We start from the raw sequence: 55,880 nt of genomic DNA, 5'->3' as shown, positions 1-55,880 counted from the left end.
CGCCCTGCAGATTCTGGCGTGGATTCTGTTTCCACCGCGCATCGATCTGGCCGGTGGCGTCGACCGTGTCGTCAACTGGAGCCTGACCGCGCGCAAGGAAGGCTTGCTCGGTCTTGAAGGGATGGCCGACACCGAACCCGACAACTACGCGCGCAAAGGCCTGCAACTGCTGGTGGACGGCGCTGAACCCGAAGCGATCCGCAGCATTCTGGAAGTCGATTTCTATACCCAGGAAAGCCGCGACATCGAAGCCGCCAAGGTCTTCGAAAGCATGGGCGGTTATGCGCCGACCATCGGCATCATCGGTGCGGTGATGGGCCTGATCCATGTCATGGGCAACCTGGGTGACCCATCGCAGCTGGGCAACGGCATTGCCGTGGCCTTCGTCGCCACCATCTATGGCGTGGCCAGTGCCAACCTGGTGCTGTTGCCGATTGCCGCGAAACTCAAATCCATCGCGATGCGTCAGTCGCGTTATCGGGAAATGTTGCTCGAAGGCCTCCTGTCGATCGCCGAAGGTGAAAACCCTCGCTCCATTGAGTTGAAGCTTCAGGGCTTCATGGATTGATGGGGGGCATGGATCATGGCACGTCGTCGCCAGCATGAAGAGCATGTCAACCACGAACGTTGGCTGGTTTCCTACGCCGACTTCATCACCTTGCTCTTCGCCTTCTTCGTGGTGATGTACTCGATTTCCTCGATCAACGAAGGCAAGTACAAGGTCATTTCCCAGGCGCTGATCGGGGTCTTCACGGACGCCGATCGTTCCTTGAAACCGATCCCGATCGGCGAAGAACGGCCCAAGACCGTGACCCCGGCCAAGCCACTGGTCAACGACAGTGACCAGGTCGAAGCCGGTGTCGCCGGTACCAGCGATCCACTCAAAAGCATCGCCGACGACATCAGTGCAGCGTTCGGCGACTTGATCAGCTCCAATCAGATGACCGTGCGCGGCAACGAGTTGTGGGTCGAGATCGAACTCAATTCCAGTCTGTTGTTTGGCAGTGGCGACGCCATGCCCAGCGACATCGCGTTCAACATCATCGACAAGGTCGCCGCGATTCTGAAGCCGTTCGACAACCCGATCCACGTCGAAGGTTTTACTGACGATCAACCGATCCGCACGGCGCAGTACCCGACCAACTGGGAACTGTCTTCGGCCCGTTCCGCCAGCATCGTGCGCATGCTCGCCATGCAAGGGGTAAACCCCAGTCGTCTGGCGTCCGTGGGGTACGGCGAATTCCAGCCAGTGGCCAATAACGCCACGGCAGAAGGCCGGGCGCGCAATCGTCGGGTGGTGCTGGTGGTGTCGCGCAATCTCGACGTGCGGCGCAGCCTGACCGGCACGGGGACCGCTCACGCACAACCGGACGCGGCGTTGAAGCGTGCTGGCACACAAACTGCACCGACCCCGGTCAAGTCGCCGGGACGAGAGGGAGCCGTCAATTCTCCGTCACCCGCATTAACACGTTGAGCTATTTCTCGGTCGATCCGTTCGGCCGGGAGGAACAATCCGAATGAGAGTCTGGGCAGTCGCCAATCAAAAGGGTGGTGTCGGTAAAACCACTTCCTCTATCGCTTTAGCCGGTTTGCTGGCCGAGGCGGGCAAGCGCGTGGTCGTGGTCGATCTCGACCCCCACGGCTCCATGACCAGCTATTTCGGTTACGACCCCGATACCCTGGAACACAGCAACTACGACCTGTTCCTGCATAAGGGCAGCGTGCCTGAGGGCTTGCCCGGCCAGTTGTTGCTGTCCACCAGCGACGAACGTATTTCCCTGTTGCCATCGAGTACCGCGCTGGCGACCCTTGAGCGCCAGTCACCGGGCCAGAGTGGCCTGGGCCTGGTGATCGCCAAGAGCCTGGCGCAGTTGTGGCAAGACTTCGATTACGCGGTCATCGACAGCCCGCCGTTGCTGGGCGTGCTGATGGTCAATGCCTTGGCGGCGAGCCAGCAACTGGTGATTCCGGTGCAGACCGAGCACCTGGCGGTCAAGGGCCTGGAACGCATGGTCAACACCCTGGCGATGATCAATCGCTCGCGCAAACAGGCGCTGCCGTTCAGCATCGTACCGACCCTGTTCGATCGCCGTACGCAAGCGTCCCTGGGCACGCTGCGTGTCCTGCGCGACAAATTCCCGGATGAAATCTGGCAGGGCTACATTCCGGTCGACACGCGTTTGCGCGATGCCAGCCGGGCCGGGCTGACGCCTTCGCAATTCGACGGCAAAAGCCGTGGGGTTCTGGCCTACCGCGCGTTACTCAAGCATTTGCTGGCGGCACAACTTGTTCCGCAGGTGGCGTGAGATGAATCCAGCCCCTGTAGGAGCGAGCTTGCTCGCGATGGACGACAACGATAACGCGGGGTTCATGGAGATGCGCGGTGTCCATACCTTCATCGCGAGCAAGCGCTCTCCTGCAAGGGGGCTGGCATGAATCGGCCGGTGAAGACCACCTCGCGTCCGCAACTGGCGCTCCAGTCTTATCTGGACAGCTTGCTGATGGAGGCGACCGAAGAACTGCCGGTTGAAGCTCAAGCGCTTGCTGAAATCGTCGAAGTTGTCGAAGCGATTGAAGTAGAAGCTGCACTGGATGAGTTCCAGGCAGCCGTGCTCGAAGAACAGGCCCGTGATGCGCAGAAAAGCGCCGCCCTTGCCGTGCCGGTCCTGGCACCAGTCGTTGAAAAAACACCGATCGCCGTGATCGAAGCCACTGCACCGGTACTCGCTCAGGTATCGACCATCGCACCGTTGCTGCAAGCGTTGGCACCGCCAGCCGTGGAAGAGCAACACGCTGTGGTACCGCCGGCTGCCGAGGTACTTCAAGCGTTGGTGCCACCGGTCGTCGAAGTGCACCTGCCGCCTGCCAACACGCCGCCACCGGTGGAAACCGATGGCCGTCCGTCCTGGGCCGCCGAACCGTTCGAGTGCCTGTTGTTCGATGTCGCGGGCTTGACCCTGGCGGTGCCGCTGGTGTGCCTGGGGTCGATCTACCCGCTGGCGGGGCATGAGCTGACGCCGTTGTTCGGCCAGCCGGAATGGTTCCTGGGCATCCTGCCGAGCCAGGCCGGCAATCTGAAGGTGTTGGACACCGCGCGCTGGGTCATGCCGGACCGGTATCGCGAGGATTATCGCCAGGGCCTGCAATACGTCATTTCCGTTCAGGGCTACGAATGGGGGCTGGCAGTGCATCAGGTCAGCCGCTCGTTGCGCCTGGACCCGAACGAAATCAAATGGCGCAGCCATCGTGGTCAACGACCATGGTTGGCGGGCACCGTGATTGAACACATGTGTGCGTTGCTCGACGTTTCCGCGCTGGCCGAGTTGATCGCCAGCGGTGGGGCCAGGCACATGGGCGGCAGCAAGCCGACTCAAAAAACTACATAACAGAACAACACCGCCAGGGCGGTTTTTCGAGGGGTCAGGGTATGAATGATAAGGCGACGGCGGCAAAGGGTTCCGAAGATCCGATCCTGCAATGGGTCACCTTCAAGCTGGACAACGAAACCTACGGCATCAACGTGATGCGCGTTCAGGAAGTCCTGCGCTACACCGAAATCGCCCCGGTACCGGGTGCCCCGAGCTACGTGCTGGGCATCATCAACCTGCGCGGTAATGTGGTCACCGTGATCGACACCCGTCAGCGCTTCGGCCTGATGAACGCCGAAATCAGTGACAACACCCGTATCGTCATCATCGAGGCCGACAAGCAAGTGGTCGGGATCATGGTCGACAGCGTGGCCGAAGTGGTTTACCTGCGTCAGTCGGAAATCGAAACCGCGCCGAACGTGGGTAACGAAGAGTCCGCCAAGTTCATTCAAGGCGTGTGCAACAAGAACAACGAACTGCTGATCCTGGTCGAACTCGACAAGATGATGAGCGAAGAAGAATGGTCGGAACTGGAGAGTATCTGATTGATTCTTGAGGTGGCGGTCATTGTCCTGTTCCTGTTTTGGGCAGGCACGCTGGCAATGTTTCTGGCGTACATTCGCGGTCAGCGGCTGATTGCCGCGCAACAGGCCCAGAGTGATGCGCTGCGCGATCAGCGCATCAAGGACCTGGCCAAGCGCGTCGACAATTACCAGAACGGCAGCGTGCGCATGGGTGAAGACCTGCACGAACTGCGCGCGATCGTCGCGCCTTTGCCGGACAAACTGGCCCAGCTGGAACAGCGCGACCCTTCCAGCCTGTCGTTCGCCCAGGCGGCGCGACTGGTGGGCATGGGCGCCAGCGTCGACGAACTGACCCAGTCCTGCGGCTTGACCCAGGCTGAGGCAGAGTTGATGAGCAAGTTGCACAAGAGCAGCTAAAAGCCTGTAGGAGCGAGCCCGCTCGCGATGGACGTTAACGATGACGCGGGCTGTCTGAATCAACGCGTCGCGCTTGAGTCCATCGCGAGCAGGCTCGCTCCTACAGTGGTTTCAGGCTGGTCACAAAATCGGTGTTCACTGAACATCAAATGTAGGAGCGAGCCCGCTCGCGATGGGCGTTAACGATGACGCGGGCTGTCTGAATCAACGTGTCGCGCCTGAGTCCATCGCGAGCAGGCTCGCTCCTACAATGGTTTTGGTCGTACCCGCTGCCTCTGTGGTCGTGACCTCATTCGCGATGGCATTTTTGAAGACTCAATAATCATCCCCGCGTTCAGTGACATCCTTCTCGACCCAGGGCGCATCCGGAACATGCCCAGCCGGAAACTTGCCTTTCAGGTTCCACGCAAACGCGATGATCTCGGCAATCGTCAGATAGAGTTCCTGCGGAATACTGTCCCCCAGCTCCATCCGCGCCAGCAGCTTCACCAGTTCGGCGTTTTCGTAGATCGGCACTTCGTAGTCGCGAGCGATTCGCAGAATTTCTTCCGCCAGTGCTTCATCGCCCTTGGCCGTGAGGGTAGGGGCGTGGGTGCCGTCGTATTTGAGGGCGATGGCCTGGCGTGGGGCGTGGGGGTTATTCATGCGTTTTCGTCGACCCAGCGTTGTTCGAGGCGGGTTTGGGTGCCCTGGGGCGGTGTGCCGAGGTGGCAGTCGAGATCGCCGACATTCAGGCCTGATGCCAGCAGGCGTTCGCGCAATGCCGACAGATTGTTTTCGATCAGGCTCGCGGTGTAGGGCCGCTCGGCCCACAGCTGGCTCGACAGGCTGCCCTTGATCAACTGTGCCTGAACCTGCAACGGCCCCAAGGGCTCCATGTCGAACGCCAGGTCAACGCGCCACAGTTGTTGTTTGGGTTCGCGTTCGTCGCGGCGTTCCTGTTGCGGTTCTTTCTCGGGGGGCTCTTCACGCTGAAACTTCACTTGCAATGGCACGATGTCCTGCAGGTTACGCATCGGGATTTCCAGTTGCCAGGTGCTCATCAGGCGCCCGTCGGCGGTCACGCCGGTCTGTTCCAGACTCGATAATTGGTGGCTTTGCAGGCGTGAGACCGCAGCGGCGGCCAGGCGCAGCAGATGTTCGAGGTCATCTTCACCCTCGGCACTTTGCAACAGGCGCTCGGGCAGCGGAAAACTGGTTGGCGAGGGTTTGGCGCTGACCTGCCCGAGCATGCCCAGGGCATTGCGCACGAAGTTCGGCATCGCCTGGGCCAGCGTATTCGCCGCGATGATCGCGCTGAGGTTGGTGTTGGCCTGGAGCCCTGGCGTCAATTGCGCGATCAGCTTCAGCAGGTCGGCTTTCAAGTCGGGCGCCAGCGCCGGGTTCTGGCCGGTCAGCAACTTGGTCTCAAGGAACGCACCGCTGCCCAGTAATGCCTGGGCCAGGCCTTTGGCCGTACTCAGTTGCTGAACATCGGGCAAACCGGCGAGCAATCGGGAAGCGGCGTTACGCAGGTCTACGGAGGTCTGGTCGGAATCCGGCAGGTCTTGCAGGAGTTTGAGCAAACCGTCCAGCGAGCCCTGGCGATTTTGCTGGTCGACCAGTTGCTGGGTCACGGCCAGTTGATCCTGCCGGCTGCTCAATGGCACGAACTTGAGCGTCTGGGTGTCCTGGACCAGCGCGCTGAGCAAGGTGCCGATGCGCAACGGTTGCGAGCTGTCGATGCTCAGGGTGCTGCCGCTCAGGGCCGTGTTGAGCAAGCTGACCATCGAGCGAAACACCGTCGCCTGCCCTGGCGCTTGCGGCAACACCTGGGAGGTCAGCACTTTGGCTTGCAGCAGGGTACCGACCGGCAACTGGCCCGTGTCGATGCGGGTGAGGGTGGCGACGCTGGAGGCAATGGCTTGTTGCACGGTCACTGCCAGATTGCTCGCCGAGGGCTGAGTGACCACGATGTTGGTGCCTTGGGCCAACGGTAGGTTGCTGGTGGCCTGGACCGTGGTTTGGCGGCCGCTGTCGAGGGTGACCTTGAGCAACAATTGAAACGTCTGATCCGCCTGCTTGAGCGATAGCACCTCGGCCCTGGCAGTCTGACCGGCGTCGATCAGCCCCTCCATTGGCGTCAGCAGCTTTATCAGCTCGCCACTGACCGCCAGCGGACGTGCGGTCGCCGGTGCGGTCTGCGGTAGCGGGAGGATGTTCATGTCGCCTGTCATACGCGGTCACAACCTTGGGAAAATGCGCTCTTTAGAGTAGGAAATGGCATGTATAATGCCGCCCCGTTGTATACAGAGTGGCCGAAACATTGCAATTATTTGACCCAGCTCTCTAGTTCGGGCTGCCAATACCTTTATTCTGCCTCTCTTTAACGGCCGCGCCAGAGCCGACTTGAACCGTATAAGGCCCGTGAACCCTTGACCAGTCCTGTCCTGCAAACCGTTGCCCTTGCCTGTGAGCGAGACCTTCGGCTGCTCTTCGAAAATCTCGATTTGAGACTGGCCAGTGGCGAAATGGTACAAATCAGCGGCCCCAACGGCAGTGGGAAAACCAGCCTGCTACGCCTGCTTTCGGGCCTGATGCAGCCGACTGACGGTCAAGTGCTGCTCAATGGCCAGCCACTTAACGAACAACGCACGGAACTGGCGCGCAACCTGCTGTGGATCGGCCATGCCGCCGGGATCAAGGACCTGCTGACGCCCGAAGAGAACCTGAGCTGGCTTTGTGCCCTGCATCAGCCGGCCTCCCATGAAGCCATCGGGCAAGCCCTGGCGGCGGTCGGACTGCGGGGGTTCGAGGATGTTCCCTGCCACACACTGTCCGCTGGCCAGCAGCGTCGTGTCGCGCTGGCCCGGTTGTACCTGGATTGCCCACCCCTGTGGATTCTCGACGAACCGTTCACCGCCCTCGACAAACAAGGCGTGGCGCAACTCGAAGAGCACCTCGCCGCGCACTGCGAGCGCGGTGGCATGGTGGTGTTGACCACTCACCATACCCTGAGCCGGATGCCGGCCGGTTATCGCGACATTGATCTGGGGAAATGGGCCGTATGAGTGTTTTCGGCCTGTTGGTCGCCCGTGAGGCCCGTTTGCTGTTTCGCCGTCCGGCGGAACTGGCCAATCCGCTCGTATTCTTCGCCATCGTCGTTTCGTTGTTCCCGCTGGCGGTCGGACCCGAGTCTCAATTGTTGCAAACCTTGTCTCCGGGACTGGTCTGGGTCGCAGCCCTTTTATCGGTTTTGCTCTCGCTGGACGGGCTTTTCCGCAGTGATTTCGAAGACGGATCACTGGAACAGTGGGTCCTTTCGCCGCACCCCCTGGCCCTTCTGGTATTGGCCAAGGTGCTGGCACACTGGATGTTTTCCGGCCTGGCACTGGTTTTGCTCGCGCCCTTGCTGGCGTTGATGCTCGGTTTGCCTGCCGCTTGTCTGCCGGTGTTGCTGCTTTCCTTATTGCTGGGTACACCGGTGCTGAGCCTGCTCGGTGCGGTGGGCGCGGCACTGACGGTGGGTTTGAAGCGCGGTGGCCTGTTGCTGGCGCTGCTGATTCTGCCGTTGTACATCCCGGTGTTGATTCTTGGCAGTGGCGCCTTGCAGGCGGCGTTGCAAGGCATGCCGGCGACCGGTTATCTGCTGTGGCTTGGTAGCCTGACCGCCCTGGCGATAACCCTGACACCCTTTGCAATAGCCGCTGGCCTGAAGATCAGTGTCGGCGAATAATGAGGTCTGGTTAAAAAGTAACCAGTAAAGACCCTTTGGCCGGCTCGTGACAACGGGCGGCAACCGTGATGGAAACAGTATGAACTGGACGTGGTTTCACAAGCTCGGCTCGCCCAAGTGGTTCTACGGCATCAGCGGCAAATTGCTGCCGTGGCTGAGTGTCGCGGCGTTGCTGCTGATCGGCGTTGGCGTGGTCTGGGGCCTGGCCTTCGCGCCGCCGGACTACCAGCAGGGCAACAGTTTTCGGATCATCTACATCCACGTTCCGGCCGCCATGCTGGCGCAGTCCATTTATGTGATGCTGGCCGTGTGCGGCATCGTCGGCCTGGTCTGGAAAATGAAACTGGCCGATGTCGCCCTGCAATGCGCGGCGCCCATCGGTGCCTGGATGACCGCCGTGGCGCTGGTCACCGGCGCGATTTGGGGCAAACCGACCTGGGGCTCGTGGTGGGTCTGGGATGCCCGACTAACGTCCATGCTGATATTGCTGTTCCTGTACTTCGGTCTCATTGCGCTGGGCAATGCGATCAGCAATCGTGAGAGCGCCGCCAAGGCGTGCGCGGTGCTGGCCATTGTCGGTGTGATCAACATCCCGATCATCAAGTACTCGGTGGAGTGGTGGAACACCCTGCACCAGGGCGCGACCTTCACCCTCACCGAAAAACCGGCGATGCCCGCCGAAATGTGGCTGCCGTTGTTGCTGACGGCGCTGGGTTTCTACTGTTTCTTCGGCGCGGTGTTGCTGCTGCGCATGCGCCTTGAAGTGCTCAAGCGCGAAGCGCGGGCCAGTTGGGTGAAAGCCGAAGTGGAAAACAGTCTGGAGGTCGCTCGATGAGTTTTGCTTCATTCGGCGACTTCATCGCCATGGGTCATCATGGCCTGTATGTCTGGTCAGCCTATGGCATTTGCCTGGCGGTGCTGGCCATCAACGTGGCGGCGCCGATCCTGGCCCGCAAGCGGTATCTGCAACAAGAGGCGCGACGTCTGCGCCGGGAGAACGGCAAGTGAATCCCCTGCGTAAAAAGCGTCTAATCATCATTCTCGCGATCCTGGTCGGTGTCGGCGCTGCCGTCGGCCTGGCCCTGAGCGCCCTGCAGCAGAACATCAATCTGTTTTACACCCCGACCCAGATCGCCAACGGCGAAGCGCCGCATGACACGCGCATCCGCGCCGGCGGCATGGTCGAGAAGGGATCGCTGCAACGTTCCAGCGATTCCCTGGACGTGAAGTTCATCGTCACCGACTTCAACAAATCGGTCACCATCACCTATCGCGGCATCCTCCCGGACCTGTTCCGCGAAGGGCAGGGCATCGTCGCCCTGGGCAAGCTCAATGCCGATGGCGTGGTGGTGGCCGATGAAGTGCTGGCCAAGCACGATGAAAAGTACATGCCGCCGGAAGTGACCAAGGCCCTCAAGGACAGTGGTCAAACCGCTCCAACACCTGCGAAGGAGGGTTGATCCATGACTTCCGCAATCTTCATCCCCGAACTGGGCCACATGGCCATGATCCTGGCGCTGTGTTTTGCGCTGGTACAAGCCGTGGTGCCGTTGCTCGGTGCCTGGCGCGGCGACCGCTTGTGGATGAGCCTGGCCCAGCCAGCGGCCTGGGGCCAGTTCGCCTTTCTGGTATTCGCCTTCGGGAGCCTGACCTACGCGTTCATGACTGACGACTTCTCCGTCGCCTATGTCGCCAGCAATTCCAACAGCTCGTTGCCCTGGTACTACAAATTCAGCGCCGTGTGGGGCGCGCACGAAGGTTCGTTGCTGCTCTGGGCGCTGATCCTTGGCGGCTGGACCTTCGCGGTGTCGGTGTTCTCCCGGCAGTTGCCGCAAGTGATGCTGGCGCGGGTACTGGCGGTCATGGGCATGATCAGCACTGGTTTCCTGCTGTTCCTGATCCTCACGTCCAACCCGTTCTCGCGGATCCTGCCGCAGATTCCGGCAGACGGTCGCGACCTGAATCCGTTGCTGCAAGACATCGGCCTGATCGTGCACCCGCCGATGCTGTACATGGGCTATGTCGGTTTTTCCGTGGCCTTCGCGTTCGCCATCGCCGCATTGCTGGGCGGTCGTCTTGATGCCGCGTGGGCTCGCTGGTCACGCCCCTGGACCATCGTGGCCTGGGCGTTCCTCGGTATCGGCATCACCCTTGGCTCGTGGTGGGCCTACTACGAACTCGGCTGGGGCGGCTGGTGGTTCTGGGACCCGGTGGAAAACGCTTCTTTCATGCCATGGCTGGTGGGCACCGCGCTGATTCACTCGTTGGCGGTCACGGAAAAACGTGGCGTGTTCAAAAGCTGGACCGTGTTGCTGGCCATTGCCGCCTTCTCGCTGAGCTTGCTGGGCACGTTCCTGGTACGTTCCGGCGTGCTGACCTCGGTGCACGCCTTTGCCTCCGACCCGGAGCGCGGCGTGTTCATCCTGATTTTCCTGTTGTTTGTGGTCGGTGGCTCGCTGACGCTGTTCGCCCTGCGCGCTCCGGTGGTCAAGAGCCAGGTCGGCTTCAACCTCTGGTCGCGGGAAACCCTGCTGCTGGGCAATAACCTGGTGCTGGTGGTCGCGGCTTCGATGATCCTGTTGGGCACCTTGTATCCGTTGGTTCTGGACGCGATGACCGGTGCCAAGCTGTCGGTCGGCCCACCGTATTTCAACGCGCTGTTCATTCCGTTGATGGCGCTGCTGATGCTGGTGATGGCGGTCGGCGTGATCGTGCGCTGGAAAGACACGCCGGTGAAATGGCTGGCGGGCATGCTGACCCCGGTGTTGCTCGGCAGTGCTGCGCTGGCCGTGGTAGCCGGCGTCGCCTACGGCGATTTCAACTGGGCAGTACTGGCGACCTTCATGCTGGCCGCCTGGGTGTTGCTGGCCGGTGTGCGTGACATCTTCGACAAGACACGTCACAAGGGCCTGATCAAAGGCCTGCCGACCCTGACCCGCAGTTATTGGGGCATGCAGCTGGCCCACCTGGGCATCGCGGTCTGCGCCCTCGGCGTGGTGTTGTCGAGTCAGAACAGTGCTGAACGCGACCTGCGCCTGGCGCCCGGCGAGTCGATGGATCTGGCCGGTTATCACTTCGTCTTCGAAGGCGCCAAGCACTTCGAAGGCCCGAACTTCACGTCTGACAAGGGCACCATCCGGGTCATCCGCGACGGTCGGGAAGTCAGCGTGCTGCACCCGGAAAAACGCCTCTACACCGTGCAGAATTCGGTCATGACCGAAGCCGGGATCGACGCCGGGTTCACCCGTGACCTGTATGTCGCACTGGGCGAGCCGTTGGGCGATGGCGCCTGGGCCGTGCGCGTGCACGTCAAACCGTTTGTGCGCTGGATCTGGCTCGGCGGGTTGCTCACCGGTCTGGGCGGGTTGCTGGCGGCGCTGGATCGACGCTATCGGGTCAAGGTGAAAAGCCGCGTGCGTGAAGCACTGGGCATGTCGGGAGCCACTGCATGAGACGTTGGTTGATGCTGTTGCCACTGGTGATTTTTCTGGTGGTCGCTGTTTTCCTGTATCGCGGACTGTACCTGGACCCGGCCGAGTTGCCTTCGGCCATGATCAACAAGCCGTTCCCCGAGTTCTCCCTGCCAGCGGTGCAGGGCGACAAGACCCTGACCCGCGCTGACATTCTGGGTAAGCCGGCGCTGGTCAACGTGTGGGGCACCTGGTGCATTTCCTGCCGGGTCGAGCACCCGGTGCTCAACAAGCTCGCCGAGAAGGGCGTGGTGATCTACGGCATCAACTACAAGGACGTCAATGCCGATGCCCTGAAGTGGCTGAACGAGTACCACAACCCTTACCAGCTCGACATCCGCGATGACGAAGGCACCCTGGGCTTGAACCTCGGCGTCTACGGCGCCCCGGAAACCTTCTTCATCGACGCCAAGGGCATCATCCGCGACAAGTTCGTCGGCGTGATCGACGAGCAGGTCTGGCGTGAAAAACTGGCCGCCAAGTATCAGGCGCTGGTCGACGAGGCCAAGCCATGAAGCGCTGGATTGCCGCCGTCATTTTGGGTTTGAGCCTGGCCGGTGTGGCGCAGGCGGCCATCGACACCTATGAGTTCGCCAAGGAAGCGGATCGCGAGCGTTTTCGCGAATTGACCAAGGAGTTGCGCTGCCCCAAGTGCCAGAATCAGGACATCGCCGACTCCAACGCGCCCATCGCCGCCGACCTGCGCAAAGAGATTTTCCGCATGCTCGGCGAGGGCAAGGACAACCAGCAGATCATCGACTTCATGGTTGATCGCTACGGTGACTTCGTCCGCTATAAACCCGCTCTCAATGCCAAGACTGCACTGCTCTGGTTCGGCCCTGCCGGCCTGCTGCTGGGCGGTTTCGTGATCATCGCGGTGATCGTCCGCCGTCGTCGCGCGCAACGCGCTGACACCCCGGGCTCGCTTTCTGCCGAGGAGCGCGAGCGCCTCGACCACCTGTTGGATAAAAACCAAGAATGATTGATTTCTGGCTCGCTGCAGGTCTGCTGCTTCTGGTGGCCCTGAGTTTTCTGCTGATCCCCGTTCTGCGCAGTCGTCGCGCCCAGCTCGAAGAGGATCGTACCGCCCTGAACGTGGCGCTGTATCAAGAGCGCGTGGCTGAGTTGCAGACTCAGCAGGAAGAGGGCGTGCTCGATGCGGCGCAAATGGACGCCGGTCGTGCCGAAGCTGCCCGTGAATTGCTCGCCGATACTGAAGGCGTCGCCGCGCCGCGGGTATCGCGCCTTGGCAAGCCCGCGCCGTTGCTGGCAGCGGTCCTGGTGCCGGTGCTGGCCCTGGGTTTGTACCTGCATTTCGGCGCCAGCGACAAGGTCGAGCTGACCCGGGAATTCTCCCAGCCACCGCAGTCAATGGATGAAATGACCCGGCGTCTGGAGCGTGCGGTCGCGGCGCAGCCGGATTCTGCCGAGGCCCTGTATTTCCTCGGCCGTACCTACATGACCCAGGATCGTCCTGCCGATGCCGCGAAGATTTTCGAGCGCACGGTGAATCTGGCCGGTCGTCAGCCGGAATTGCTCGGTCAATGGGCCCAGGCCCAGTACTTCGCCGATGGCAAGCAGTGGTCCGAGAAAATCCAGGCACTGACTGACGAAGCACTCAAGGCTGATCCGAAAGAAGTCACCAGCCTCGGGCTGCTGGGTATCGCGGCTTTCGAAGGTCAGCGTTATCAGCAAGCCATTGATTACTGGAATCGCCTGATGGAGCAATTGCCGCCAGACGACCAGTCCCGAGTGGCGCTGCAGGGCGGCATCACCCGCGCCACCGAGAAACTGGTGGCCAGCGGCGGCAAGGTGGCCGAGGCACCTGCGGCCAAACCGGCGGCGCGGCTCAAGGTCCATGTTGACCTGGCTGCCGAGCTGAAGGGCAAGGTCCAGCCGGGTGACAGCGTGTTCATCTTCGCCCGCGCCACCTCCGGCCCACCCGCGCCGTTGGCGGCCAAGCGCCTGACCGTGGCGGACTTGCCGGCAACCGTCGAACTGGGCGATGCCGATGCGATGATGCCGCAGTTGAAACTGTCGAACTTCCCTGAAGTCCAACTGGTTGCGCGCATCTCCCGTGCCGGTCAACCGACGGCAGGTGAGTGGGTCGGTCGCAGCCAACCCCTGGCCAGCAGCACCACCGCGCCGCAGACACTGACCATCGACAGCCCGGATAAATAACAGGAAACGCCACCATGACCGCCATCGCTCGTATCACCTTGCTCAGCGTTGTTTTGGGGCTGAGCGCTTGTGCGGTCCAACGGCCACCCGAGCATCAGACGCCGCCACCGATCCCGTCACAGCCTGGCACCAAGCCGACGCCCTCGACCGCGCCGGGCAAACCGACCACACCGGGCAAGCCCGCCAAGCCGCTGCCGCGCACCTCGGCCAGCTTCGCGCCGCCGCCGGGTGGCAACAGCCATTGGGACCCGAAACTGGGGGTCTATGTGCTCGACGATCAACCGAATACGTTTTACCGTCAGCGCACCTACTACCGCTGGGATAATGGCTGGAGCCGTTCGATCAGTCCGAACGGGCCGTGGGAAGAGACGGATATCCATGGTGTGCCGGGTGGTTTGGGGCGGCAATTCGGGCAGTAATGCAAAGGCGACCTTCGGGGTCGCCTTTTTTGTGGGGGCTTGAATGGCTTGTCGGCGCTGGCTTGTCGGGGCGCCGCATCACAGCGATGGCGGTGTGTCAGGAGGCACTTGGTTGATTGGCCAGGTGTCGTCGCAAGCAAGCTTCACTTCTGCAACACCGGCACCTGTCTCGATCAAGCCTTCGCCTGGCGTGGTGCACCCCTCCAATGGATTGCCAGGGCGATGAGTCCGAGCACGACACCAAAGACGACGATGCCTGACCAGCCGTAGCGTGCCATCAGCCAGCCACTGACCGCCGCACCCACCGCACCGCCGAAAAAGGTGGCAGTCATGTACAGGCTGTTGATGCGACCCTGTGCTTTGGGGTCTACGGCGAATGCGCGGGTCTGGTTGGACACCAGGCCGGACTGCACACCGATATCGAGCACAATCACCCCGAGTACGAGCAATGCCAGCGAGGTCTGCGCGCCGGCCAGCAGCAGGTAGGCCAGGGTGACGATACCGATGCTGGCGCCAATCACACTGCGCGAGCCCAAGCGATCAGTAGCACGGCCACCCAGCGATGCAGCGAGTGCACCGGCCGCGCCGATGATGCCGAAGCCTCCCGCCCAGGCACTGCCCAGCTGCCAGGGACCCTTGGCCAGCAAGGTCGCCAGGTTGACCCAGAAGGCGTTGAAGCAGGCCCACAACAGTGCCTGGACGATCATCGATTGCCGAATCGCCGAGTTATCGCGCATCAGTGGCCAGAGTGAGGCGAGCAGGCGCGGATAGGAAAGATGGGTACTCGGCACACCTTGCGGAAGCAGTGTGGCCGCCGCGATCCAGACCGGGATCATGAACGCGGCTTCCACGCCATAGACCGCGCGCCAGCCCCAGGTCTCACCGACCACGCCACTGATGGTGCGACCGAGCAGGATGCCGACCATGATGCCACTGACCACCGTGCCGACGTTACGCCCGCGCTCGCTCGGCTTTGACATCACGGCGGCGAATGGCACCAGTTGCTGGGGCACGCAGCTGACGATGCCGAGGCCGAAAGACGCCGCGATCAGCGTGCCGACGCCGGGCGAAATGGCTGCCGCGATCGCGAAGCAGAACGCCAATGCGATTTGACCCAGCACCAGTTTGCGCCGGTCAAAACGGTCGCCCATGGGCAGCAAGAGGGCCAGCCCGGTGGCGAACCCCAACAGGGCTGCGCCGGCTACCAGATCGACTGTCGTCACGTCGAGCCCGAGGTCCGATGCAATCAAGGGCAGGATCGGCTGGGTGCAGTAAATGTTGGTGATCACCGCACCGGCGATGATCGCCATCATGATGATTTTGCCGCGGGACGCCAGGGTCGGCGCTGTCGTACTTTCGGATGATAAGGGCAGGGCGCTCACGGCACTCTCCTTCCAGGTCGGTTTTCCGGCATATGCGACGGGATATCGCGCGCGGGAGTTGAATGACCAACCTTACGGGTTCGCATAAATATGGATAATCCCCTAGGATCGGGAATCATCCTTCCATAATTTGATAGGGGCACGATGAATCGCCTTGAATCCATGTCTGTACTGATCGCCGTGGTCGATTCGGGCAGTTTGTCGGGTGCCGCGCGGCAGCTTGGCATGCCACTGGCTACGGTCAGCCGCAAGGTGGCGGAGCTGGAATCACACCTGCAGACGCGTCTGCTTCACCGAACCACCCGGCAACTCTCGTTGACCGAAGCCGGCGCTTCGTACGTGGCGGCCTGTCGGCGTATTCTTGAGGACATCGCCGAGGTCGAGCGCGCCGCGAGCGGGGAATACGCCTCGCCCAAAGGTGAACTGGTGGTCACCGCTCCGGTGGTTTTCGGACGCTTGCATCTGGTGCCGGTGATTGCGGAATTTCTCGCGCATTATCCGGAGATCGAGATCAATCTGATGCTCACCGACCGTGTCGTGCATCTGATGGAAGAGCACTGCGACGTCGCGGTGCGCATTGGCGACTTGCCCGACAGCTCGCTGATGGCCACACAAGTGGGTGCCGTGCGCCGGGTTGTTTGTGCAAGCCCGGATTACCTCGCGACCCATGGCATACCCTTCAAGCCTGCTGATCTGGCCGGGCACGCCTGCATTACCTTCGAAGTCCTGGCGTCCGTAGGGGCCTGGGTGTTCGGGACGGGCAAATCAGAGATGTCCGTGCGCGTTCATTCACGGCTGGCCGTCAATACGGCGGAAGCAGCCATCGACGCGGCGATGCTCGGGGTGGGCGTGATACGGGTGTTGTCCTATCAGGTTGCCGATGCCTTGCGCAAAGATGGCCTGCGTGTGGTGCTCGAGCCTTTCGAATCGTTGCCGCTGCCTGTCAGCCTCGTGCATAAGGGGCAGGCGCCACTACCCCTGAAGTTGCGGGCATTCCTCGACTTTGTGACCCCGCGCTTGCGTGCTCGCACGGCGGGCCAGGCAGCTCCAGGAGAACGCGTTTCTCTGTAGGCGCGATGGCGGTCAACGATGACGCGTGCTGGCTGATTGACCGCATTATTCACCCCGAACAGCGTGCGCGGCGGATCGCACTCGGGTAACGTGGCCGCCGCTGACCTAGTGGCTCAAGGGCTGTCGGTGGTCCAACAACAAGTCTGGCGACAAGCGAAGAGGGTGTTTTGATGGCGGGCAGGTTGATCTATCTCATCGGACCTTCCGGTTCGGGCAAGGACAGCCTGCTGGATGCCGCACGGTTACGACTGGCCGAACACGGCTGCCGTATCGTGCGGCGGGTCATCACTCGCTCGGCGGAAGCGGTGGGCGAGGCGGCGCTGGGCGTCAGCCTGGAACAATTTGCCGAGATGGAGGCGCAGGGCGCCTTTGCCCTGAGCTGGCACGCCAACGGTCTGGCCTATGGTATTCCGCGGGAAATCGACGACTGGCTGGCAGCGGGGGACGACGTGCTGGTAAACGGCTCTCGTGGGCATCTGCAGGACACTCGAGAGCGCTATCCCGACGTAGTCGTACTGTTGCTGACCGTGGATCAAGCCGTGTTGCGTCAGCGCCTGCTGGCGCGGGGGCGTGAATCGGTGATCGAGATCGATCAGCGGCTGGCGCGCAATGCCCGCTTCAATGAGCGCTTGCTGGCCGATAGCGGACCCGCCGTGCATCTGCTCGACAACTCCGGGCCGCTGGAGTACACGGTGGAGCGCTTGCTGGTCTGCATCGATAAACCGGACGCATGAGACTGATGTTGCTGGCGCTTGTAGGGTAATCGTCAGATCCGTGGATTTGAGCATCGCTGTTAAATCATCGCTCTGAAATCGTTGAGTGCCTTGACGGATTGAACCAAGCCTTGGCGCAACAAGAGGTCGAGATAATTGCCCACGTCCATCGGCGGTGCTTTCAACTGATGGCGTTGTCGTTGGGCAGCAGAGACCACTGCCGCGGGATCCAGGTCAAACAGATTGTCGACGAACTCGTCAGGGTGCTGAGCCTCTATACCGAATGGAGCGAGTGCCGCAACGGGAAAGTCTTTCTGATTGAAGGTGACAATGACGCAGGCACTACAGCGAATCGCGGCGGCCAATACATGTCGATCATCCATGTCGGGCAACGACAGTCCTTCAATCAGCTCTTCGTAGCCTGTGATGCAGGCGTCAGGAATGGCCTCATCCATCAACCCGGATGTGCGGTCCAGTTGTTCGACGGTCAGATCCGGGCGGTTTTTCTACAGGTTGCGTTTCCATTCGTTGTGTATCTCCCGGGACCAGCGTGCTCTGAAGCAACCGGAAAGTGCGAGCCACATCAGAAAGTCTCTCAAGGGCGCGGGATAAAGCACACAAGCGTCATATACAACGGTAAAAGAAGAGTGCCTCACTCGTATCCTGTCCTTAAAGCCTGTGCCTGCTCGGCGAGGAGCATCATTGCTTGTTCGCTGGCTACTTCACGCCGGTTTTTATAGTCCATCAAATCGACAAATCGCACCCGTCGGTGCTTGCCGGTTTTGTGGTAAGACAATTCGCCGGATTCGAGCAGTTTGATCAGGTGCGGACGTGAGACGTTGAGCAGGTCTGCTGCTTCTTGCGTGGTCAATTCGGCGTGAATCGGCACCACTTTGACGGCGTTGCCCGCAGCGAGTTCTGCCAGGATATCGACGAGCAGCCTTAGCGCGGAGGTGGGTAGTTCGACGCTGTGAGCTTCGTTCTGGTCATCGAAAATCTGGATGCGCTGGGTTTCGAGTTGAGTGGCGAGATAGGCGGCCAAGGCACGCTGGCCCTTGATGGCGGCTTGTACTTCACGCTCGAGAGGCAAGGTAATGGTCGGATCAATGACTGTCGACATGACGGTTTCCAATATTCTGATAAATCGATGTCGGCAGGCTATTCGAATTATTCGAAAACCTCAATAAACGAAATAATCGAAATTTAAAAGCGTTTTTCTCAGCAACCCCAGGACATGCTCCACAAGCGCCCTAGCCTTGGCGCTGGCCATTCTGCCGGGGGGTACGCTGTCCACAGGTCTTGATTGGGCAGCGTCCAGTTCTTCATGACTCGCCTGACCCGCCATTGGTCAACTCCGGCGCAATCATCCATTCGGTCGCGCTGGCCCATCCCTGATGGGCCAGCCTGCCTGCCATTTATGCGGTAACCAGGGACGGTTGTCTTGAAGCCGTCAAAAACCGCAGCAACGCCAGCAGCGGAAACGCACTGCCAACCACCACGATCCACAACCAGCCACCCTGTTCGTACACCAGGCTGGCTATCGATGATCCGAACGCACCCCCGATGAAGATGCTGGTCATGTATAGGGCGTTGAGTCGACTGCGGCTTTTGGCATCGAGAGCGTAGACCGCGCGTTGGCCCAGGACCATGTTCATCTGCACGCAGAAGTCGAGTACCACGCCTGTCACCGCCAGACCAATGACGCTGTAGGCCGGATGGATGAAGGCCGGCAAGAAGCTCAGGCTGGCGAACAGCAGGGCCAGCAAGGACGCGACGCGGGTGTGGCCGGCATCGGCCAGGCGACCGGCGATGGGCGCGGCGATGGCGCCGATGGCACCGACCAGCGCGAAGATCGCAATCTGGCTTTGCGACAGGCCATGGTTGCGCGCCAGTTCCAGGGGCACCGCCGTCCAGAACAGGCTGAACGTGGCAAACATGCAGCCCTGGTAGAAGGCGCGTTGACGCAGCACCGGTTGCTGGCGCAACAGCGTCCACAGCGAGCCCAGCAACTGGCCATAAGAAGCGCTGTGATCCGGTTGGCGCTTGGGGATGGTCATGGCGAGCACAACGCTGATGGCGGCCATCAACAGCGCCGCGATGACAAACATCGCTCGCCAGCCGAAGTGGTCCGCAACGACGCTGGAGACCGGCCGCGCCAACAGAATCCCCAGCAGCAAGCCGCCCATGATCCCGCCGACTACACGACCGCGAGATGCCTCCGGCGCCAGGTGCGCGGCCAGTGGAATCAGGATCTGCACGGACACCGAACTGAAGCCCACCAGCAGCGAAATCAGCAAAAACACGTTCGGATGATCGGTGAACGCCGCGCCCAGCAGGCTGGCAATCGCCACTACCGTGGTGATGATCATCAGCCGACGGTTCTCCAGCAAATCACCCAGGGGTACCAGGAAGAACAGGCCCAGCGCATAACCGATCTGGGTCAACGACACGATCAGGCTGGCCATGGTGTTGGTCAGGCCGATGTCCGGGGCGATCAGGCCGATGATGGGTTGCGCGTAGTAAATGTTGGCCACGATGGCGCCACAACAGAACGCGAACAGCAGCACCATGCCTCGGGTCATTGTCGCGGTGCCATGGGGCACTTGAGTTGCCTGGTTCATAACGTGTCTCGCTGAGCAAAAGGGGATGCGCGCAGGCTAATGGCCTGACCGGTACGGCGGAAGAGTGATTGGAGTGATAGCACTCATTCCGTTGCGGAATGAGTGAAGGGTCATGTGCCGTCGGCCCGTGAACCTTGCGTCGAAACTTTGAGGGCTGATGATACATTCACTTACATCTTGTTCGATAGCATGCTTATGTTCGCCCTTGCCTCCTTAACGTTCATTAGCGGAAGTCACGTCCATGAATGCGATGTTGCGTTACCTGATTCGCGGCGCCTCTCTGGTTACGTTGGTCGGTTTGTTCTCGGTCAGTTGGGCTCAGGCACAAGAGGCGCCGGGCATGCACATTGGTGTGCGCGGCGAGATCATCGAGGTCAGCGCCGATTGGGTGAAAGTCCATGCCAACAGCGGCGAAAACCTGACCGTCAACCTGAACAAGGACACCAGGATCCGCGCCGTTACCCTGGCAAATATCGAAGACATCAAACCCGGCAGTTACATCGGCTCGGCCGCCATTCCTCAAGAGGATGGCAGCCTGAAGGCGCTGGAAGTCCACGTTTTCCCGCCGGAACTGGCGGGCAGTGGCGACGGGCATCGCCCCTTTGATCTGGCCAAGGGCAGCAGCATGACCAATGGCAGCGTCGGCGACCTGGTGGTCAGCAACGGCCGGATCCTGACCGTGAACTACAAGGGCGGCCAGCAGAAGATTCTGGTGCCGGAGGACGTGCCCATCGTCAACGTGCTGCCGGGGGATCGCAGCTTGCTCAAAGTGGGGACGAAAATCGTCACGTTCGTCACCCAAAGCGCCGATGGCACGCTGACGGCGCAGTCGATTTCGGCCGGCAAGGACGGGGTGACGCCGCCGATGTAAGGCCTACCGACCATCCGAAGAAAAACCCGCTTAGCCCTGACGGCTAGACTCTACAGGGGGATCACTTCAACGCGTCCTTACCAAGCGGGAGCATCACGATGAAAATCGTATCTTCGCTGGCATTGGTGGTAGCGGTCGGGTGCATCTGCGGATGCTCAACAGTGCCTGACCGTCAGGTCACCAATGTTCCCCTCAACGCTACTTCCATCAACGCCGGGCATATCGCCCGGCCCATCATGATGTCCAGTGGTCATGAAACCGTGTTCTGGTTTGCCGTCAGTGGCGAGAGCATGGGCAGCGCTTTACCAGGCCGTCTGATGGCCTACATCTATCCGGGAAGCTGTGCGAGCCTGGGTTCGAAACCGGCCTATGACATGAACGACGGTCCGAACGCGCGGTTCTATTCCCAGGCATCGCACCAGTATTTCTGGAAAAGCGCACCGGTAGCCGTCGAAACACTTCGAGCGGGAGGCTATGCATTGGTGGTGCGGGAAAGTCCGGCCGATGGTCACCAGAGTATTTTCTGCGGCAACTTGAGCTGAAACAGCAGATGAAAAAAACTGTGGGAGCGAGCTTGCCCGCGATGATATCTGCACAATCAACATCGTCGTTGACTGCCATGACCCCATCGCCAGCAAGCTCGCTCCCACAGTCGTCGCAGTGTTCAGGTGATTACTGACCGCTATAGATCTGGTCGAAAACGCCACCATCATTGAAGTGGGTTTTCTGTACGGTGCGCCAGTCGCCAAAGGTTTTCTCTACCGAGAGGAATTCCACTTTCGGGAAGCGATCGGTGTACTTGGCCAGCACGGCCGGGTCACGTGGACGCAGGTAGTTCGCTGCCGCAATTTCCTGGCCTTCCGGCGACCACAGGTACTTCAGGTATTCCTCGGCGGCGGCGCGAGTGCCTTTCTTGTCCACGGTTTTGTCGACCACCGACACCGGCGGCTCGGCTTCGGCGGAGACGCTTGGGTAGATGACTTCAAACTGATCGCGGCCGAATTCGCGGGCGATCATTTCCGCTTCGTTTTCGAAGGTCACCAGCACATCGCCAATCTGATTGGTCATGAAGGTGGTGGTAGCGGCGCGACCACCGGTATCGAGCACCGGCGCTTGCTTGAACAGTTTGCCGACGAAGGCTTTGGCCTTGTTCTCGTCGCCGCCGTTCTTCAGCACATAGCCCCACGCCGACAGGTAGGTGTAGCGGCCGTTACCCGAGGTTTTCGGGTTCGGCACGATGACTTGCACGCCATCCTTGAGCAGGTCCGGCCAATCCTTCAGCGCTTTCGGGTTGCCCTTGCGGACGATGAACACGGTAGCCGAGGTAAACGGCGCGCTGTTATTCGGCAGGCGCGTCACCCAGTTGTCCGGGACCAGTTTGCCGTTGTCTGCCAGGGCGTTGATGTCGGTGGCCATGTTCATGGTGATGACGTCAGCCGGCAGGCCATCGATGACCGATCGCGCCTGTTTGCTGGAGCCGCCGAAGGACATCTGCAGGGTGATGTTTTCGTTGTGTTCGGCTTGCCAGTGTTTCTGGAACGCAGTGTTGTAGTCCTTGTAGAAATCGCGCATCACGTCGTAGGAAACGTTGAGCAGGGTCGGTGCGGCCTGAGCCACACTGGTCAGTGCCAGGCCAGCGGCCAGAAGCGAGGCGCCTAAGAGTTTTTTCACTGCGCAATCCTTGTTCTGAAAGTTTGTTTTTAAAGGTGAGGCAATTTGCCAGCGACTATAGCCGGGCTCGCATAGTCCTTTAAAGATTAAAAAGCACTTTGCTTATTCCAGTTTCTTGAACAATGCATTGCCGCAACGAGAGCAGAACGCGGCGTCGGGTTCATGGCTGTTTTTCCGGCACACCGGGCATTCGTGGTCAAGGTTTTCACCCCGCATGGCGTTGGCCAGTTCAGCGGTGAATATGCCGGTCGGCACGGCGATGATCGAGTAACCGGTGATCATCACCAGCGAGGAAACCACCTGCCCCAGCGGCGTCTTCGGCACGATATCGCCGAAGCCTACGGTGGTCAGGGTCACGATAGCCCAATAGATGCCTTTGGGAATGCTGGTGAAGCCGTGTTCCGGGCCTTCGATCACATACATCAAGGTGCCGAACACGGTCACCAGCGTGCAGACGCTGACCAGGAACACCACGATTTTCTGCTTGCTGCCGCGCAGGGCAGACATCAGGTAGTTGGCCTGTTTCAGGTAAGGGCTGAGCTTGAGCACGCGGAAAATCCGCAGCATCCGAATGATCCGGATGATCAGCAGGTACTGCGCATCGGAATAGTACAGCGCGAGGATGCCGGGCACGATGGCCAGCAAATCCACCAGGCCATAAAAGCTGAAGGCGTAGCGCAGTGGCTTGGGCGAACAGTACAGGCGCAGGCCATATTCAATGGCGAAGATGACCGTGAAACCCCATTCGATATACGCCAGCACATCGGCGTAGTCCTGGTGCACCGCATCGATGCTGTCGAGCATCACGACCACCAGGCTGGCGAGGATGATCAACAGCAAAATGCCGTCGAAACGTCGACCGGCCTTGGTGTCGGTCTGGAAAACCATGACGTAGAGTTGTTCACGCCATTTTTTAGTACTGATGTCCATGGATAACGCCTGACTCGAGAATCAGCGCAGCCTAGGTCGATTCTCCCCGGGAGCGCAAGGCGCAGAGACATCCATGGCGTTGCCGAACACTTGAGCCACCGAACGGACCAGCCAGCAGGCGAGGATGAACGGCGCGGTCAGCGTGGGCAGGCCGATCGTGGCGAACACCGGCGTCAGCAGCAGCGCCAATGCAATGCCGGCCAGTGGCAGCCACGGTTGCTGGCGCTGCGAGCTGAAGGCGAGGGCAGCGAGCACGGCGTTATAGCCACCGAGGCCGAGCAGGGCGGTGTAGAAATCATGGTGCAGCAGGCTCCAGCCCATGCCCGCGACAGACGCCAACAGCGCCCAGCAGAATGCGCGACGGTCAGCAATCAGCAAGCCGGCGGCAATCATCGCACCGGCCAGCGGATGACCAAGGAACATCACCTGACCAAAGCCTTTGAGGGGCGCGGCGAGCATGTTCAGCGTGTCGACTTCGATCAAGTGTGCCTGGGTCGATGGCGTGGCGAAGCACAGCAGCACCCAGCTCAATACCACGAAGGGTGTGGTGTAGGCGGGCAGGCATTGGTTGAACCGGGCGCGCTTGAGCCACTGTTGAGTGAGCATCGCGCTCAGCCCGCCGCAGGCGATGATCACCAGTGGCAGCATGGCCGACCAGGGGAAGTACAGGCTCAGCAACAAACCGAGCAGGACGCCGTTGTAACTGAACAGCCCGGCCTGGCGATCGGCCTTGGCGTAGCCACGACGTTGTGCGGTGAGCAACCCGGCGACGCCGCCGAGCAGCGCGCCGCCGAGCAGGGCGGGGGCGGTAAACAGAATGGCAAGCAGGCACAACAGACCGAACAGCGGGTGACGCTGGAGGAATATCTGGCTGAAGCCGTTGAGCGTGGCCGTTGCCCAATCGGGGCAATGGGTGTTGAAGTGGTTGGCAGGCATGGCAGTTCTGAAAGTCAAAGGGAGCGAGTCGGTCGAGCGCGACCCCGGCTGATCGCCAGCAGGCTGGCTCCCACACTGAATCTCTGTTCAGTATTGATTTCGTGATCGACACAAAAACCATGTGGGAGCCAGCCTGCTGGCGATGAGGCCGGAATGGGCGCTCTAGATCAACGTCTCGATGCGCAAAGAGTTAGTCGATCCCGGCTGCCCAAACGGCACACCTGCCGTGATCAATAATGTGTCGCCGCGCTGGGCCATGCCTTGGGCCTGGGCGATTTCCAGTGCGGTCGAGCAGACTTCATCGACCTGGCGCAGGCGATCGTTGACCACCGAGTGCACGCCCCACGCCACGCTCAGGCGACGGGCGGTTTGCAGGTTCGGCGTCAGGTTGAGGATCGGCACCGTCGGCCGCTCCCGTGCCGCTCGCAGGGTCGACGCGCCGGATTCGCTGTAATTCACCAGTACGGCCACCGGCAGCACATTGCTGATGCGACGGATCGCGCAGCTGATCGCGTCGGAAACGGTCGCTTCGGCTTTCGGCCGGCTGACGTCCAGTTGGGTCTGGTAGTCCGGGCCGTTTTCCACCTGACGGATGATCTTGCTCATCATCTGCACGGCTTCGAGCGGGTATTCGCCGGAGGCGGTTTCCGCCGACAGCATCACCGCATCGGCACCTTCGGCCACGGCGTTGGCGACGTCTGTGACTTCGGCGCGGGTCGGGGCCGGCGAGAAGCGCATCGATTCGAGCATCTGGGTGGCCACCACCACTGGTTTACCCAGTTGGCGGCACGTGCTGATGATGTTTTTCTGGATCTGCGGCACGCTTTCGGCCGGCACCTCCACGCCGAGGTCACCCCGGGCAACCATGATCGCGTCGCTCAATTCGGCGATTTCCCGCAGCTGGGTGACCGCCGAGGGCTTCTCGATCTTGGCCATCAAGAACGCTCTGTCGCCGATCAGGGCGCGGGCTTCGCGGATGTCGTCCGGACGCTGCACGAACGACAGGGCCACCCAGTCCACACCGAGTTCGAGACCGAAGCTCAAATCGCGGCGATCCTTGGCGGTCAACGGGCTCAGATCGAGCACCGCTTGCGGCACGTTCACCCCTTTGCGATCCGATAGTTCGCCACCGTTGAGCACGGTGGTGTCGATGGCGTCGGCGTACTTGGTGACCACCCGCAGGCGCAGCTTGCCGTCGTCCAGTAGCAGGTCCATGCCCGGCTCCAGCGCGGCGATGATTTCCGGATGCGGCAGGTTGACCCGGCGCTCATCGCCCGGCGTGGTGTCGAGGTCCAGGCGCAGGGCCTGACCGCGGACCAGTTGCACCTTGCCCTCGGCGAACTTGCCGACCCGCAGTTTCGGGCCTTGCAGGTCCATCAGGATGCCCAGCGGATAATTCAGCTGACGCTCGACTTCACGGATCCACTGATAGCGCTGGGCGTGGTCGGCGTGATCGCCGTGGCTGAAGTTCAGGCGGAAGATATTGACCCCGGCCTGCACCAGCTCGCGGATGTCGTCGATTCCGTCGGTGGCAGGGCCGAGGGTGGCGAGGATTTTGACCTTTTTATCAGGCGTCATGGTTTTGGGCTCTCGAGAATCAGAATGGCGCGGAAGTCATTGACGTTGGTGCGGGTCGGCTCGGTGACGATCAGTGCGTCCAGCGCCTCGAAGTAGCCGTAACCATTGTTGTTGTCCAGCTCGTCGCTGGCGCTCAAGCCGAGGGCGGCGGCGCGCTCGTAACTGTCCGGGGTCATGATCGCGCCGGCGTTGTCTTCGGAGCCGTCGATGCCATCGGTGTCACCGGCCAGCGCGTAGACACCGGGCAGGCCCTTGAGGCTGTCAGTCAGGCTGAGCAGGAATTCAGCGTTGCGTCCGCCCCGGCCATTGCCGCGCACGGTCACGGTGGTTTCGCCACCCGAGAGGATCACGCACGGCGCCGGCAATGGCTGCCCATGCAGGACCACTTGGCGGGCGATGCCGGCGTGGACTTTAGCCACCTCGCGGGATTCGCCTTCCAGGTCGCCGAGAATCAGCGGGCTGAAGCCGGCCTGGCGGCATTTCACGGCGGCAGCTTCCAGCGATTGCTGCGGGCGGGCGATCAACTGGAAATGACTACGGGCCAGGCTTGGGTCGCCGGGCTTGACCGTCTCCGATTCCGGGCTTTGCAGCCAGGTGCGCACGGACGGCGGTACTTCGATGTCGTAGCGCTTGAGAATCGCCAGCGCCTCGGCCGAAGTGCTGGGGTCGGCCACGGTGGGGCCAGAGGCAATGACCGTGGCGAGGTCGCCCGGTACATCGGAAATCGCATAGGTATAAACAGTGGCGGGCCAGCAGGCCTTGCCCAGACGGCCGCCCTTGATCGCCGAGAGGTGCTTGCGCACGCAGTTCATCTCGCCGATGGTCGCGCCGGATTTGAGCAGGGCTTTGTTGATCGACTGTTTGTCGGCCAGGGTAATGCCGGCGGCGGGCAGGGCGAGCAATGCCGACCCCCCGCCCGAGAGCAGGAAGATCACGCGGTCGGCTTCGGTCAGGTTGCTGACCAGTTCAAATACCCGTTTGGCCACGGCCTGGCCGGCTGCATCCGGTACCGGATGCGCGGCTTCGACCACTTCGATTTTTTCACAGGGCGCGCCATGGCCGTAACGCGTCACGACCAGGCCGGACACTTCACCCTGCCAGCAGCGTTCGACCACCTGGGCCATGGCCGCGGCGGCTTTGCCCGCACCGATGACGATCACCCGACCGCTGCGATCCTTGGGCAAATGGGCTTCGAGGACTTGCTGCGGATGGGCGGCGTCGATGGCTGTGGCGAACAGCTCGCGGAGGAATTGTTGCGGATCGACCGACATGGCGGGCTCCCGGAATTCTTGTTATTGGAGTAGGGCGAAAACAGGTGTTTCGGCTCGGTCCCTGTGGGAGCTGGCTTGCCAGCGATGCAGGCGCCGCAGTCTTACAGGCAGACCGAGGCGATGTCATCGCGGGCAAGCCCGCTCCCACAAGTATTGCGGCGAATGTTACTTATCGCGAATCGAGAAATTCGCCATGTGCTCCAGGCCTTTGATCAGTGCCGAGTGATCCCAGTTGCTGCCACCGATGGCCGCGCAGGTGCTGAACACTTGCTGGGTGTTGGCGGTGTTCGGCAGGTTGATGTTCAGCTCCTTGGCGCCTTGCAGGGCCAGGTTCAGGTCCTTCTGATGCAGGCTGATGCGGAAGCCCGGATCGAAGGTGCCCTTGATCATGCGCTCACCGTGAACTTCCAGGATTTTCGACGAAGCGAAACCGCCCATCAGGGCTTCACGCACCTTGGCTGGATCGGCACCGTTTTTCGAGGCGAACAGCAGGGCTTCGGCCACGGCCTGGATGTTCAGGGCCACGATGATCTGGTTCGCAACTTTCGCGGTCTGACCGTCGCCATTGCCACCGACCAGAGTGATGTTTTTGCCCATGGCCTGGAACAGCGGCAAAGCGCGTTCGAAGGCATCGGCGTCGCCACCGACCATGATGCTCAGGGTCGCAGCCTTGGCGCCGACTTCACCGCCGGACACAGGCGCGTCGAGGTACTGGGCGCCTTTCTCGTTGATCCTGGCAGCGAACGCCTTGGTGGCGGTTGGCGAGATCGAGCTCATGTCGATCACGATTTTGCCTTTGCCAACGCCGGCGGCAATGCCATCGGCGCGGAAAAGCACGTCATCGACCTGCGGGGTATCCGGCACCATGACGATGATGAATTCGGCTTCCTGGGCCACTTCTTTCGGGTTCGCCAGGGCAACGGCGCCAGCGGCGACCAGGTCGGCAGGCGCAGCGTCGTGGTGCGCCGACAGGAACAGGCTGTGACCGGCTTTCTGCAGGTTCAACGCCATTGGGTGGCCCATGATGCCGGTGCCGATAAATCCGATTTTAGCCATGAGAAAATCCTCTTGTTTTTGTCTTGCTCAAGCAAATAGGGAACTGTTTTTTGTGGGAGTGAGCCTGCTCGCGATAGCGGTGTGCCAGGCAACATAGATGTTGAATGTGCCGGCCTCTTCGCGAGCAGGCTCACTCCCACAGGATTTGTGTCAGATCGCGTTATGGGTTTTCAGCCAGCCCAGGCCTGCTTCAGTGGTGGTCAACGGCTTGTATTCGCAGCCGACCCAACCCTGGTAACCGATGCGGTCCAGGTGTTCGAACAGGAAGCGGTAGTTGATTTCACCGGTGCCTGGTTCGTTGCGCCCCGGGTTGTCCGCGAGCTGTACGTGGTTGATCTCGCCCAAGTGCGATTGCAGGGTGCGGGCCAGATCGCCTTCCATGATTTGCATGTGGTAGATGTCGTATTGCAGGAACAGGTTGGCACTGCCGACCTGCTCGCGAATCGACAGGGCTTGCGCCGTGTTGTTCAGGTAGAAGCCCGGGATGTCGCGGGTGTTGATCGCTTCCATCACCAGCTTGATGCCCGCCGCCTGCAGCTTGTCGGCCGCGTACTTGAGATTGGCGACGAAGGTTTTTTCCACGGTGGCGTCGTCGAAGCCTTGTGGACGAATCCCGGCCAGGCAGTTGACCTGGGTGTTACCCAGCACCTGTGCGTAAGCGATGGCCAGATCGACGCCGGCGCGGAATTCTTCGACACGGTCCGGCAGGCAGGCAATGCCGCGTTCGCCCTTGGCCCAGTCACCGGCCGGCAGGTTGAACAGCACTTGGGTCAGACCGTTTGCGTCGAGCCTGGCCTTGATTTCGGCAGAGCTGAAGTCGTACGGGAACAGGTATTCGACACCCGTGAAGCCGGCCTTGGCGGCCGCGTCGAAACGGGCAAGAAAGTCCTGTTCGGTGAACAGCATGGACAGGTTGGCTGCGAAACGCGGCATGGTGGTCTCCTGTAAATTTGTCAGGTCCCTTATGGGAGCGAGTCTGTGGCGAGGGAGCAAGCTCCCTCGCCACACAGGCGCGCTCACACGGAGGAATCAATCAAGCAACGAAATCGCTGTCGGTGCGTCGTTGCCGACCAGCGCCAGGTCTTCGAATTCGTTGACGGCGTTGATCTCGGTGCCCATGGAAATGTTGGTCACGCGCTCCAGGATAATCTCAACGATCACTGGCACCTTGAACTCTTCGATCAGTTCCTGGGCCTTGCGCAGGGCCGGCTGGATCTGAGCCGGTTCGAACACGCGCAGCGCCTTGCAGCCAAGGCCTTCGGCAACCGCGACGTGGTCGACACCGTAGCCGTTGAGTTCCGGTGCGTTGAGGTTATCGAAGGACAACTGCACGCAGTAGTCCATGTCGAAACCGCGCTGCGCCTGACGGATCAACCCCAGGTACGAGTTGTTCACCACAACGTGAATGTACGGCAGCTTGAACTGCGCGCCCACCGCCAGTTCTTCGATCATGAACTGGAAGTCATAGTCGCCCGACAGTGCGACAACCTTGCGGTCCGGGTCAGCCTTGACCACACCCAGCGCCGCCGGAATGGTCCAGCCCAACGGGCCTGCCTGACCGCAGTTGATCCAGTGACGCGGCTTGTAGACGTGCAGGAACTGCGCGCCGGCAATCTGCGACAGACCGATGGTGCTGACGTAGCAAGTATCTTTGCCGAACACCTGGTTCATTTCTTCATACACACGCTGCGGCTTGACCGGCACGTTGTCGAAGTGAGTCTTGCGCTGCAGGCTGGCCTTGCGCTGCTGGCAATCCTGCAACCAGGCGCTGCGGTTTTTCAGCTTGCCGGCGGCTTGCCATTCGCGAGCGACTTCGATGAACACGGTCAGCGCGGCAGCGGCGTCGGAAACGATGCCCAGGTCCGGGGTGAATACGCGGCCGATCTGCGTGCCTTCGATATCGACGTGGATGAACTTGCGGCCTTCGGTGTAGACATCCACCGAACCGGTGTGACGGTTGGCCCAACGGTTACCGATACCCAGTACCACGTCGGATTTCAACATCGTGGCGTTGCCGTAGCGATGCGACGTCTGCAGACCGACCATGCCGACCATCAGCGGGTGATCGTCCGGGATCGTGCCCCAGCCCATCAGGGTCGGGATGACCGGGATGCCGGTCAGTTCAGCGAATTCAACCAGCAGATCGCTGGCGTCGGCGTTGATGATGCCGCCACCGGCCACCAGCAATGGACGCTCGGCCTGATCGAGCAGGGCCAGTGCCTTCTCGACCTGAACTCGGGTAGCCGTCGGCTTGGCCAGCGGCAGTGGCTGGTAAGCGTCGATGTCGAATTCGATTTCGGCCATCTGTACGTCGAATGGCAGGTCGATCAGCACCGGGCCAGGACGGCCGGAACGCATTTCGTAGAACGCTTTCTGGAACGCGTAAGGCACTTGGCCCGGCTCCAGGACCGTGGTTGCCCACTTGGTGACTGGCTTGACGATGCTGGTGATGTCGACAGCCTGGAAGTCTTCCTTGTGCATACGGGCGCGGGGTGCTTGCCCGGTGATGCACAGGATTGGAATCGAGTCGGCCGAGGCGCTGTAGAGCCCGGTGACCATGTCAGTACCGGCAGGGCCGGAGGTGCCGATGCACACGCCGATGTTGCCGGCCTTGGTGCGGGTATAGCCCTCGGCCATGTGCGACGCGCCTTCAACGTGGCGGGCGAGGACGTGATCGATGCCGCCGACCTTTTGCAGGGCGGAGTACAGCGGGTTGATGGCGGCACCGGGGATGCCAAAAGCGGTATCAACCCCTTCACGGCGCATCACCAGAACGGCGGCTTCGATTGCTCTCATTTTGCTCATGGTTTTGTGCCTCTTTACGTTTTGTAATTGTATACAAGTGGCTTTGCGCAGAGTGTATTCACGGCGGACGGCGCAGGTCAATCCATTTTCTCAAGCGGTTGTTTCATTCGTCGGAAGCCAGAATCAGTGTGGCTTTTCGTCGCATGTGGCGCTTTTCGATAATTATTGTATACAAAAAAATAATTCATTGTGTTCTATTTGTTGCATCGGGCTGCGGCACATCGAAGCAGCCCAACGGCTTTCCGAAAAACAAAATGAGGACGGCACCATGAGCGCTTTAACCTTGAAAGTCGCAGTCAACCTGGTCAACGAGGCCATCACCGCGGGGCGTGCAATCAGCGCGGCACCGTTGACCATTGCGGTACTGGATGCCGGTGGGCATCTGATCGCCCTGCAACGCGAAGATGGCGCGAGCCTGCTGCGCCCGCACGTTGCCATCGGCAAAGCCTGGGGCGCCATCGCGCTGGGCAAAGGCTCGCGCCTGCTGGCGCTGGATGCACAACAACGCCCGGCGTTTATCGCTGCGTTGAACAGCCTGGGCCAGGGCAGCGTCGTGCCGGCACCGGGTGGTGTGCTGGTTCGGGATCAGGAGGGGAAAGTGCTGGGCGCAGTAGGGATCAGCGGCGATCTGTCGGATGTCGATGAGCAGTGTGCGATCACGGCGATTGAGGCGTTGGGGTTGAGGGCGGATGCGGGGGTAGTGGCTTGATCTTCAGCGTTTGATCGAAAGTCATCGCTGGCAAGCCAGCTCCCACAGGATCGTGCGTAGAGTCGAAATTCCGCGAACGACACAAAACCTTGTGGGAGCTGGCTTGCCAGCGATGGCGGCCTCCGGATACATCAAGATAAAACGCGGTACCTGCCAATCGCATAACTGCGGTCTAGCCTTCTGATGAACTCATCATCAAGGGGCAATGGATTGCCTGGTCTTCCCGCTTCAAGTCGTCTGCGAGCTGGCCGCTATGCCGAGCCAAATCGAATCTATCTACTGACAACCAACACACTTCATCGTGAACCGATCTTTGCCGACTTTGCTCTGGGCAGATTGGTTGTTCATCAATTTCGCCGAGCACAAAATATTGGGTTGGCGAACTCTCTGGCTTGGGTAGTCATGCCCGACCATTTCCATTGGCTGGTCGAATTGGAAAACTGTTCCCTGCGCAGACTGATGCGTGAGACGAAGTCTCTGATTACTAGAGAGTTGAACTTATACAGTGGCAGGAGCGGGGTGCTTTGGCAGCAAGGGTTTCATGACCGAGCGCTGCGGCGGGATGAAGACTTGGTGAAAATGGCAAGGTATGTGGTGGCTAACCCGTTGCGAGCAGGATTGGTCGAGAAGCTTGGCGACTATCCGCTATGGGATGCCATCTGGGTTTGAGCCAGTACCGAGTTGCCTTCATCGCTGGCAAGCCAGCTCCCACAAGTATTTGTGTCGTTCACAGAGTTTGAATTCAACACAGAATCCCGTCGGAGCAGGCTTGTCGGCGGTGGCAGCACCACGATCTCTCAGTCCGGCTCACAACCCTTGAGCACCAATCGGATGATCGTCTGCGCCGCCGCTTCATAATCTTCTTCATCCAGCTTGGCCTTGCCGGTGATGGCGGTGATTTGCCAGTCGAAGTCGGCGTAGGTCTGGGTCGCGGCCCAGATGCTGAACATCAGGTGGTTGGGGTCGATCGGGGCGATCTGGCCGCGGTCGATCCAGGTCTGGATGCAGTCGATGTTGTGTTTGGCCTGGCTGTTGAGTTGCTCGACCAGGTCGGTGCTCAGGTGCGGGGCGCCGTGCATGATTTCGCTGGCGAACACCTTGGAGGCAAACGGCAGGTCGCGGGAGATGCGGATCTTCGAGCGGATGTAGCCACTCAATACTTCGCTGGGTACACCCTCGGGGTTGAAAGGGGTCGAGGCCTGCAGGATCGGCTCGATGATGCTTTCAAGAACCTCGCGGTAGAGGTTTTCCTTGGATTTGAAGTAGTAGTAGACGTTGGGCTTGGGCAATCCCGCCTTGGCTGCGATGTCGCTGGTTTTGGTCGCAGCGAAGCCTTTGTCGGCAAATTCTTCACTGGCGGCACGCAGGATCAGTTGTTTGTTGCGCTCGCGGATAGTGCTCATAAACCAGGTGGTTCCTTGCCTGTACTGGCGGTTGCGCATGGTAGCACCGGCCTTTGGCGGCGCTCAAGAATGCGCCGTGCGGCGCTCGGCCGCGTTATGCTGCACGCCACCTCTACAAGAAGGAAGCCTGATTCATGGCAGGAAGCAGTTTGCTGGTGCTGATCGACGACATCGCCGCCGTACTCGACGACGTTGCGTTGATGACCAAGATGGCCGCCAAGAAGACCGCCGGCGTGCTCGGTGACGATCTGGCGCTCAATGCCCAGCAGGTCAGCGGTGTGCGTGCCGAGCGGGAAATTCCGGTGGTATGGGCGGTTGCCAAGGGCTCGTTTGTCAACAAGCTGGTCCTGGTGCCATCGGCGTTGGCCATCAGTGCGTTCATCCCGTGGCTGGTCACGCCGTTGTTGATGGTCGGCGGCGCGTACCTGTGCTTTGAAGGCTTCGAGAAACTCGCCCATAAGTTCCTCCACAGCAAGTCCGAAGATCAGGCCGAACATGCCGGACTGGTCGAGGCGGTCGCCGATCCGGCGGTCGATCTGGTGGCATTCGAAAAGGACAAGATCAAGGGTGCCATCCGTACCGACTTCATCCTCTCCGCAGAAATCATTGCCATTACCCTCGGCACCGTGGCCGGTGCACCGCTGACCCAGCAAATCATCGTGCTTTCGGGCATTGCCATCGTCATGACCATTGGCGTCTACGGGCTCGTGGCGGGCATCGTCAAGCTTGATGATCTGGGCTTGTGGCTGACGCAAAAGCCCGGACGGATGGCCCAGCGCATCGGCCGCGGGATTCTGCGCGCGGCGCCGTACATGATGAAGAGTCTATCGGTGATCGGTACGGCGGCGATGTTTCTGGTCGGTGGCGGCATCCTGACCCATGGCGTGCCGGTGCTGCATCACTGGATCGAAGCGATTGGCGCGGGGGCGGGCGGTGCCGGGTTTATCGTGCCGACGTTGCTCAATGCTGCGGCGGGGATTGTGGCGGGGGCGGTGGTGTTGGTGGGGGTGATGGCTGTCAGCAAAGCCTGGAAAAGGGTGAAAACCTGAACCTGTGAGTCGTTCCCACAGTGAATTGTGGTGTGACACGAATATTGAAAGGCCATTCGATGTGAGTCGAATGGCCTTTTTTGTACCCGCTGGAGTTACTCGGCAATCCGCAATTTGCGTGACTCGGTGTACACGTAACGTACCTTCTCGTATTCGAACGGCGAGTTCAGTTGGCCATAGCGGAAGTTGGTCTGGTAGCGCTTGTCGATGCCGCGCAGTACCCAGATTTCCGGATGGTTGGAGCTGACTTCAGAGACGTTCAGGTAGTTGATCGCCGACTCCGCACTGAAGTCCACCACCAGCCCGCCGGTGTCGCGGAAGTTCGATGGTCCGAGGATCGGCAAGACAAAGTAGGGGCCACCCGGCACACCATAAAAACCCAGGGTCTGGCCGAAGTCTTCGTCCTGGCGAGGCAGGCCCATGGCGGTGGCCGGGTCCCAAAGTCCGGCGATGCCGATGGTGGTGTTGAGCAGGAGGCGCCCGGTAATTTCCATTGAACGGTGGCCCTTGAACTGCAACAGGCTGTTCAACAGGTTCGGTACGTCGCCGAGGTTGTTGAAGAAGTTGCTGACCCCCGTGCGCAAGAAGCCTGGCGTGACGTAGCGATAGCCGTTGACCACGGGCAGGAATACCCACTGATCGAACCGGTAATTGAAGTGGTACACCCGGCGGTTCCACTGTTCCAGCGGATCGTAGACGTTCAATGCACTGAGCGTAGAGCGTTCGAATTCACGCTGATCCAGCCCCGGATTGATCTTGAGTTTGCTCAGGGGTTCCTTGAAGCCGTCGCTGTCGACCACAACCGGGGCGTTGGCTTTGCTGTTGTCGGCGTTGGCCGCGCCTGCACAGAGTAACGCAGCGATAAGCAGGAGGTATTTAGCCACGGAAAAACTCCAGCATGGCGTCGCTGTTGACGCGGTAGTTAAGGTTGCCGCAATGGCCGCCCAGCGGATAAAGGGTCAGGCGATCGCCAAAGGTCTTGCGCAGGAAACCGAGGTCGCCAGGGCCGAGGATCACGTCGTCGGCGTTATGCATGACGGCAATTTTCGGGCTGTCGTGCAGATAGTCCTTCAGCGCATACAGGCTTACCTGGTCGATCAGTTGCAGCAAGCTGCCGCCATCGGTGCGGGCGCGCCACATCGGAATCACTTGCTCGGTGATGTAGCAGTCGAAGTCACACTGCAAAGCGCGTTTGAGGAAAGGCGTCAGGCTGGTGCCCTCGGTGATCGGGTACTTCGGTGGAGTAATCAGGCCCCGACGGTTGATCAGGTCGGATGTGAAAGCGATGTCGGCCGCCGAGAAGCGAAATGAGGTGCCGATCAGCATGGCCATCTGTTCATTGGTCAGGTGCTGCTTGGACTGCTGGAGGTCGTAGAGCAGTGCATCGTTGAGATCGATGTAGCCTTTCTGCTGGAAGTAGCGGGTCAGTTTGTTCAGCACCAGTTCATAGAAGGTGGTGGTGTTGTTGATGCCCTTGACCTCGGTCTGCACCAGCTTGTCGAGGTTGGTGATCGAGGTATAGAGGTTGACCGGCGGGTTGAGCAGCAGGACTTTCTTGAAGTTGAAGCTGCGGCGGGTTTCGTCCAGGTGCGCGACGAAGGCGGCGTCCAGGGCGCCCAGGCTATAACCGGTCAGGTAGTACTCGGTAACGGGCACGTTCGGGTTTTGCGCGCGCACGGCCTGCATCACCCGGTACATGTCCTCGGCGTCTTCCTTGGTAATGCCCGGGGTGGCGAAGCGTGAAGCGGCGCTCATGAAGTCGAAGCTGGTGGGCGACGACAGTTGCACCACATGATAGCCGGCCTTGTAGTAGAGCTTTTTCAGGTATTCGTTAATGCTGCTGTCATAGCGCGCGCCAGTGCCGGCGATCAGGAAGATCAATGGAGCGGCTTTATCCTGGGTGGCAATGCGGTAGGTGAGTTTCTTTACCGCCCAGAAGTTGTCCGGCAAGTTGAATGCCCGCTCCGGGCGCAAGGTCATGCTGCGATCCGACTGATGGATGTCATCGTCCAGCGGCAGCTCCGGACGCAAGTTTGGTGGTGTCGTGGCGATGGTCGCCTCGAACGGGTTGGTCAAGGGGTAGCCATAACTGGCGGCGTCGATATCGACCGCCATTGCGGACGCACTTAATATCAGGCCGCCAAACAGGGCAGCGAAGCGCAAGGAACGGAGCATGACTAGATCCCTTAAAAAAGGTGTCGAATGAAGTTCGCAGGCTATGACCATTGAATTTGCGCCAAAGTGCCACGCATCGGCACCAAACAGGCCTAATTTCGAAGTAATAGTAGCTGGACGATACACTTTGCAGCGTTTGAATGGCCAGTTAACTGTTGTTAGCGCTTGCGTAAGGCTGGCGGGCGATTAAGCTGGCCGCCGTTTTTCGCTTATTGGAGTGCTTCATGTCTCGTCGTCTGTCTGTGGTTTTGCTGCTCGTTTTGCTGCCTTTATGGCTGGCCGCCAGTTATGGCGCGCGGTACGGCTTCATGGAGGATGCGCAATGGGTCGGCATTTGCGTGGATGAGGCGAGTCGTTGGGAGTGTCAGGTCCGTTCGAATCTGGGCCTGATGATTCACTTCAACGTATTGGGTTGGAGTGCGGTCGCGGCTGCCGTGATCGGCTTCGTACTGCCGGGGCGGGCAGGGTGGTGGTTGGCGGTGTTGGCGCTGGTGTTCGGGTTTCCGGCGCTGGCGCTGTACAACACGACCCTGGCTGTTTTTGCGGTGGTGATTGCCGGGTTGCGGTTGGTGCGTGCGTCGCGCACTGCCTGATAGATTGTCAGCGCGGGCAAGCCTGCCTCCACAGTGGGTTTCAGTGAATACGGAGTCTGCGTAAGACAAAGATTCCTGTGGGAGCGTGGCTTGCCCGCGATGAGGCCAATAAAGGCGCTATAGATCAGCCCTTGCGAACCCGCAAACACCGCCATAACGCCGTCACCATCAACACGCTCACCAGCGCCCAGCCCCAGGCCTGCTGGTTCTGCAGACCTTCGCGATACAGCTGAGGCGCAATGCCGGCGCCGATGATGAAGGTCAGCAAGGCAATCTCCCGACGCGGCACGTTCACCGGGCGGCACAGATAAACCAATGCCGGCACGATGAATGCGACGCTCGGGAAGCTGCGATAGCGTGGGTCGAACACCATTTCCAGCATCATGACCGCGGCCGCAAACCCGACCACTGCCAACAACCCTCCAGCCCGACGTTCCAGCGCATTGAATGCCCGTTCGCGCCAGCCAGTGCGTGCGCTCAGCGTCAGTGCTGCATGAGTCAGCACCAACAAGTTCAGCGCTGTCAGCAAGGCCACCCAGAGCCATTCACTGGTAAAGCGTATGGTGACCCGTGCCAGGTCGCCCCAGGCACCGATCGCGCAGGCGGCCAACGCTCCCAGTAGTGGCAGCACCAGTGCCGCGCGAGTGCTGCGCACACGACCGCCAAGGATCAGCGTTCCGAGGAAGATCAAGCCACCCACCACCAGCCACTGCGACCAGTACGGCACGTTCGTCACCGGCCCGGCCAGCACGCCCTTGTCCTGGCGATCGGCATCGAACAGGCCCCAGTAGCCGCCGACCGCACCCTCGCTGGCGCGCTTCCACGGTTGGTCGAAGGCTTCGATCAGGTTGTAGTGCCAGCCCTGCTGCTCGGCCATAGCCACGAAACCACGAATGAACTTGGCTTCATTGACCCGGCTCGGCAAAGCGGTTTCGCGCTGGCGGCCCTCGCTTGGCCAGCCTGTCTCGCCAATCATCACGTCCTTGGGCGCGAATTTGTTGCCGAACACCTGGCGCACTTCGGCCACGTGTTGCAGCGCGGCGTCGATGTTCGAAGGATCGTCTTCCCAATAGGGCAGCAGATGGATGGTGAGGAAATCCACGGCAGGCGCGATTTCCGGGTGCTTGAGCCAGAACTCCCAGACATCGGCATAAGTGACAGGCTGTTTCACCTGGCTTTTGACTTTATTAATTAGCTTCGCCAGCTGCGCGCCGGTGACTTCCTTGCGCAACAGGGTTTCGTTGCCGACGATCACCGCCGTGACCACGTCGGCGTTGGCGTTGGCCGAGGCGATCAGCAGGTCGACTTCTTTTTCGGTGTCCACCGGATTGCTGTTGACCCAGGCGCCGATCATCAGCTTCAACCCATGCTTGCGCGCCAGGTCCGGCAGCGCCTCAAGACCGGTCATCGAATAAGTGCGGATGCACTCGAAGCGGGTCGCCAGCAGAGCGAGGTCAGCGTCCATGCGCTCGGGGCGCAACTTGAACGGTTGATCGAACGGCGATTGATCCTTGTCGAAAGGGGTGTAGGAGGCGCATTGCAGCTTGTGCGTCGCGCTGGCGACGTCCGGCAGGATCACCGGTTTGCCGAGGCCGTACCAGAAACCACACAGGGCAAAGAGGCCCAGCAGGCAGGCGAATAGATAAGCAAAAAAAGGAAAGCGTGATGTCGCAGGCATGATCAGGCCGTCTGGGAACAAAGCCGCGCATGTTACCTGCATTTGCTGTGCGCTTGGTGACCTGCATGATTTTGACATGCAAAGTTCGGGCGGACTGGCCGGTGCATTCGCTGTGCCGTGGATTAATGGCTTTCTGATGTCGTTTCTCGATGCCTTGAGGTCGCTGGTAGAGCAGGTCGCCATTGTCGTCAGGTTGATTATCGAAGGCGTCAGTTCCCTCGTTGATAAACGCGCTGATGATCGAACGGGTTTGCGGTGGGCGTGATGGGGGCGCTGTGCACCATAACAATACGTAGACGCGACTCGGCATCCGTCGAGCGCAGCACTTTCGGGGAAGTAACGATGAAGATGCGACGACTTTTAGGCGCGAGTGCCGCTCTGGTACTTGCGATTGGCTCCACATTCGCCAATGCCGAAAGCAAGACCGTGAGCATCGGTTACGTTGACGGCTGGTCCGACAGCGTCGCGACTACTCACGTAGCGGCAGAAGTGATCAAGCAGAAACTCGGTTATGACGTGAAGCTGCAAGCCGTTGCGACCGGGATCATGTGGCAGGGCGTGGCGACCGGCAAACTCGATGCCATGCTGTCGGCCTGGCTGCCGGTAACCCATGGCGAATACTGGGCCAAGAACAAGGATCAAGTCGTCGACTACGGTCCGAACTTCAAGGATGCGAAGATCGGCCTGATCGTGCCGGAGTACGTCAAGGCCAAGTCCCTGGCGGATCTGAAAACCGATGACAGCTTCAAGGGGCGTATTGTCGGTATCGATGCCGGTTCAGGCGTGATGCTCAAGACCGAACAGGCGATCAAGGACTACGATCTGACCGGCTATCAACTCAAGGCCAGTTCCGGCGCCGGCATGATTGCCGAATTGACCCGGGCCGAGAAGAAAAACGAATCCATTGCCGTCACCGGTTGGGTGCCGCACTGGATGTTCGCCAAGTGGAAACTGCGTTTCCTGGAAGACCCGAAAGGCGTCTATGGCGCGGCTGAAACCGTGGACAACATCGGCAGCAAAGAACTGGCAACCAAAGCACCGGAAGTGGCCAAGTTCCTTAAGAACTTCCAATGGGCCTCGAAAGACGAAATCGGCGAAGTCATGCTGGCGATCCAGGATGGTGCCAAACCTGAAGCTGCCGCAAAAGACTGGGTGGCGAAACACCCTGAGCGTGTTGCCGACTGGACCAAGTAAGAGCAAGGCAAGCGCCTGATCCGCGCTTTACAGGGCTGCCCGATATCCATGTCGGGCGGCCCTTTTTATTGCCAATGGATTAACGTCGCGTGACGGCTGTTTTTTATCGACCGGAATTTGGCGAAAACGTCATGCCGTTCTAAGACTAAGGTCGTCTGGAACCTGGCTCGCAGCCGCATAGAGTGGATATCGTTCCAACTAAATCTGTGCTGCGAGGATAAAAACAATGAACGACAGCATTTACCTCTCGATTCAAAACAGCCCGCGATTCAAGGAGCTGGTTAGCAAGAGAGAACGATTCGCCTGGATTCTCTCGGCGATCATGCTAGGGCTTTACTCCGGTTTCATCCTTTTGATTGCTTACGGGCCGCATATTCTGGGAGCGAAAATAAGCCCGGAATCTTCGATTACCTGGGGCATACCGATCGGCGTTGGGTTGATTGTTTCGGCCTTCGTCCTGACCGGTATTTACGTACGACGCGCCAATGGCGAATTCGACGACCTGAACAATGCGATTCTCAAGGAGGCTCAGCAATGATCCGGCGTCTAATGGCTCTATTGAGCATTGCAGCATTTGCACCTGGCGCCTGGGCAGCCGAAGCGCTGACCGGCGAAGTGCATAAACAACCGCTCAACGTTGCCGCGATTCTGATGTTCGTGGTGTTCGTCGGCGCGACGCTGTGCATTACCTACTGGGCTTCCAAGCGTAACAAGTCGGCGGCCGACTACTATGCGGCGGGCGGCAATATCACCGGTTTGCAGAATGGTCTGGCGATTGCCGGTGACTACATGTCTGCAGCGTCCTTCCTGGGTATTTCCGCCCTGGTATTCGCCTCCGGCTACGATGGCCTGATCTACTCGATCGGTTTTCTGGTGGGCTGGCCGATCATTCTGTTCCTGATCGCCGAGCGTCTGCGCAACCTGGGTAAATACACCTTTGCCGATGTGGCGTCCTATCGCCTGGGGCAAACCCAGATCCGCACGCTGTCGGCTTGCGGTTCGCTGGTGGTGGTGGCGTTTTACCTGATCGCGCAAATGGTCGGTGCCGGCAAGCTGATCCAGCTGCTGTTCGGTCTCGACTACTACGTTGCAGTGATACTGGTAGGCATCCTGATGTGCATGTACGTGCTGTTTGGCGGCATGCTGGCGACCACCTGGGTGCAAATCATCAAGGCGGTGTTGCTGCTGTCCGGTGCTTCGTTCATGGCGCTGATGGTGATGAAGCACGTCAACTTCGACTTCAACATGCTGTTTTCCGAGGCGATCAAGGTTCACCCTAAAGGTGAGGCGATCATGAGCCCCGGTGGTCTGGTGAAGGATCCGATTTCGGCATTCTCTCTTGGTCTGGCTCTGATGTTCGGTACCGCTGGCCTGCCGCACATCCTGATGCGTTTCTTCACCGTGAGTGACGCGAAAGAAGCGCGTAAGAGTGTTCTGTACGCAACCGGCTTCATTGGCTACTTCTACATCCTGACCTTCATCATCGGCTTCGGCGCGATCCTGCTGGTCAGCACCAATCCGGCCTTTAAAGATGCGGCCGGCGCGCTGTTGGGTGGTAACAACATGGCGGCGGTGCACCTGGCCAATGCGGTGGGTGGCAGTATTTTCCTGGGCTTCATCTCGGCAGTGGCGTTCGCGACCATTCTGGCAGTGGTTGCCGGTTTGACCCTGGCCGGTGCCTCGGCGGTGTCTCATGACCTGTACGCCAGTGTGATCAAGAAGGGCAAGGCCAACGACAAGGACGAAATCCGGGTTTCGAAAATCACCACCGTCATTTTGGGCGTGCTGGCGATCGGCCTGGGCATTTTGTTCGAAAGCCAGAACATCGCGTTCATGGTAGGCCTGGCATTCTCCATCGCGGCGAGCTGTAACTTCCCGGTGCTGCTGCTTTCGATGTACTGGAAGAAGCTGACCACTCGGGGTGCGATGGTCGGTGGCTGGTTGGGTCTGGTGAGTGCTGTGGGCTTGATGATCCTTGGGCCAACCATCTGGGTGCAGATTCTGCATCACGAGAAGGCCATCTTCCCGTATGAGTACCCGGCGCTGTTCTCGATGATCATTGCCTTCATCGGTATCTGGTTCTTCTCGATCACCGACAAGTCGGCGGCGGCTGATAATGAGCGGGCGCTGTTCTTCCCGCAATTTGTTCGCTCGCAGACCGGGCTGGGCGCGAGTGGGGCGGTTTCGCACTAAGGCTTCATGCTTTTATATAAGTAACGCAGTTGTAAAAGATGCCCCGGTCGAAAGATCGGGGCATTTTTTATTGGGCGGTGATCGCACGATTCCGTGAATATCCCCCCGATAGGAAGGTAGGGGCGAGCTTGATTGCTAAAAAACTAGCGGATAACTCGGACGGTTAGACAGGGCGCGTTATCGTTACCGACCGAGCGGATATGTAAAGACGCGCAAAAGAAAGCGCACAAACAAAAAAACGGCCTCTATATAAATAGAGGCCGTTTCCGGTGCAACCCAAGACGTTATCGCAAGACAGGTCTTACTTGCGGTCTTCCAGCTTGGTGATGTCACGCGACTCGTAGCCAGTGTACAGCTGGCGCGGGCGGCCAATCTTGTACGGGCTGGAGAGCATTTCTTTCCAGTGGGAGATCCAGCCGACAGTCCGCGCCAGGGCGAAGATTACGGTAAACATGCTGGTTGGAATGCCGATCGCCTTGAGGATGATCCCCGAGTAGAAGTCGACGTTCGGGTAGAGCGAGCGCTCGATGAAGTAAGGGTCGGTCAGGGCGATCTCTTCCAGGCGCATGGCCAGTTCGAGTTGCGGATCGTTCTGGATGCCCAGTTCCTTCAATACTTCGTCGCAGGTCTGCTTCATGACGGTAGCGCGCGGGTCGCGGTTTTTGTAAACGCGGTGACCGAAGCCCATCAGTTTGAACGGATCGTTCTTGTCCTTGGCCTTGGCAATGAACTTGTCGATGTTGGAAACATCGCCAATCTCATCAAGCATGGTCAGAACGGCCTCGTTGGCGCCGCCGTGGGCAGGGCCCCACAGTGCAGCGATACCGGCGGCGATACAGGCGAACGGGTTGGCACCCGAAGAGCCGGCCAGGCGTACGGTGGAGGTCGAAGCGTTTTGCTCGTGGTCGGCGTGGAGGATAAAGATCCGGTCCATGGCCTTGGCGAGTACCGGGCTGATCGGTTTGATCTCGCACGGGGTGTTGAACATCATGTGCAGGAAGTTTTCCGCATACGACAGGTCGTTGCGCGGGTACATCATGGGTTGGCCCATGGAGTACTTGTAAACCATCGCTGCCAGGGTCGGCATCTTGGCAACCAGGCGGATCGCGGAGATTTCGCGATGCTGCGGGTTATTGATGTCCAGGGAGTCGTGGTAGAAGGCCGAGAGGGCGCCGACTACGCCGCACATGACGGCCATCGGGTGGGCGTCGCGGCGGAAGCCGTTGAAGAAGGTCTTCAGCTGCTCGTGAACCATGGTGTGGTTCTTCACGGTGCCGACGAACTGGGCCTTCTGTTCTGCGGTTGGCAACTCGCCATTGAGCAGCAGGTAGCAGGTTTCCAGGTAGTCCGACTTTTCAGCCAGCTGTTCGATCGGGTAGCCGCGGTGCAGCAGAATGCCGTTGTCGCCGTCGATATAGGTGATCTTCGACTCGCAGGAGGCGGTCGACATGAAGCCAGGGTCGAAGGTGAAACGGCCCGTGGCCGTGAGGCCCCGAACATCGATAACATCGGGACCAACGGTGCCGGTTAAAATGGGCAGCTCGACGGGGGCTGCGCCCTCGATGATCAACTGCGCTTTTTTGTCAGCCATGTGGCCTCCTATTTATGCTTGAAATCATCAGACAGACCCCCCACGCAGGGCCCGCACCACTATAGTGAGATAAATTCGAATGTCAATTTGCCTAAAGTCTTGCTCCAGAAGGCTTTAACCGGACTTTTTTGTCGAAATTGCCTGCCATTTACGCCTTTTATGCCAGATGCGCAATCCGCTGTTTGGGTGAGGTGTTTGCGTTGTCATTAGTAGCCTAACTGTCTATACTCGGCAGCCGACCGCCAAGGGCTTTTGGGCTTGCTTTATTGGGGGTCGCCTCCCTGGGTGGTGGTTACCTGACCAGTGCACTCCCCAACAACTTTGCCCTGATTGTTAGGGGCTCTTCAGTGTGAAAAAAAAGCCGTGAAAAGCCAACGACCTGTAAACCTAGACCTAAGGACCATCAAACTCCCAGTCACTGCTTACACGTCCATTCTTCACCGTATCTCCGGTGTCATCCTCTTCGTGTGCCTTGCCATCATGCTTTACGCATTGGACAAGTCGCTGAGCTCCGAGGAAGGCTTCGGTCAGGTGAAAGCGTGTCTGACCAGTCCGCTAGCGAAGCTAGTGATTTGGGGCATCCTGTCCGCTCTGCTGTATCACTTGGTTGCCGGTGTGCGCCACTTGATCATGGACATGGGCATCGGTGAGACGCTGGAAGGCGGCAAACTGGGCTCGAAAATCGTTATCGCCGTTTCCGTGGTGGTAATCGTTCTGGCAGGAGTTTGGATATGGTAACTAACGTCACGAACCTGTCGCGTTCGGGCCTCTATGACTGGATGGCGCAACGTGTGTCTGCGGTCGTTCTCGCGGCTTACTTCATTTTCCTGATCGGATACGTCGTTGCCCACCCGGGTCTCGGCTATGCCCAGTGGCATGAACTGTTCGCCAACAACTGGATGCGTATTTTCAGTCTCCTGGCCCTCGTTGCCCTCGGCGCTCACGCCTGGGTCGGCATGTGGACCATCGCGACCGACTACCTGACGCCAATGGCGTTCGGCAAGTCCGCGACTGCTGTACGTTTCCTTTTCCAGGCAGTATGCGGCGTTGCGATGTTCGCTTACTTCGTCTGGGGTGTGCAGATTCTCTGGGGTATCTGAGTCATGGCTAACATTCCAACGATTTCTTTCGACGCCATCATTATTGGTGGTGGCGGTGCTGGCATGCGCGCAGCGCTGCAATTGGCACAAGGCGGTCACAAGACTGCCGTAATCACCAAGGTTTTCCCGACTCGTTCGCACACCGTATCGGCACAGGGTGGTATCACCTGCGCCATCGCGTCCGCTGACCCGAACGATGACTGGCGCTGGCACATGTACGATACCGTCAAGGGTTCCGACTACATCGGTGACCAGGACGCTATCGAATACATGTGTCAGGAAGGCCCGGCTGCAGTTTTCGAACTGGACCACATGGGTCTGCCATTCTCCCGTACCGAAACCGGTCGCATCTACCAGCGTCCGTTCGGCGGTCAGTCCAAGGACTACGGCAAGGGCGGCCAGGCTGCGCGTACTTGCGCGGCATCCGACCGTACCGGTCACGCACTGCTGCACACTCTTTATCAGGGCAACCTGAAAGCCGGTACCACGTTCCTGAACGAGTACTACGCTGTCGACCTGGTGAGAAACCAGAAAGGCGAGTTCGTCGGTGTGATCGCAATCTGCATCGAAACCGGTGAAACCACCTACATCCGTGCCAAGGCTACCGTTCTGGCGACCGGCGGTGCAGGTCGCATCTACGCGTCCACCACCAACGCCCTGATCAACACCGGCGACGGCGTTGGCATGGCTCTGCGTGCTGGCGTTCCGGTGCAAGACATCGAAATGTGGCAGTTCCACCCGACCGGCATCGCCGGCGCCGGTGTACTGGTGACTGAAGGTTGCCGTGGTGAAGGTGGTTACCTGATCAACAAGCACGGCGAGCGTTTCATGGAGCGTTATGCTCCGAACGCCAAAGACCTGGCGGGTCGTGACGTTGTTGCCCGTTCGATGGTTAAAGAAATCATTGCCGGTAACGGCTGTGGCCCGAACGGCGACCACGTAATGCTCAAGCTCGATCACCTGGGCGAGGAAGTGCTGCACAGCCGTCTGCCAGGTATCTGCGAACTGTCGAAAACCTTTGCTCACGTTGACCCGGTTGTTGCTCCGGTTCCGGTTGTTCCGACCTGCCACTATATGATGGGCGGCGTTGCCACCAACATTCACGGTCAGGCGATCACTCAGGATGCCGATGGCGTAGACACCATCATCCCTGGTCTGTTCGCTGTAGGCGAAGTGGCTTGCGTATCGGTTCACGGTGCCAACCGTCTGGGCGGCAACTCGCTGCTCGACCTGGTGGTATTCGGCCGTGCTGCCGGCCTGCACCTGGAAAAGGCGCTGACCGACGGTATCGAATACGACGACGCTACCGACGCCGACATCAATGCGGCCCTGGCACGCCTGTCCGCTCTGAACGAGCGTACCGATGGTGAAGACGTGGCGACCCTGCGTCGCGAGCTGCAAAGCTGCATGCAGAACTACTTCGGTGTATTCCGTACTGGCGAATACATGCAGAAGGGTATTGCCCAGCTGGCTGATCTGCGCAAGCGCATCGCCAACGTCAAGATCAACGACAAGTCGCAGGCGTTCAACACGGCGCGTATCGAAGCTCTTGAGCTGCAGAACCTGCTGGAAGTGGCTGAAGCTACCGCCATCGCCGCCGAAGTACGTAAGGAATCCCGTGGCGCTCACGCCCGTGAAGACTACGAAGATCGTGACGACGAAAACTGGCTGTGCCACACCCTGTACTTCCCGGGTGAGAAACGCGTCGCCAAGCGTGCCGTAAACTTCTCGCCGAAAACTGTTCCGACTTTTGAACCTAAGATTCGGACTTATTAAGGGTGGCCGCCATGTTGCAAGTCAGTGTTTATCGTTACAACCCTGATCAGGACGCTGCGCCGTTCATGCAGGAATTCCAGGTTGATACCGGTGGTAAAGACCTGATGGTGCTGGACGTACTGGCACTGATCAAAGAGCAGGACGAAGGTTTCTCCTATCGTCGCTCTTGCCGTGAAGGTGTTTGCGGTTCCGACGGCATGAACATCAACGGCAAAAACGGCCTGGCGTGCGTCACGCCGCTGTCTGCCGTCGTAAAAGGTAACAAGTTGATCATTCGTCCTCTGCCAGGTTTGCCGGTTATCCGTGACCTGGTCGTCGATATGAGCATCTTCTACAAGCAATACGAGAAGGTTAAGCCTTACCTGCAGAACGACACGCCGGCTCCGGCCATCGAGCGTCTGCAGTCCCCTGAAGAGCGTGAAAAGCTCGATGGTCTGTACGAGTGCATCCTGTGCGCTTGCTGCTCGACCTCTTGCCCGTCCTTCTGGTGGAACCCGGACAAGTTCCTGGGTCCAGCTGCACTGCTGCAAGCGTATCGCTTCCTGGCAGACAGCCGCGACACCAAGACGTCCGAGCGTCTGGCTTCGCTGGATGACCCGTTCAGCGTATTCCGCTGCCGGGGGATCATGAACTGCGTCAACGTTTGTCCGAAGGGCCTGAACCCGACTAAGGCCATCGGTCACATTCGTAACATGCTGCTTTCCAGCGGCGTGTGATTCAGCTGCTGTACCCGTAGGACCGCTGTACCCGTAGATGCTACGGTGCAGGCTTCAACCGGCACCGTAGTTTTAACCTGAGCAGCAGCTCAAAAAGCTGCCGCTCTTATTTTGAAGAAATGAGACAAGCAGGGGCATCCGGGCTGGTACCCGGACTATCAGTGTGATCCTAGTGGCTTGTTTTGGTCGCTGCATTCGGACTTCTGCAAGTTTGCTCGGTGTCGACACCGATGGTGTTCCCCTAACCGAGGGTGACCAAGCATGCAAGAAAGCGTGATGCAGCGCATGTGGAACAGCGCCTACCTATCCGGTAGTAACGCTGCCTATGTGGAAGAGCTCTACGAGCTCTACCTGCACGACCCTAACGCTGTGCCAGAAGAGTGGCGCACCTACTTCCAGAAGTTGCCTGCTGACGGCAACCCTGCCACCGATGTTTCGCACTCCACAATTCGCGATCATTTCGTCTTGCTGGCAAAGAACCAGCGCCGCGCTCAACCGGTTTCCGCCGGCAGCGTGAGCAGTGAGCACGAGAAGAAGCAAGTTGAAGTGCTGCGATTGATCCAGGCCTACCGTATGCGTGGCCACCAGGCAGCCCAGCTTGACCCGCTGGGGCTGTGGCAGCGTCCTGCACCTGCAGACCTGTCGATCAATCATTACGGCTTGACCAATGCCGATCTTGATACGACCTTCCGTGCCGGCGACCTGTTCATCGGCAAAGAGGAAGCGAGCCTACGCGAAATTCACGAAGCGTTGCAGCAGACATATTGCCGCACCATCGGCGCTGAATTTACGCACATCACCGATTCCGAGCAGCGCCAGTGGTTCCAGCAGCGTCTGGAAAGCGTGCGTGGTCGTCCGACGTACTCCGCTGACATCAAGAGCCACCTGCTCGAGCGCGTCACTGCCGGTGAAGGCCTGGAAAAATACCTGGGTACCAAATACCCGGGCACCAAGCGTTTTGGTCTGGAAGGCGGCGAGAGCCTGATTCCGATGCTCGACGAGTTGATCCAGCGTTCCGGTTCCTACGGCACCAAGGAAATCGTCATCGGCATGGCCCACCGTGGCCGTCTGAACGTGCTGGTCAACACCTTCGGCAAGAACCCGCGCGAACTGTTCGATGAGTTCGAAGGCAAGAAGAAGGTCGAGCTGGGCTCCGGTGACGTTAAATACCACCAGGGCTTCTCGTCCAACGTGATGACCACCGGTGGTGAAGTTCACCTGGCCATGGCTTTCAACCCGTCCCACCTGGAAATCGTTTCTCCAGTGGTCGAGGGTTCGGTCCGTGCCCGTCAGGATCGTCGCAACGACCCTACCGGCGAGAAGGTTTTGCCGATCTCCATCCACGGCGACGCGGCATTTGCCGGTCAAGGCGTGGTCATGGAAACCTTCCAGATGTCGCAGACCCGCGGTTTCAAGACCGGCGGTACCGTGCACATCGTGATCAACAACCAGGTCGGTTTCACCATCAGCAACCCGCTGGACTCGCGTTCCACCGAGTACGCCACCGACGTTGCGAAGATGATCCAGGCGCCGATCCTCCATGTGAATGGTGATGATCCGGAAGCCGTATTGTTCGTGACCCAGCTGGCCATCGACTACCGCATGCAGTTCAAGCGTGACGTGGTGATCGATCTGGTCTGCTACCGTCGTCGCGGCCACAACGAGGCCGACGAACCAAGCGGCACCCAGCCTCTGATGTATCAGCAGATCACCAAGCAGCGCACCACCCGTGAGCTGTATGCCGATCGTCTGACTCAGAGCGGTGTGCTGGACGCAGAGCGTGTTCAGGCGAAAGTCGATGAATACCGCAATGCGCTGGACAATGGTCTGCACGTAGTGAAAAGCCTGGTCAAAGAGCCGAACAAAGAGTTGTTCGTGGACTGGCGTCCGTACCTGGGCCACGCCTGGACTGCGCGTCACGACACTCGTTTCGACCTGAAAACCCTGCAGGAACTGTCCGCCAAGCTGCTGGAAATTCCGGAAGGCTTCGTGGTGCAGCGCCAGGTTGCCAAGATCTACGAAGACCGTCAGAAAATGCAAGCCGGCGGCCTGCCGATCAACTGGGGTTACGCCGAAACCATGGCGTACGCGACCCTGGCGTTCGAAGGTCACCCGATTCGCATGACCGGTCAGGACATCGGCCGCGGTACGTTCTCGCACCGTCACGCCGTGCTGCACAACCAGAAAGACGCGGGCACCTACATCCCGCTGCAGAACCTGTACGACGGTCAGCCGCGTTTCGATCTGTACGACTCGTTCCTGTCTGAAGAAGCGGTGCTGGCGTTCGAGTACGGTTACTCGACCACCACGCCGAATGCCCTGGTTATCTGGGAAGCCCAGTTCGGCGACTTCGCCAACGGCGCCCAGGTAGTGATTGACCAGTTCATCACCAGTGGCGAGCACAAGTGGGGCCGTCTGTGCGGTCTGACCATGCTGCTGCCGCACGGTTATGAAGGTCAGGGTCCAGAGCACTCCTCGGCTCGTCTTGAGCGTTACCTGCAGCTGTGCGCCGAGCACAACATTCAGGTGTGCATGCCGACGACGCCGGCTCAGATCTACCACTTGCTGCGCCGTCAGGTGATTCGCCCGCTGCGCAAACCTCTGGTAGTCCTGACTCCGAAGTCGCTGCTGCGTCACAAGCTGGCCATCTCGACCCTGGAAGATCTGGCCGAAGGTTCGTTCCAGACCGTTATTCCGGAAATCGATGCCCTGGACCCGAAAAAGGTCGAGCGCGTTGTTCTGTGTAGCGGCAAGGTCTACTACGACCTGCTGGAAAAACGCCGTGCCGAAGGCCGTGACGACATTGCCATCGTGCGTATCGAGCAGCTGTACCCATTCCCTGAGGACGACTTGAAAGAAGTCCTGGCTCCTTACACCAACGCCAAGCATGCCGTCTGGTGCCAGGAAGAGCCGATGAACCAGGGTGCCTGGTACTGCAGCCAACACCACCTGCGTCGCAGCATCAGCAACCTCAACAAGTCTCTCGTACTCGAGTACGCGGGCCGTGAGGCTTCTGCTGCACCTGCTTGTGGTTACGCATCGATGCACGCCGAACAGCAGGAACAACTGCTGAAAGACGCCTTTACTGTTTAACGCCTTCGCGCACCTGAAACCGAATTTAAGGAACCACAGATAATGGCTATCGAGATCAAAGCCCCCACTTTCCCGGAATCGGTTGCCGATGGCACCGTTGCCACCTGGCACAAAAAACCGGGCGACGCCGTCAAACGTGACGAACTGATCGTCGACATCGAAACCGACAAAGTCGTACTGGAAGTTCTGGCCACTGCTGACGGCGTGCTGGGCGCTATCGTCAAGAACGAAGGCGACACCGTTCTGTCCGACGAAGTCCTGGGCTCCATCGTTGAAGGCGGCGCTGCTGCCGCTGCTCCAGCCGCTGCCGCTCCTGCTGCCCAGGCTGCTGCTCCGGCTGCCGAAGGCGAAGACGATCCTGTTGCTGCACCGGCTGCTCGCAAGCTGGCTGAAGAGAATGGCATCAACATCGCTTCCGTTGCCGGTACTGGCAAAGGCGGTCGTGTGACCAAGGAAGACGTGGTTGCAGCCGTTGCTGCCAAGAAGGCCGCTCCGGCTGCCGCACCTGCCAAGGCTGCTGCTCCGGCTGCCGCTGCTCCGGTTTTCGCTGCCGGTGACCGCGTTGAAAAACGCGTTCCGATGACCCGCCTGCGTGCCAAGGTTGCCGAGCGTCTGGTTGAAGCTCAATCGAACATGGCGATGCTGACCACGTTCAACGAAGTCGACATGACCGAAGTCATGGCGCTGCGTTCGAAGTACAAGGACCTGTTCGAGAAGTCCCACAACGGCGTGCGCCTGGGCTTCATGTCGTTCTTCGTGAAAGCGGCCACCGAAGCGCTGAAACGCTTCCCGGCAGTCAACGCGTCGATCGACGGCTCCGACATCGTTTACCACGGTTATGCTGACGTCGGTGTGGCTGTTTCCAGCGACCGCGGCCTGGTTGTACCGGTTCTGCGTAACGCCGAACTGATGAGCCTGGCTGAAATCGAAGGCGGCATCGCCACTTTCGGCAAGAAAGCCCGTGACGGCAAACTGTCGATGGAAGAGATGACCGGTGGTACGTTCACCATCACCAACGGTGGTACCTTCGGTTCGATGATGTCGACTCCGATCGTCAACCCGCCGCAAGCAGCGATTCTGGGTATGCACAACATCATCCAGCGTCCTATGGCGATCAACGGCCAAGTCGTGATCCGTCCGATGATGTACCTGGCACTGTCCTACGATCACCGTCTGATCGATGGCAAAGAAGCTGTAACCTTCCTGGTGACCATCAAGAACCTGCTGGAAGATCCGGCTCGTCTGTTGCTGGATATCTGATAGAAGCAGCCATGAGCTGCAGGCTCGAGCTGTCGGAAAACCCGCAGCCCGGCTTGCAGCTCGCGGCTTCAAGCTTTTCGCTAAAGAGGATTTTTTGAATGTCGCAGAAATTTGACGTAGTAGTGATCGGTGCCGGCCCTGGCGGCTATGTGGCTGCCATCAAGGCCGCGCAGCTGGGTCTCACCACTGCCTGCATCGAGAAGTACACCGACGCTGAAGGCAAGCAAGCCCTCGGCGGTACTTGCCTGAACGTCGGCTGCATTCCGTCCAAGGCGCTGCTGGACAGCTCCTGGAAGTACAAGGAAGCCAAAGAGAGCTTCAACGTTCACGGCATCTCGACCGGCGAAGTCAAAATGGACGTCGCTGCGATGGTTGGCCGCAAGGCTGGCATCGTCAAGAACCTGACCGGCGGCGTTGCCACCCTGTTCAAGGCCAACGGCGTTACTTCGATCCAGGGCCACGGCAAACTGCTGGCCGGCAAAAAAGTCGAAGTCACCAAGCCAGACGGTTCGGTTGAAATCATCGAAGCTGAAAACGTCATCCTGGCTCCAGGTTCTCGCCCGATCGACATTCCGCCGGCTCCGGTTGATCAGAAAGTCATCGTCGATTCGACTGGCGCTCTGGAATTCCAATCCGTACCTAAGCGTCTGGGCGTAATCGGCGCTGGCGTGATCGGTCTGGAACTGGGTTCGGTCTGGTCGCGTCTGGGTGCAGAAGTGACTGTTCTGGAAGCCCTGGACACCTTCCTGATGGCAGCCGACACCGCTGTTTCCAAGGAAGCGCTGAAAACCCTGACCAAACAGGGCCTGGACATCAAGCTGGGCGCTCGCGTGACCGGTTCCAAGGTGAACGGCGACGAAGTCGTTGTGAACTACACCGATGCCAACGGCGAACAGACCATCACTTTCGACAAGCTGATCGTAGCCGTTGGTCGCCGTCCGGTGACCACCGATCTGCTGGCTGCCGACAGCGGCGTGACCCTGGACGAGCGCGGTTTCGTGCACGTTGATGATCATTGCGCCACCACCGTACCGGGCGTCTACGCCATCGGTGACGTGGTTCGCGGCATGATGCTGGCTCACAAGGCCTCGGAAGAGGGCATCATGGTTGTCGAGCGCATCAAGGGCCACAAGGCTCAAATGAACTATGACCTGATCCCTTCGGTTATTTATACTCACCCGGAAATTGCGTGGGTGGGTAAAACCGAGCAGGCCTTGAAAGCTGAAGGCGTTGAAGTTAACGTCGGCACCTTCCCGTTCGCAGCTTCTGGCCGTGCCATGGCTGCCAACGATACCGGTGGTTTCGTCAAGGTTATCGCAGATGCCAAGACAGACCGCGTATTGGGCGTCCACGTGATTGGCCCAAGCGCTGCAGAACTGGTTCAGCAGGGCGCAATCGGTATGGAGTTCGGCACCAGCGCTGAAGACCTGGGCATGATGGTCTTCTCCCATCCGACCCTGTCCGAAGCCCTGCACGAAGCAGCCCTGGCTGTGAATGGCGGCGCCATCCACATCGCCAACCGCAAGAAGCGTTGAAGGCAATTTGAAAACGTAGCGAGCGAAGGAAAGACAAGGCAAAAACAGGCGAGGAAGCGGAGTTGACGTCAGTCAATGAGCATTCCGAACCTGTTTTTAACGCAGTATTTCCTAGCGCAGCAGTTTTCAAATGTCTGAAAAGACAATAAGAAACCACGGCGGTTGCGGCCCGTCGTGAGCCTTGCGTGCAAGACTCACCGCGGAATGTCCGCTGGACGCAGTCTTGCGTAGCTCAGCTACGCAAGCAGCAGTCACAGGTGGTGCGGCACTTCAATAAGTGCAGCACCGAATGCGCAGTACCTAACGAAGACGGTAATAAGCATGAATCTTCACGAGTATCAGGGTAAGCAGCTGTTCGCTGAGTACGGCCTGCCAGTATCCACCGGTTACGCGGTAGACACCCCGGAAGCAGCAGCAGAAGCTTGCGACAAAATCGGCGGCAGCGAGTGGGTTGTCAAAGCCCAGGTTCACGCCGGTGGTCGCGGTAAAGCGGGCGGCGTCAAGCTGGTTCGCAACAAAGAAGACGCCAAAGCCTTCGCACAGCAGTGGCTGGGCAAGCGTCTGGTGACTTACCAGACTGACGCCAATGGTCAGCCAGTCACCAAGATCCTGGTTGAATCGTGCACTGATATCGCTAAAGAGCTGTACCTGGGCGCTGTCGTTGACCGTTCGAGCCGCCGCATCGTGTTCATGGCTTCCACCGAAGGTGGCGTGGACATCGAGAAAATCGCTCACGACACTCCAGAAAAAATTCTGAAAGCCACTATCGATCCACTGGTTGGCGCTCAGCCGTTCCAGGGTCGCGAGCTGGCATTCCAGTTGGGTCTGGAAGGCAAGCAAGTTGCCCAGTTCGCCAAGATCTTCGTAGGTCTGGCCAAACTGTTCCAGGATCACGATCTGGCCCTGCTGGAAGTGAACCCGCTGGTGATCAAGGCTGACGGCGATCTGCACTGCCTGGACGCCAAGATCAACATCGACGCCAACGCCATGTACCGTCAGCCTAAGCTGAAGACTTTCCACGATCCGTCGCAAGACGATCCGCGCGAAGCGCACGCTGCCAAGTTCGAACTGAACTACGTGGCACTGGAAGGCAACATCGGCTGCATGGTCAACGGTGCCGGCCTGGCCATGGGTACCATGGACATCGTCAACCTGCACGGCGGCAAGCCAGCCAACTTCCTCGACGTAGGTGGTGGTGCTACCAAAGAGCGCGTGACCGAAGCCTTCAAGATCATCCTGTCCGACACCAACGTCGCTGCAGTACTGGTCAACATCTTCGGCGGCATCGTTCGTTGCGACATGATTGCCGAAGGCATCATCGGCGCCGTGAAAGAAGTCGGCGTGAAAATCCCGGTTGTTGTTCGCCTTGAAGGCAACAACGCTGAGCTGGGCGCTAAAGTACTGGCAGAAAGCGGTTTGAACATCATCGCTGCTACCAGCCTGACCGACGCTGCTCAACAAGTTGTCAAAGCTGCGGAGGGCAAATAATGAGCGTCCTGATCAATAAAGACACCAAAGTTATCTGCCAGGGTATTACCGGTTCGCAAGGTAGTTTCCACACCCAGCAAGCCATCGAGTACGGCACCAAGATGGTTGGTGGTGTAACTCCAGGCAAAGGCGGCACCGAGCACCTGGGTCTGCCAGTGTTCAACACTGTGAAAGACGCTGTAGCTGCCACTGGCGCTACCGCCAGCGTGATCTACGTTCCGGCTCCTTTCTGCAAGGACTCGATCCTGGAAGCTGCTTTCGGCGGCATCAAGCTGATCGTTTGCATCACCGAAGGCATTCCTACCCTGGACATGCTGGACGCTAAAGTTAAGTGCGACGAGCTGGGTGTAATCCTGATCGGCCCTAACTGCCCAGGCGTGATCACTCCAGGCGAATGCAAGATCGGCATCATGCCAGGTCACATTCACTTGCCAGGCAAGGTCGGTATCGTTTCCCGTTCCGGCACCCTGACCTACGAAGCTGTGAAGCAAACGACTGACGCCGGTTTCGGTCAGTCGACTTGCGTCGGCATCGGTGGTGACCCGATCCCGGGTTCGAACTTCATCGACATCCTGAAGCTGTTCCAGGAAGACCCGAAGACCGAAGCGATCGTGATGATCGGCGAGATCGGCGGTTCGGCTGAAGAAGAAGCGGCTGCCTACATCAAGGCACACGTGACCAAGCCGGTTGTTTCCTACATCGCTGGTGTGACTGCTCCTCCGGGCAAGCGCATGGGCCATGCTGGCGCAATCATCTCTGGCGGCAAAGGCACTGCAGACGAGAAATTCGCTGCTCTGCAAGACGCAGGCGTTAAAACCGTGCGTTCGCTGGCAGACATCGGCAAGGCCCTGGCCGAGCTGACTGGCTGGGCTGTCAAGTAAGCTTCGCGCTTAACTGACGCTTCACCAGGCAAAGGCCACCTTCGGGTGGCCTTTGTCGTTTCCGGTTCTTGGAAATGCCCGAGGCTATCGTGGCGGGGGAGCAAGCTCCCTCGCCACAGGGGGTTAGTGGAAAAATATAGGCGTAAACACGACACGGAAATGTCGTGTATCGGATAGTTCGCCCCTTAACAGTGCGCTTGACGCTCAAATTCGTTAGGATACGCGCCATTTTTGCGTCCGCGGCCCACAAGGCAGCGACGCGCTAAACGGGTCAGTCTCATACGGACCGACAGCATTTCCCTCACCCATAGGGAAATCCCTCTCTAAATTCCGATTCAGTAGTGTGGTATTTCCTTAATGAAAGTGTTGAAAGGCCAGGACATCCTGGCACTTGGTTTTATGACGTTTGCCCTGTTTGTCGGGGCCGGCAACATCATCTTCCCACCT

The 55,880-nt window shown here is 59.5% G+C and carries 56 protein-coding genes and 1 pseudogene (2 of these 57 cut by a window edge); 38 read left to right on the top strand and 19 right to left on the bottom strand.

The features are described from left to right. The 6 genes from ACVWYU_RS13645 to ACVWYU_RS13620 all read left to right on the top strand — a co-directional run. Positions 1-568, top strand: the 3' portion of a protein-coding gene (locus ACVWYU_RS13645; RefSeq protein WP_090324252.1) for a flagellar motor protein. Its footprint begins 173 nt before the window's first position; only the last 568 of its 741 coding nucleotides appear in the window; its start codon lies off the left edge, out of view; the stop codon is at positions 566-568. A gap of 15 nt (positions 569-583) precedes the next feature. Then, positions 584-1,474 (top strand): flagellar motor protein MotD, encoded by an 891-nt coding sequence (motD, locus tag ACVWYU_RS13640; protein ID WP_390956941.1) that lies wholly within the window; start codon positions 584-586, stop codon positions 1,472-1,474. 43 nt (positions 1,475-1,517) lie between these two features. After that, entirely contained in the window at positions 1,518-2,306 is a 789-nt protein-coding gene (locus tag ACVWYU_RS13635; protein ID WP_090324248.1) for a ParA family protein, read from the top strand. A 126-nt stretch (positions 2,307-2,432) separates the two neighbouring features. Beyond that, the gene (locus ACVWYU_RS13630) at positions 2,433-3,386 is read left to right on the top strand and encodes a chemotaxis protein CheW (protein WP_457372896.1); all 954 of its coding nucleotides are present in this window, start codon (positions 2,433-2,435) and stop codon (positions 3,384-3,386) included. A 41-nt stretch (positions 3,387-3,427) separates the two neighbouring features. Beyond that, a complete protein-coding gene (locus ACVWYU_RS13625; protein WP_007980742.1) occupies positions 3,428-3,913 on the top strand; it encodes a chemotaxis protein CheW in 486 nt (161 codons plus the stop codon). Next, positions 3,914-4,309 carry a DUF2802 domain-containing protein gene (locus ACVWYU_RS13620; protein ID WP_090324245.1) on the top strand — a complete coding sequence of 132 codons (396 nt, stop codon included), beginning with the start codon at positions 3,914-3,916 and terminating at the stop codon, positions 4,307-4,309. 315 nt (positions 4,310-4,624) lie between these two features. Here ACVWYU_RS13620 and ACVWYU_RS13615 read toward each other — a convergent pair whose 3' ends face one another. Beyond that, complete coding sequence (locus tag ACVWYU_RS13615) at positions 4,625-4,954, bottom strand: EscU/YscU/HrcU family type III secretion system export apparatus switch protein (RefSeq protein WP_390956939.1); 330 nt, start codon at positions 4,952-4,954, stop codon at positions 4,625-4,627. After that, on the bottom strand, positions 4,951-6,525 hold the full coding sequence (gene fliK / locus ACVWYU_RS13610) for a flagellar hook-length control protein FliK (protein ID WP_457372895.1): 1,575 nt from the start codon (positions 6,523-6,525) through the stop codon (positions 4,951-4,953). The genes ACVWYU_RS13615 and fliK overlap by 4 nt, the downstream gene beginning before the upstream one ends. Positions 6,526-6,723: 198 nt before the next feature. Between fliK and ccmA the strand changes: the two genes are divergently transcribed. The 10 genes from ccmA to ACVWYU_RS13560 all read left to right on the top strand — a co-directional run bounded on the left by ccmA (position 6,724) and on the right by ACVWYU_RS13560 (position 14,094). Beyond that, entirely contained in the window at positions 6,724-7,359 is a 636-nt protein-coding gene (ccmA, locus tag ACVWYU_RS13605; protein WP_090324239.1) for a cytochrome c biogenesis heme-transporting ATPase CcmA, read from the top strand. Further along, entirely contained in the window at positions 7,356-8,024 is a 669-nt protein-coding gene (gene ccmB, locus ACVWYU_RS13600) for a heme exporter protein CcmB (RefSeq protein WP_090327501.1), read from the top strand. Before ccmA ends, ccmB begins: the two co-directional genes overlap by 4 nt. A 79-nt stretch (positions 8,025-8,103) precedes the next feature. After that, positions 8,104-8,859 (top strand): heme ABC transporter permease, encoded by a 756-nt coding sequence (locus ACVWYU_RS13595; RefSeq protein ID WP_090324237.1) that lies wholly within the window; start codon positions 8,104-8,106, stop codon positions 8,857-8,859. Then, positions 8,856-9,032 (top strand): heme exporter protein CcmD, encoded by a 177-nt coding sequence (gene ccmD, locus ACVWYU_RS13590; protein ID WP_247257723.1) that lies wholly within the window; start codon positions 8,856-8,858, stop codon positions 9,030-9,032. The genes ACVWYU_RS13595 and ccmD overlap by 4 nt, the downstream gene beginning before the upstream one ends. Continuing rightward, entirely contained in the window at positions 9,029-9,484 is a 456-nt protein-coding gene (gene ccmE, locus ACVWYU_RS13585; RefSeq protein ID WP_090324234.1) for a cytochrome c maturation protein CcmE, read from the top strand. Before ccmD ends, ccmE begins: the two co-directional genes overlap by 4 nt. Before the next feature lie 3 nt (positions 9,485-9,487). Then, positions 9,488-11,476: a heme lyase CcmF/NrfE family subunit gene (locus ACVWYU_RS13580; RefSeq protein ID WP_457372894.1), complete on the top strand. Its 1,989-nt coding sequence runs from the start codon at positions 9,488-9,490 to the stop codon at positions 11,474-11,476. Further along, positions 11,473-12,009 (top strand): DsbE family thiol:disulfide interchange protein, encoded by a 537-nt coding sequence (locus ACVWYU_RS13575; RefSeq protein ID WP_090324230.1) that lies wholly within the window; start codon positions 11,473-11,475, stop codon positions 12,007-12,009. Before ACVWYU_RS13580 ends, ACVWYU_RS13575 begins: the two co-directional genes overlap by 4 nt. Then, on the top strand, positions 12,006-12,476 hold the full coding sequence (locus ACVWYU_RS13570) for a cytochrome c-type biogenesis protein (protein ID WP_247257725.1): 471 nt from the start codon (positions 12,006-12,008) through the stop codon (positions 12,474-12,476). Before ACVWYU_RS13575 ends, ACVWYU_RS13570 begins: the two co-directional genes overlap by 4 nt. Continuing rightward, positions 12,473-13,675, top strand: coding sequence for a c-type cytochrome biogenesis protein CcmI (ccmI, locus tag ACVWYU_RS13565; protein ID WP_457372893.1), 1,203 nt, complete (start codon positions 12,473-12,475; stop codon positions 13,673-13,675). The genes ACVWYU_RS13570 and ccmI overlap by 4 nt, the downstream gene beginning before the upstream one ends. A 14-nt stretch (positions 13,676-13,689) precedes the next feature. Next, on the top strand, positions 13,690-14,094 hold the full coding sequence (locus ACVWYU_RS13560; RefSeq protein ID WP_090324224.1) for a hypothetical protein: 405 nt from the start codon (positions 13,690-13,692) through the stop codon (positions 14,092-14,094). 173 nt (positions 14,095-14,267) lie between these two features. On the opposite strand, the gene ACVWYU_RS13555 is transcribed toward ACVWYU_RS13560, so the two are convergent. Beyond that, positions 14,268-15,476, bottom strand: coding sequence for an MFS transporter (locus tag ACVWYU_RS13555; protein WP_457372892.1), 1,209 nt, complete (start codon positions 15,474-15,476; stop codon positions 14,268-14,270). Between the two features lie 144 nt (positions 15,477-15,620). Here ACVWYU_RS13555 and ACVWYU_RS13550 point away from each other — a divergent pair, with 144 nt between their 5' ends. Both ACVWYU_RS13550 and phnN read left to right on the top strand, forming a co-directional pair. Beyond that, positions 15,621-16,547: a LysR family transcriptional regulator gene (locus ACVWYU_RS13550; protein WP_457372891.1), complete on the top strand. Its 927-nt coding sequence runs from the start codon at positions 15,621-15,623 to the stop codon at positions 16,545-16,547. A 170-nt stretch (positions 16,548-16,717) separates the two neighbouring features. Next, positions 16,718-17,281: a phosphonate metabolism protein/1,5-bisphosphokinase (PRPP-forming) PhnN gene (gene phnN, locus ACVWYU_RS13545; protein WP_457372890.1), complete on the top strand. Its 564-nt coding sequence runs from the start codon at positions 16,718-16,720 to the stop codon at positions 17,279-17,281. Positions 17,282-17,340: 59 nt separating this feature from the next. Here the strand turns inward: phnN and ACVWYU_RS13540 are convergent. The 3 genes and pseudogenes from ACVWYU_RS13540 to ACVWYU_RS13530 all read right to left on the bottom strand — a co-directional run bounded on the left by ACVWYU_RS13540 (position 17,341) and on the right by ACVWYU_RS13530 (position 19,881). Beyond that, positions 17,341-17,916: pseudogene (locus ACVWYU_RS13540) on the bottom strand (PIN domain-containing protein). Further along, positions 17,913-18,380 (bottom strand): helix-turn-helix domain-containing protein, encoded by a 468-nt coding sequence (locus ACVWYU_RS13535; RefSeq protein ID WP_390960018.1) that lies wholly within the window; start codon positions 18,378-18,380, stop codon positions 17,913-17,915. The pseudogene ACVWYU_RS13540 and the gene ACVWYU_RS13535 overlap by 4 nt, the downstream one beginning before the upstream one ends. Before the next feature lie 295 nt (positions 18,381-18,675). After that, positions 18,676-19,881 carry an MFS transporter gene (locus tag ACVWYU_RS13530; protein ID WP_457372889.1) on the bottom strand — a complete coding sequence of 402 codons (1,206 nt, stop codon included), beginning with the start codon at positions 19,879-19,881 and terminating at the stop codon, positions 18,676-18,678. A gap of 241 nt (positions 19,882-20,122) precedes the next feature. Between ACVWYU_RS13530 and ACVWYU_RS13525 the strand changes: the two genes are divergently transcribed. Both ACVWYU_RS13525 and ACVWYU_RS13520 read left to right on the top strand, forming a co-directional pair. After that, positions 20,123-20,752: a hypothetical protein gene (locus tag ACVWYU_RS13525; protein WP_174552484.1), complete on the top strand. Its 630-nt coding sequence runs from the start codon at positions 20,123-20,125 to the stop codon at positions 20,750-20,752. Positions 20,753-20,850: 98 nt separating this feature from the next. Further along, positions 20,851-21,294 (top strand): hypothetical protein, encoded by a 444-nt coding sequence (locus ACVWYU_RS13520; protein WP_090324218.1) that lies wholly within the window; start codon positions 20,851-20,853, stop codon positions 21,292-21,294. Positions 21,295-21,424: 130 nt separating this feature from the next. Here ACVWYU_RS13520 and ACVWYU_RS13515 read toward each other — a convergent pair whose 3' ends face one another. The 8 genes from ACVWYU_RS13515 to gcl form a co-directional block, all read right to left on the bottom strand. Further along, complete coding sequence (locus ACVWYU_RS13515; RefSeq protein ID WP_247257577.1) at positions 21,425-22,423, bottom strand: sulfate ABC transporter substrate-binding protein; 999 nt, start codon at positions 22,421-22,423, stop codon at positions 21,425-21,427. A 102-nt stretch (positions 22,424-22,525) separates the two neighbouring features. Further along, complete coding sequence (locus ACVWYU_RS13510) at positions 22,526-23,353, bottom strand: ion transporter (protein ID WP_090324214.1); 828 nt, start codon at positions 23,351-23,353, stop codon at positions 22,526-22,528. Positions 23,354-23,374: 21 nt separating this feature from the next. Further along, positions 23,375-24,289 carry an urea transporter gene (locus ACVWYU_RS13505; RefSeq protein WP_247257575.1) on the bottom strand — a complete coding sequence of 305 codons (915 nt, stop codon included), beginning with the start codon at positions 24,287-24,289 and terminating at the stop codon, positions 23,375-23,377. A 162-nt stretch (positions 24,290-24,451) separates the two neighbouring features. After that, positions 24,452-25,867 (bottom strand): pyruvate kinase, encoded by a 1,416-nt coding sequence (gene pyk, locus ACVWYU_RS13500; protein WP_090324211.1) that lies wholly within the window; start codon positions 25,865-25,867, stop codon positions 24,452-24,454. Then, positions 25,864-27,138, bottom strand: coding sequence for a glycerate kinase type-2 family protein (locus ACVWYU_RS13495; RefSeq protein ID WP_247257573.1), 1,275 nt, complete (start codon positions 27,136-27,138; stop codon positions 25,864-25,866). Before ACVWYU_RS13495 ends, pyk begins: the two co-directional genes overlap by 4 nt. A gap of 165 nt (positions 27,139-27,303) precedes the next feature. Continuing rightward, positions 27,304-28,194 (bottom strand): 2-hydroxy-3-oxopropionate reductase, encoded by an 891-nt coding sequence (locus ACVWYU_RS13490; RefSeq protein WP_248914772.1) that lies wholly within the window; start codon positions 28,192-28,194, stop codon positions 27,304-27,306. 150 nt (positions 28,195-28,344) lie between these two features. Next, positions 28,345-29,127 (bottom strand): hydroxypyruvate isomerase, encoded by a 783-nt coding sequence (gene hyi / locus ACVWYU_RS13485; protein WP_090324205.1) that lies wholly within the window; start codon positions 29,125-29,127, stop codon positions 28,345-28,347. Between the two features lie 96 nt (positions 29,128-29,223). Further along, positions 29,224-30,999 carry a glyoxylate carboligase gene (gene gcl, locus ACVWYU_RS13480; RefSeq protein ID WP_047531913.1) on the bottom strand — a complete coding sequence of 592 codons (1,776 nt, stop codon included), beginning with the start codon at positions 30,997-30,999 and terminating at the stop codon, positions 29,224-29,226. A gap of 268 nt (positions 31,000-31,267) precedes the next feature. Between gcl and ACVWYU_RS13475 the strand changes: the two genes are divergently transcribed. Next, on the top strand, positions 31,268-31,708 hold the full coding sequence (locus ACVWYU_RS13475) for a GlcG/HbpS family heme-binding protein (protein WP_247257571.1): 441 nt from the start codon (positions 31,268-31,270) through the stop codon (positions 31,706-31,708). A gap of 210 nt (positions 31,709-31,918) precedes the next feature. Continuing rightward, a complete protein-coding gene (locus tag ACVWYU_RS13470) occupies positions 31,919-32,377 on the top strand; it encodes an REP-associated tyrosine transposase (RefSeq protein ID WP_247257570.1) in 459 nt (152 codons plus the stop codon). A 128-nt stretch (positions 32,378-32,505) separates the two neighbouring features. On the opposite strand, the gene ACVWYU_RS13465 is transcribed toward ACVWYU_RS13470, so the two are convergent. Further along, positions 32,506-33,111 carry a TetR/AcrR family transcriptional regulator gene (locus ACVWYU_RS13465; RefSeq protein ID WP_090324198.1) on the bottom strand — a complete coding sequence of 202 codons (606 nt, stop codon included), beginning with the start codon at positions 33,109-33,111 and terminating at the stop codon, positions 32,506-32,508. A gap of 134 nt (positions 33,112-33,245) precedes the next feature. Here ACVWYU_RS13465 and ACVWYU_RS13460 point away from each other — a divergent pair, with 134 nt between their 5' ends. Beyond that, positions 33,246-34,160 carry a DUF808 domain-containing protein gene (locus ACVWYU_RS13460; RefSeq protein ID WP_457372888.1) on the top strand — a complete coding sequence of 305 codons (915 nt, stop codon included), beginning with the start codon at positions 33,246-33,248 and terminating at the stop codon, positions 34,158-34,160. A 95-nt stretch (positions 34,161-34,255) separates the two neighbouring features. Here the strand turns inward: ACVWYU_RS13460 and ACVWYU_RS13455 are convergent, their stop codons facing one another. Then, positions 34,256-35,044, bottom strand: a complete 789-nt coding sequence (locus ACVWYU_RS13455) for an MlaA family lipoprotein (protein ID WP_247257568.1) — start codon at positions 35,042-35,044, stop codon at positions 34,256-34,258. Continuing rightward, positions 35,037-36,335 (bottom strand): serine/threonine protein kinase, encoded by a 1,299-nt coding sequence (locus ACVWYU_RS13450; RefSeq protein WP_090324193.1) that lies wholly within the window; start codon positions 36,333-36,335, stop codon positions 35,037-35,039. The genes ACVWYU_RS13455 and ACVWYU_RS13450 overlap by 8 nt, the downstream gene beginning before the upstream one ends. A gap of 224 nt (positions 36,336-36,559) precedes the next feature. Between ACVWYU_RS13450 and ACVWYU_RS13445 the strand changes: the two genes are divergently transcribed. Further along, the gene (locus ACVWYU_RS13445; protein ID WP_090324191.1) at positions 36,560-36,928 is read left to right on the top strand and encodes a hypothetical protein; all 369 of its coding nucleotides are present in this window, start codon (positions 36,560-36,562) and stop codon (positions 36,926-36,928) included. 124 nt (positions 36,929-37,052) lie between these two features. Here ACVWYU_RS13445 and ACVWYU_RS13440 read toward each other — a convergent pair whose 3' ends face one another. After that, complete coding sequence (locus ACVWYU_RS13440) at positions 37,053-38,648, bottom strand: glycoside hydrolase family 17 protein (protein WP_457372887.1); 1,596 nt, start codon at positions 38,646-38,648, stop codon at positions 37,053-37,055. A 34-nt stretch (positions 38,649-38,682) separates the two neighbouring features. Here ACVWYU_RS13440 and ACVWYU_RS13435 point away from each other — a divergent pair, with 34 nt between their 5' ends. The 4 genes from ACVWYU_RS13435 to ACVWYU_RS13420 all read left to right on the top strand — a co-directional run bounded on the left by ACVWYU_RS13435 (position 38,683) and on the right by ACVWYU_RS13420 (position 41,993). Further along, positions 38,683-38,871 carry a hypothetical protein gene (locus tag ACVWYU_RS13435; RefSeq protein WP_245706717.1) on the top strand — a complete coding sequence of 63 codons (189 nt, stop codon included), beginning with the start codon at positions 38,683-38,685 and terminating at the stop codon, positions 38,869-38,871. A gap of 77 nt (positions 38,872-38,948) precedes the next feature. After that, complete coding sequence (locus tag ACVWYU_RS13430) at positions 38,949-39,800, top strand: glycine betaine ABC transporter substrate-binding protein (RefSeq protein ID WP_090324188.1); 852 nt, start codon at positions 38,949-38,951, stop codon at positions 39,798-39,800. A 226-nt stretch (positions 39,801-40,026) separates the two neighbouring features. Next, on the top strand, positions 40,027-40,338 hold the full coding sequence (locus ACVWYU_RS13425) for a DUF485 domain-containing protein (protein ID WP_007939152.1): 312 nt from the start codon (positions 40,027-40,029) through the stop codon (positions 40,336-40,338). Continuing rightward, positions 40,335-41,993 carry a cation acetate symporter gene (locus ACVWYU_RS13420; RefSeq protein ID WP_457372886.1) on the top strand — a complete coding sequence of 553 codons (1,659 nt, stop codon included), beginning with the start codon at positions 40,335-40,337 and terminating at the stop codon, positions 41,991-41,993. The genes ACVWYU_RS13425 and ACVWYU_RS13420 overlap by 4 nt, the downstream gene beginning before the upstream one ends. A 301-nt stretch (positions 41,994-42,294) precedes the next feature. Here ACVWYU_RS13420 and gltA read toward each other — a convergent pair whose 3' ends face one another. Then, the gene (gene gltA, locus ACVWYU_RS13415; protein ID WP_007959044.1) at positions 42,295-43,584 is read right to left on the bottom strand and encodes a citrate synthase; all 1,290 of its coding nucleotides are present in this window, start codon (positions 43,582-43,584) and stop codon (positions 42,295-42,297) included. A 363-nt stretch (positions 43,585-43,947) separates the two neighbouring features. Between gltA and sdhC the strand changes: the two genes are divergently transcribed. The 10 genes from sdhC to brnQ form a co-directional block, all read left to right on the top strand. Next, positions 43,948-44,322: a succinate dehydrogenase, cytochrome b556 subunit gene (gene sdhC, locus ACVWYU_RS13410; RefSeq protein WP_016773673.1), complete on the top strand. Its 375-nt coding sequence runs from the start codon at positions 43,948-43,950 to the stop codon at positions 44,320-44,322. Then, positions 44,316-44,684 carry a succinate dehydrogenase, hydrophobic membrane anchor protein gene (gene sdhD / locus ACVWYU_RS13405; protein ID WP_090324185.1) on the top strand — a complete coding sequence of 123 codons (369 nt, stop codon included), beginning with the start codon at positions 44,316-44,318 and terminating at the stop codon, positions 44,682-44,684. Before sdhC ends, sdhD begins: the two co-directional genes overlap by 7 nt. A gap of 3 nt (positions 44,685-44,687) precedes the next feature. Beyond that, entirely contained in the window at positions 44,688-46,460 is a 1,773-nt protein-coding gene (gene sdhA / locus ACVWYU_RS13400) for a succinate dehydrogenase flavoprotein subunit (RefSeq protein WP_090324183.1), read from the top strand. An 11-nt stretch (positions 46,461-46,471) separates the two neighbouring features. Next, positions 46,472-47,176, top strand: a complete 705-nt coding sequence (locus ACVWYU_RS13395) for a succinate dehydrogenase iron-sulfur subunit (protein ID WP_090324181.1) — start codon at positions 46,472-46,474, stop codon at positions 47,174-47,176. Positions 47,177-47,437: 261 nt separating this feature from the next. After that, the gene (locus ACVWYU_RS13390) at positions 47,438-50,269 is read left to right on the top strand and encodes a 2-oxoglutarate dehydrogenase E1 component (RefSeq protein ID WP_457372885.1); all 2,832 of its coding nucleotides are present in this window, start codon (positions 47,438-47,440) and stop codon (positions 50,267-50,269) included. Between the two features lie 42 nt (positions 50,270-50,311). Further along, positions 50,312-51,529, top strand: a complete 1,218-nt coding sequence (gene odhB / locus ACVWYU_RS13385) for a 2-oxoglutarate dehydrogenase complex dihydrolipoyllysine-residue succinyltransferase (protein ID WP_090324178.1) — start codon at positions 50,312-50,314, stop codon at positions 51,527-51,529. 98 nt (positions 51,530-51,627) lie between these two features. Then, positions 51,628-53,064 carry a dihydrolipoyl dehydrogenase gene (gene lpdA / locus ACVWYU_RS13380; protein WP_247257563.1) on the top strand — a complete coding sequence of 479 codons (1,437 nt, stop codon included), beginning with the start codon at positions 51,628-51,630 and terminating at the stop codon, positions 53,062-53,064. A gap of 321 nt (positions 53,065-53,385) precedes the next feature. Beyond that, positions 53,386-54,552 (top strand): ADP-forming succinate--CoA ligase subunit beta, encoded by a 1,167-nt coding sequence (sucC, locus tag ACVWYU_RS13375; RefSeq protein WP_003223015.1) that lies wholly within the window; start codon positions 53,386-53,388, stop codon positions 54,550-54,552. Then, positions 54,552-55,433: a succinate--CoA ligase subunit alpha gene (gene sucD, locus ACVWYU_RS13370; RefSeq protein WP_017127973.1), complete on the top strand. Its 882-nt coding sequence runs from the start codon at positions 54,552-54,554 to the stop codon at positions 55,431-55,433. The genes sucC and sucD overlap by 1 nt, the downstream gene beginning before the upstream one ends. A 357-nt stretch (positions 55,434-55,790) precedes the next feature. Beyond that, positions 55,791-55,880, top strand: the 5' end (the start) of a protein-coding gene (gene brnQ, locus ACVWYU_RS13365; RefSeq protein ID WP_457372884.1) for a branched-chain amino acid transport system II carrier protein. 1,224 nt of this gene lie beyond the right edge of the window; 90 of the gene's 1,314 nt are visible here — the first part of the coding sequence; the start codon lies at positions 55,791-55,793; the stop codon falls past the right edge of the window.

This window comes from Pseudomonas sp. TE12234 (assembly GCF_054061835.1).
The sequence above is the reverse complement of the archived record's forward strand: the minus strand, read 5'-3'. Positions and strand labels throughout refer to the sequence as shown.

Coding starts and splice junctions, on each gene's coding strand:
- sdhD (WP_090324185.1), top strand. CDS start 44,316: ATGGTAACTAACGTCACGAACCTGTCGCGTTCGGGCCTCTATGACTGG.
- sucC (WP_003223015.1), top strand. CDS start 53,386: ATGAATCTTCACGAGTATCAGGGTAAGCAGCTGTTCGCTGAGTACGGC.
- ACVWYU_RS13625 (WP_007980742.1), top strand. CDS start 3,428: ATGAATGATAAGGCGACGGCGGCAAAGGGTTCCGAAGATCCGATCCTG.
- sucD (WP_017127973.1), top strand. CDS start 54,552: ATGAGCGTCCTGATCAATAAAGACACCAAAGTTATCTGCCAGGGTATT.
- ACVWYU_RS13460 (WP_457372888.1), top strand. CDS start 33,246: ATGGCAGGAAGCAGTTTGCTGGTGCTGATCGACGACATCGCCGCCGTA.
- ACVWYU_RS13420 (WP_457372886.1), top strand. CDS start 40,335: ATGATCCGGCGTCTAATGGCTCTATTGAGCATTGCAGCATTTGCACCT.
- ACVWYU_RS13595 (WP_090324237.1), top strand. CDS start 8,104: ATGAACTGGACGTGGTTTCACAAGCTCGGCTCGCCCAAGTGGTTCTAC.
- ACVWYU_RS13530 (WP_457372889.1), bottom strand. CDS start 19,881: ATGAACCAGGCAACTCAAGTGCCCCATGGCACCGCGACAATGACCCGA.
- fliK (WP_457372895.1), bottom strand. CDS start 6,525: ATGACAGGCGACATGAACATCCTCCCGCTACCGCAGACCGCACCGGCG.
- ACVWYU_RS13635 (WP_090324248.1), top strand. CDS start 1,518: ATGAGAGTCTGGGCAGTCGCCAATCAAAAGGGTGGTGTCGGTAAAACC.
- ACVWYU_RS13570 (WP_247257725.1), top strand. CDS start 12,006: ATGAAGCGCTGGATTGCCGCCGTCATTTTGGGTTTGAGCCTGGCCGGT.
- ccmB (WP_090327501.1), top strand. CDS start 7,356: ATGAGTGTTTTCGGCCTGTTGGTCGCCCGTGAGGCCCGTTTGCTGTTT.
- ACVWYU_RS13575 (WP_090324230.1), top strand. CDS start 11,473: ATGAGACGTTGGTTGATGCTGTTGCCACTGGTGATTTTTCTGGTGGTC.
- ACVWYU_RS13430 (WP_090324188.1), top strand. CDS start 38,949: ATGAAGATGCGACGACTTTTAGGCGCGAGTGCCGCTCTGGTACTTGCG.
- ACVWYU_RS13580 (WP_457372894.1), top strand. CDS start 9,488: ATGACTTCCGCAATCTTCATCCCCGAACTGGGCCACATGGCCATGATC.
- sdhA (WP_090324183.1), top strand. CDS start 44,688: ATGGCTAACATTCCAACGATTTCTTTCGACGCCATCATTATTGGTGGT.
- ACVWYU_RS13615 (WP_390956939.1), bottom strand. CDS start 4,954: ATGAATAACCCCCACGCCCCACGCCAGGCCATCGCCCTCAAATACGAC.
- gltA (WP_007959044.1), bottom strand. CDS start 43,584: ATGGCTGACAAAAAAGCGCAGTTGATCATCGAGGGCGCAGCCCCCGTC.
- ACVWYU_RS13440 (WP_457372887.1), bottom strand. CDS start 38,648: ATGCAGGTAACATGCGCGGCTTTGTTCCCAGACGGCCTGATCATGCCT.
- ACVWYU_RS13510 (WP_090324214.1), bottom strand. CDS start 23,353: ATGGACATCAGTACTAAAAAATGGCGTGAACAACTCTACGTCATGGTT.
- ACVWYU_RS13475 (WP_247257571.1), top strand. CDS start 31,268: ATGAGCGCTTTAACCTTGAAAGTCGCAGTCAACCTGGTCAACGAGGCC.
- ccmI (WP_457372893.1), top strand. CDS start 12,473: ATGATTGATTTCTGGCTCGCTGCAGGTCTGCTGCTTCTGGTGGCCCTG.
- ccmD (WP_247257723.1), top strand. CDS start 8,856: ATGAGTTTTGCTTCATTCGGCGACTTCATCGCCATGGGTCATCATGGC.
- ACVWYU_RS13550 (WP_457372891.1), top strand. CDS start 15,621: ATGAATCGCCTTGAATCCATGTCTGTACTGATCGCCGTGGTCGATTCG.
- ACVWYU_RS13630 (WP_457372896.1), top strand. CDS start 2,433: ATGAATCGGCCGGTGAAGACCACCTCGCGTCCGCAACTGGCGCTCCAG.
- ACVWYU_RS13535 (WP_390960018.1), bottom strand. CDS start 18,380: ATGTCGACAGTCATTGATCCGACCATTACCTTGCCTCTCGAGCGTGAA.
- hyi (WP_090324205.1), bottom strand. CDS start 29,127: ATGCCGCGTTTCGCAGCCAACCTGTCCATGCTGTTCACCGAACAGGAC.
- ACVWYU_RS13560 (WP_090324224.1), top strand. CDS start 13,690: ATGACCGCCATCGCTCGTATCACCTTGCTCAGCGTTGTTTTGGGGCTG.
- ACVWYU_RS13445 (WP_090324191.1), top strand. CDS start 36,560: ATGTCTCGTCGTCTGTCTGTGGTTTTGCTGCTCGTTTTGCTGCCTTTA.
- ACVWYU_RS13495 (WP_247257573.1), bottom strand. CDS start 27,138: ATGTCGGTCGATCCGCAACAATTCCTCCGCGAGCTGTTCGCCACAGCC.
- ACVWYU_RS13505 (WP_247257575.1), bottom strand. CDS start 24,289: ATGCCTGCCAACCACTTCAACACCCATTGCCCCGATTGGGCAACGGCC.
- ACVWYU_RS13490 (WP_248914772.1), bottom strand. CDS start 28,194: ATGGCTAAAATCGGATTTATCGGCACCGGCATCATGGGCCACCCAATG.
- lpdA (WP_247257563.1), top strand. CDS start 51,628: ATGTCGCAGAAATTTGACGTAGTAGTGATCGGTGCCGGCCCTGGCGGC.
- ACVWYU_RS13435 (WP_245706717.1), top strand. CDS start 38,683: ATGCAAAGTTCGGGCGGACTGGCCGGTGCATTCGCTGTGCCGTGGATT.
- ACVWYU_RS13465 (WP_090324198.1), bottom strand. CDS start 33,111: ATGAGCACTATCCGCGAGCGCAACAAACAACTGATCCTGCGTGCCGCC.
- phnN (WP_457372890.1), top strand. CDS start 16,718: ATGGCGGGCAGGTTGATCTATCTCATCGGACCTTCCGGTTCGGGCAAG.
- ACVWYU_RS13425 (WP_007939152.1), top strand. CDS start 40,027: ATGAACGACAGCATTTACCTCTCGATTCAAAACAGCCCGCGATTCAAG.
- ACVWYU_RS13520 (WP_090324218.1), top strand. CDS start 20,851: ATGAAAATCGTATCTTCGCTGGCATTGGTGGTAGCGGTCGGGTGCATC.
- ACVWYU_RS13525 (WP_174552484.1), top strand. CDS start 20,123: ATGAATGCGATGTTGCGTTACCTGATTCGCGGCGCCTCTCTGGTTACG.
- pyk (WP_090324211.1), bottom strand. CDS start 25,867: ATGACGCCTGATAAAAAGGTCAAAATCCTCGCCACCCTCGGCCCTGCC.
- motD (WP_390956941.1), top strand. CDS start 584: ATGGCACGTCGTCGCCAGCATGAAGAGCATGTCAACCACGAACGTTGG.
- ACVWYU_RS13450 (WP_090324193.1), bottom strand. CDS start 36,335: ATGCTCCGTTCCTTGCGCTTCGCTGCCCTGTTTGGCGGCCTGATATTA.
- odhB (WP_090324178.1), top strand. CDS start 50,312: ATGGCTATCGAGATCAAAGCCCCCACTTTCCCGGAATCGGTTGCCGAT.
- ACVWYU_RS13395 (WP_090324181.1), top strand. CDS start 46,472: ATGTTGCAAGTCAGTGTTTATCGTTACAACCCTGATCAGGACGCTGCG.
- ACVWYU_RS13390 (WP_457372885.1), top strand. CDS start 47,438: ATGCAAGAAAGCGTGATGCAGCGCATGTGGAACAGCGCCTACCTATCC.
- gcl (WP_047531913.1), bottom strand. CDS start 30,999: ATGAGCAAAATGAGAGCAATCGAAGCCGCCGTTCTGGTGATGCGCCGT.